Genomic DNA, 57,671 nt, shown 5'->3' on the forward strand with positions numbered 1-57,671 from the left:
TTACTGCAACCCTTGGAAGACATAAAACAGCGGTCGTTAAACGAGCTGTTCAACCTAGAAAAGACCAAATACAGGCAGAATACGGAAGACTGGCTCCAGGATACTTGTAGCAGTATCAGAGAAGCTTGCAAGCCCGTTGCGGCGGACGCGAATCACATCGTTATTAAAGAGAATCGGATTCGTTTCAGGATCAACGGGGCGATCCCAATCCACCTGGATGTCGCGCTGGGTTATCGTCCCGTTTGGGTTAATGCGGATAAGCTGAACGGTGCGGCGTGACCGTCTGTTAAACCCTCCGGCAGCCAGAAGTGCCTGGTTCAGAGTCGTGTTTGCCGGAACCTCCACTGATCCAGCACTCGATGCTTCCCCGACAATATTGACGCGAATGCTGGTAGGCGAAACGTTGGAACTCGTCAGCCGTGTCATTTCCTCTGGAGTCATCGCTTCTGCTTTGGCAACCGTAATTCGATCACCGGGCTGCAAGATCAAATCCTGACTCAGATCGCCCGCCGTTACGAGTTGCCAGAGGTCGAGCGTCGTGGTTTGCACAGTGCCGTTGCGTGCCGATCGCTGTACCTCGATCTTGCGTAAGTCTGCTTCCGGCGTGACACCGCCTGCTGCCTGGATTGCCTGCGTTAATGTGGCACGGTTTCCTGCTGCACTCTCTAATTTATATGCACCTGGACGACCGATTTCCCCAATCAGGGCAATATTGATTGACTGGGCTTCATTGGATGCCAGGTTAGATGCGGCAAGTTGCTCTGTTTCTGCGGCGTTCATGCCGTCAGTTGGCGCGATTACGATCGTATCGCCATCGCGCAGCGTCACGTTTTGGCTCAGGTCGCCCTGTTCTAGCAACGCCCATAGATTGACTGAAATCGTTTCGAGACCGCCATTTCGCCCAGCTCGCCGCACCTGCACCTGCCGCAAATTAGCAAGCTGAGTCGCGCCTCCCGCCGTTTGAATTGCCTGCGCTACGCTGGGCAGCTGAGCATCAGTGGATGCAATTACATAGTAGCCAGGCTGTCTCACTTCCCCAGCAACCCCAACTCGCAGAGGACGAGACTGCGCTAAACTCACTGTGACCCGGATATTTCGCAGTTCGCGACCGTATACTGCGGCGATTGTTTGCTCTGCCTCACTCAGCGTCAATCCTGCCACTGATACATTGCCCACCGCAGGCAAATTTACCGTTCCATCAACCAGGACACGCTGTGGACCGCTATATTCCGGCACATTAAACAAATCCACCTGGATCTGATCGCCCGGACCCAGACGATAAGTTTGGTCGACTGCGTCAGCAGGCAGTGGATTAGTTATGGTTTGAGGCGTACGAACCGGCAGCGGTGTTGAAGCTGTGAATTCTGTTGAGCTTGATTGAGTTGAAGAAACTGGTTTTGTTGCAGGAACAACAGAGATAGCAGGCGGAGCAACTGCGGCTGAGGCAAGTTCTGAAGGTTGAGACTCTGAAGGTTGAGACTCTGAGGGTTGAGACTTTATTGTCTGTGCAGTTTCGATCGCAACAGGAGCAGCAGAAACCGGATTTGTTGGCTGAGTGCCGGCTTGAACCGGAGCAGACTCCGTAGGCTGGGCAACAGCTTGAGCTGTAGCGACAGTAGCGTCCGTAATCTGAAGATCCGTAGTCTGAAGATCAGATTGAGCCGGAGCAGAAATAGAATCTGCGGTTTGAGTGAGATTAGGAATTGAAGGGGTATCCGTCGGCTGAATATCAGCTTGAGCTGTATCTTGAGCTGTCGCTTGACTCACAGGATCAGATTTAGCAAATTGGGAATCGAGGGCAGCCGCCTCAGGCAAAAGCTCTTGAGCAGGGGCAGTGGATGGAGTAGCGGCAGAAGAGGTCGCAGTAGTCGCAGTACGACCGACCGCAGCAAACGTGCTTTCATCAAGACCAACTGAGCGGGCTACTACGCGATCCCAGGCAATATTTAAACGTTCTGGTATGGCCGCGACTCTAGGGGAGGGACTGGTTCGCACCGATTGCCGAGAGACTGCCTGAGGATTAGACAAGCTCACTTGAGCGGATGGTGGCAGCGGATACACCTTTGGGTCTGGCAGGTTTACGGAAGTTTGCGTTTTCTGAGTATTTGCAGTTGTAGTTAATGTCTTAGCCGATGACAGAGGACGATCGCTTCCCTGTGCCTCTGCTGCATATGCTTCTGGTGGCAATATCGTGGTTGATAGGTCAGCCACCGCATTGTTTTTTTGGGAAGCTGTCTCCGGTGAAGTTGGAGTAGACGCTGGCTGCGAAGGAACGCGGCTGTCTCCCGTGTCGTTTAGGGTCAACAGAGCAAGGGGGCAGGCAGCAAGAGCCGAGAGCTGGATCAAAGCAGAAACACGCATCGATCGACCTGTAATTACGACAGAACATAGCGGATACTGCTACTTACTACAGTCCACTGAGGAAAGTTCAGGATGCCTTTTGCAGGGAAATTCGGAAAACAGAAACTACCACGAAATTTTCACAGTCGATCGCCTTCCCAGCTTTACAAACTCTAGATAGGATATAAAGCATCTATAAATTCTCTCCAGAGGACTTTGCCCCTTCCCCGAGAAATTATGTAGTATCACAGCTATACAAGGTTTAAATCAGCGCATCTTCCGCCTCTGGGTTTCTACCAACTGAGCAGCGAGTAACCCACTCAGCAATTCCCTTCAGGTCATTCAATCAGCTCTATAGCAGACTTGCAAGGCAGAGTTACAAGAGTTTTAAGAACGGTTCTGTACGAACGATTTTGTAAAGCTGCATCACCTGCGAATCAAACGTTCAGGGGAAGTTAACCGGATAGGGATCGTATTGTGCATCTGTCCTGCTTCTACGTTTGATATTTACGCTTAATTTCTCAGCGATACGCTAAAACTTTATCAGGAACTCGATTCGTACACTCTGCTCTCCGAGATATTACTCACGATAGTTCAATCAGTTTTTCCTGATTTGTGATTGATTCACAGTAAGCTACTGTAGCGTATCAGTAAAGCCTCTCTGGTTTCTTTGGTGGGTCTGCCAGCCGGTTTCATAAATCCGGTTTGAATTTGGTCGAAGTAACTCAATTGTTTTGTAGGCTTATTTCTTCAGATTATTTTCATAAGTGTTCCCTGGCTTAAGAATTAAGCCTGATGCATTTTGCTGAAAAAGTATTTGAATACGGTGTTACAGTGCATCACCACAAGCAGTATCTGCTGCATCTCCTTTATTGTTCACTGAGCACCCAAGGTCGCCATGCTCTTGACCTGCCATTCCCTAATAGTGCTATCAACTGCTATCGCATTCGTCGTTAGTTCCATCCCGCTCGTCAACCAGATTGCTCTTAAGCATCACAAGTTTGATTTACCTTCAACCCGAAAGGTCCATCAGCGTCCGATCGCTCGCTTGGGGGGAGTTTCAATTTGTCTTGGTACAATGCTGGCACTGGCTGTGGTCGGACTGTTGGCAAGTGAAAGCATTTTCTCTACTGCCGTTTCCAGCAAGGTTGCTTGGGTGCTGCTTGGCAGTTTTGCTTTTTTCCTGATTGGTTTGGCAGATGACCTTGTTAACTTATCTCCCGTATTGCGCCTGATGATGCAGGTTTTTGTAGCAAGCGGCGTTTGGCTGGCAGGTGTCCGAATTGATTTTTTGACGCTGCCGAGTATCGGTCTGACCCATTTAGGATGGCTGAGCTTGCCAATCACTATCCTCTGGTTGGCAGGAGTCGTCAACGCAATTAACTGGATTGATGGGTTAGATGGTCTTGCCTCTGGTGTTTCCTGCATCGCATCAATCACCGTTGCGATCGTGAGCCTGTTTACTGGGCAACCGACCGTCGCCCTGGTGATGCTTGCTTTGGCAGGAAGCTTGATCGGGTTCCTGTATTACAACTTCAATCCGGCTCACATCTTTATGGGTGACGGTGGCTCGTATTTCATCGGTTTTACGATCGCAGGAATCAGCGTTGTCGGTTTGGTCAAGAGTGCCACAATTACAGCGATCGTCCTGCCGTTCCTGATTCTGGCCGTTCCAATTCTCGACATGGTTGCGGTTATTCTGGCGCGGCTCAAAAATGGGCAATCTCCGATGGCTGCCGATAAGCGACATCTGCATCACCGTCTACTCAAAATTGGGTTATCGCATCGGTTCACAGTGCTATTCATCTACACCCTGGCGTTATGGACTGGAAGTTTAGCGATCGCGCTAGCTGGCATTCCGAACAGTGTTTTTGTCGTGATTGCCACAACGGTTCTGCTGGGATGTAGCTCCTGGCGTGCCTGGAATCTGGCTCAACAGAGTTAGCCTCAGTTCTTTTTTGCGGGGTACATCTCACCATCTCTTACCGCTGCCTTTTTGCACAGCAACTGTTCACACAGCAGTTGTTTGCAGAGTAGTTCTCAGCAGGGCAAGCATCCTCAACCCTGATCCCCACGCAAAAAGCAAATCGTTTTTATGAATATTAGCGACTGGCTAAAGAAGAATCCCCAGGTCGGCTCTAGTTTTGTGAGTTCCTCCTCCGAACTGGCTGAAGCCAAAACCCGCGTCAAGATTTCCTTAGTCAATCAATTCTTTCCACCCGACTATGCCCCGACTGGGCAATTGATTGAAGAACTGGCAAAGCAGCTTGACCGGCAAGGAGCAGAGGTAGAAGTCTTCACGGGTCAGCCAGGGTATGCATTTCGGGCAGCAAAAGCTCCTGCGAACGAAACAATCGGTCGGGTTCAGGTTAAGCGATCGCGCACATCCCAACTGTTTCCTTATCGGATTCGCGGTAAAGCGATTAACGGCGTTCTATTTAGCATTCGCGCTTTTCTCTATTTGCTAAATCCGCGACGTCAAAACAACGTTATCTTATTAACCAGCGCACCGCCTTTTTTGCCAATTCTGGGCTATCTTGCTAGTTTGTTGTTTGGCATCTCCTATGTTTGTTTAATCTATGATCTTTATCCTGATATTGCGGTTGAATTAGGTGTAATTTCGGCAGATCACTGGCTGGCGCGCTGCTGGCAGGAAATCAATCGGAAAGTATGGCGGCGATCGAAAGGCGTGATCGTGCTAAGCCCCGCGATGAAAGATCGGATAACCAAAATTTGCCCAGAGGCGGAACATAAGATATCAGTAATTCATAGCTGGGCAAACCCAAATTGGATTATGCCGCTGCCTAAGGAGGACAACTGGTTTGCCCAAGAGCATCAGCTCGTTGAGCCATTTACAGTGCTATATTCTGGCAACATGGGACGTTGCCACGACGTTGATACTATCTTGGATGCAGCGATTCACCTGCGTGATGAGCCAGTTCGGTTTGTTTGCATCGGTGCGGGTGCGAAACGAGAGGGGCTAATGCAAGAAGTGCAGCAACTAGGACTAAAGAACTTCACATTTCTGCCCTATCAAGATCGCCATGTGCTGCCCTATTCACTAACTGCTTGCGATGTCTCCCTAGTAAGTGTTGCAGAAGGGATGGAGAGTTTGGTTGCTCCCAGCAAACTTTATTCGGCACTGTCTTCTGGTCGTCCACTGGCAGTGATCTGCCCCCAACATTCCTATCTCAATCAGATTGTTGCTGAGGCAGGATGTGGAGCCAGCTTCAGAAATGGTGATGGACATGAACTGGCACAATTTATCCGATTTTTGATGCACGATCGCCCTAAGGCAGAAGACATGGGCACTGCGGGTCGGGCATACTTACAGAAAGCCTTTACCCCAGAGACGATCGCCAAACAGTATTTCAAGGTGCTGCGTCGAGCGTCTGCTTAGCACCTGCATATCCCTGAAAGCCGTTTCGATCAGGCAAGTACCCATCCTCCTCTGTCTAAATAAACTTGCGGTAAACTATTCGTCAGAGGATTGTCATTGGCTCAGGGATATTACTAAGATTCAGGTCAGGAAATGATCAAACGATGTCATTTTCCTCCGGGCTTTTCAGGGATTATCGCTTCTACCTTTGGTGCATTTTAGGCTACCGCAAAGTTACATTACCGTGCTGACAAGCCTGGGTACGAAAACCCTTTCGTCAGCCTGAATAGAAGCAAGAAAAGCTTCTCCTAGCACGGGAATCGGGGTGAGTTTTGATCGTTCCGATGATTTGTCCTTGATCAAAATCGTAAATCTACCCCTGTGCATCACCAGGCTGCTTACGTTAAGCAATAACTGACCTCAGTAACTTGCACCTTTAACGAAGTAGCAGATTGGTAGCCCACGTACTTTGTTGAACGAATTTCCTTTCTACAAGCACACACTTGAGGTAGATTCAACTATGAACTTTTCTTTCAAAGCACTTGCAATTGGTGTTGGTGCAGCAACAGCAGTCAGCGTCGCGCTCGATGCAGCCCCCGCGCAAGCACTCTCTATTGGCAGCAGACTAGACTTTATCGGATTTGCCGATTTTGGTCTCAACAACGGCCAGGTAACCACTTTTACACCTGATTCGGTGGTTCCTCTTATTCCTCTCCCTTCTATCTTAGTGGAGGGGACGGGAGATTTTGCCGGAGTATTCTCGCTTGCCAGTATTGAGTCTGTACCTTCTGTTCCCTTTGCCGGCGTTCTGCCAGACTTCATCGAGGGAGAATTCTTCTTTGGTAGTGCCTTCAGTATCGATCTCACATCCTTTGTGCAGTTCGATAATGACACCATCAATCTTAGTGGATTATTTGATGATGGAACACCACTCGTTGGTTCTATCACATTCCAGCCGGGTGGTTCTCGCTCCTTCTCTGGTACGTTCACAGCAGTTCCGACTCCGGCTCTTATACCTGCTGCCCTCGGCTTTGGTGCAGCAATGCTGCGGAAGCGTAAGGGAGAGAAGGCTGAGAAGGAAGCGGTTGGCGTAAAGGCTTAAGCTGCGATCGTTCTCCATTAAATCGGGGTAGAGGGTTAAGCTAGCGAAACCTGTACATATTGCGGGGATAATTTCTTAATCCTCGCCCCGGCTTTTTGGATTTATACCTTCTATTGCTAAAGAAATTATTCAGTGTTGCTTGATGATGGTTGAGTTTTATCAGCGATGTTCTGCCAGTTATTCGATCGTTACTCGTTTTCAATCTTTAGATATAATCAGCGGATACATCGAGGTGGTTAATCTGTGAAAGATCAATGAATCCGAGAACAGATGCAGGATAAACGCTAAAAAAGCAATTAGAATTCAGGCAAGGAAACCATCAACACTGGGTGGTTTTTCCAGGAGTCGGGTATTGCTTCTACCCTTAGGCGTCATCCCGCAATCAAGGTGAGTAAATCGCTCCGAATCACTGAGTACTTCACCTGGAAGAAGGTAAAGAGCGTTCTCAAAAAAAGCCTTCATTGCTTTGAATAGAAGTGGTTTGTCTACTTCTTTTATCCTCAATCCTAGTCTTTGAGTCGTTCACAAATTATTTCCCTGTTAACCGTAAGGTAGGTGAACATCATGACCCTCAAGTTTATTAGTTTCGGCTCGGCGATCGCAGCAGCTACAGTTACAGTTGCAGTTAGTTCTCCTGCACAGGCACTGAACATTGTTGGTACAAATCTATCGCTTGATGGAGCTGCCACAATTTTTCGTGAAACTTCTGACGTCTACGATTTTAGTTTTAGTGGCGTTAACATTACTCCTGAGTCTAGCACGCCGCCCTTTGAGGTCGGTGATGAGGTTTCTATTACTCCTCTAAACAACCTTTCTGAAGCAGGCAACCTCTTTGGTCCGATTCCTAACTTTATCACGGGGATCGAATTGACAGATGGTGAAGTCATTTCCTTTAATCTGAGCAACCTGCTCTTTAGAGTTGATGAGGACATGATTAATGGGGCAACAGTAGCAACTGATTTCGCTTTGGTCTTTAACGGCAACTTTGTGCGTACCGATGGAACGGTGTTCGGGTTTGGAGCGATCACGACCCAAATTGCTGGACCATTGGCCATTGGTCAGAGCGTGATTAGACCTCTTTCAGGAGACATTAGGGTTGTTCCGACCCCCGCTTTAGTACCTGCTGCGCTTGGGTTTGGTGCGGCAATGCTGCGTAAGCGCAAGGGTGAGAAGGCTGAGAAGGAAGCAGCTAACGCAAAAGCTTAAGGGTACGATCGTCTTCTCTCTTTGTTCAGGACGTGCATTGAACCAATTAAGATTGTATTCTCCAGTCATTTAGTTATTCGCTGAAACGTTTGTCTCGATTCCTTTCCATGCTTTAAGGGACTTACAGAATCTTCGAATTGAGCTTATCGATTGAAAGACGGCTGTAAGTCCCCGTCAAGAAGAACTATTGAGGAAAGTAAACCTCTTGTCCTGAACAACTTCTTGGTTTTCTTTTCTATTCTGTTTTCAACCCGCTGGAACGAAAAGCGATTTATCTGAATCATTGAACCCGATCGCTTGATTTTGATCGGTTTGTGTTCCTCGTTCATTCTTATCTCCGGTAATATCCTATGGCTTCTGCTTCTACTCCTGCTCCGATGTCTGGTGCTACTCGTCCTGATCGGATGATGGGCATCTGTCAAATTGTTGGCTTTGTTTGTTTATTTGGCTTTGTGCTGAATATGCTGGTGCTGTTTCTGCCACCTCAACTTGGAGATGCTGCATGGCGGGTTGGCTTTTTGCAGCAGTTTGGTGATCGGAGCCTGGTGCTATTAATTGGAGCTGCACTGACGATCGCAGGCAGTTTTGATAGCCGTCGCTGGTTAAAGCAGTTCTCACTGTTCTGTCTGTTCCTCGGCGGAATTTATCTGATTACCTGTTTGCTGGTTGTGAAAGATACACTCAGTCTGCGCCAGCTCGCCGTAAATAATATCAGTGCCCAGGAAACCCAGGTGCAAAACCAGATTCGGAATGCCCAGTCGAACCCGACTGCTTTGGGACAAAACATCACCCCAGAAGACTTGCAGCGGGCTTCGCAAACCCTCACAGGACAGGCAACGGTCGCTAAGCAAAACGCTCAAACCACCGTGCTTAAAACAGGAATGACCAGTGTGATTAACCTGGTTGCGATCGGGTTGGGATTGATTGGGCTGGGTCGCTATGGAATGTCCGCGCGTCAGCGGTAATTTGCTATGAAAGGGAAAACTGCACAAAGTGCGGGCATATGGCTACATCGAGGCATGAGGACTTCTCATAGCCGGATGATCACGCTGGGCTTGTTTATCGTTGCCTGCTATGTCCCCTTTTGGTTAGCGAAGCTTGCAAACGGCTTACTGCATGGGTCTGGCTCAATTTTAATGGCAGCAGCAATGTGTCTGGGGCTTTATCGCCTCTGGCAGCAGCGGCAGGAGCTAGCCAACCTGGAAGCGTCTGAGGGCGATCGCTGGCTGGGTTATTTCTTAATTGTGGTCAGTCTGCTGCTGTTGCCATTCGGATTCACAACCCTCTGGCTTCAGAGAATGGTCTGGCTTCAAACATTTGCAGGCATTGCCCTAAGTACCTGGGGAGCCTCTGTGTTTGGACGCTATCCGATCCCCACCTTCCTAGTCGTGCTGGGGCTGTTCCCAGAACCTACTGCTGTCGGGATGACGCTCTGGAAAACCTTCACGCCGCCTCAAATGCTGGAAAGCCTGATGGCGTGGACCGGCACGCTTGGCTTACAAGCGATCGGTCAACCCGCAACTCAGATTGATGCAGTGTCGATCGCCCTTCCCGGTGGAGCGGTTCGGGTGGATTGGGGTTGCAGTGGTTTTGATATGGCAACAGTTCTGGGAATTGCCAGCCTGGTCGTTGGGCTTGCAATGCGGGAGTCGATCGCCAAGGTCACATTGATGGTTGTCGTTGGAATCGCACTGGCTCTGATTGCCAATATTCCGCGAATCATGCTGTTAGCCATGTCAGAGGCTTATTGGGGCAAAGGTGCTTTTGAGTTCTGGCATGGTCCCTGGGGCGGGCAAATCTTTGCAGGAACGATGTTCACAATTTACTACTACATCGTCATGGCAATTCGCAATCACGGTACTTCAAGCCGTTCAGCTTAGTCGGAAGTTACTCCTCACAATCCTGGCAAGATTGCTTCAAAGCAAATGAGGAGGGAAAACGATCGTCCCCACTCCTGCCCCTTTTCCACAACCGGATGAGGGGAACTTTAGTTTGATAGGCATTGATGAGCAGCTGAGTGCCATTAAAATGGCTGGAGAAGCTAATACCAATACAAGCTCGAAAAACTTCTAACAGGTTTCATCATTCATTACGAAACGTCAAAAAACGCCTTAAATCATCTTGAATCAACTCAAGCAAAGTATAAAAAATCACCCTTTGTCACTCTTCAATTGTAATGAAAGATATTGTTAAAACATTCTTCCAGTGGGGCTTAAGACATTTCTGTACGGCAGATTTGTAAAGGTTCTGAGAAGTTAAAAAAACTCCCTGATTACTTTTAAGCATATTGTAATAGTTATTTGGAGGGGTCGAAAGCCTACATTCTCGATGAGTTCGATTTCACGAGTTTGACGAGATTGAAGTAGGTTTCAGGCTGGCTCACTCAGATTAAGCAGCAATGCTTAACTGCCCACAGCTCAATAATCTAGAACTTGTATTCAGGAGCCGGGCTTTGATGGTCGTTTGATCTCAGTCCCTCCACCGTAACCTTCTGGTGTGTTTGTTGCTTAGAGGAGGTCGAATTGCAGAAAAGGTGTGACCGAAATCGGAAGCGTTCCAAGCGGCGAGCAATTCACTGCCCAATTCATGGCTGCTACCTGGATAGCGTTAGTCAAAAGCAATCTCTCTTTGCCGATCGCCCCGGACAACTCCAGCAGCGAGGGGTGAATCGAAAAACGGCATTGATGCTGGTCGCAAACCAAACGGCAGTTCCCTTGGAAGGTGAGTGGTTGGAGGCTTTCTGGTGTCCTGAGTGTCAGCAGACGAAATGGTATCACGTTAGAAAGATGGACGCTCGCACCTATGAGATTTCAGTTGCACCTCAGGAACTCTGGCAGCAGGTTCAGGGAGTCATTGACCCAAAGGGCAATCCTTCGGTGGGTGAGTTCACCCGTAGGCAGGCTCGAATGCTGGGCTTTAATGGGGTGAAAGATTTCAGATTCGTTCATTAATCTCGCTCCTGAACTTCGTTTCACCCAATATGAAGATTGGTCAGTCAGTTTTGCTTCAGGATCTATAAGCATTGCAGAATCATTGGATTTGGGAAATGGGTTAACGATCGAGAAATTCTCTACAATAATTGAAGAAACTCGCTAGAAGCTTGCTGCCTATAATACGGCTTTTTCTAAGGTTGATCAGGCATACGTTGCTGTAAAAGAGTCAAAACAGGCTCTGGCGGAATTAACTGAACGGATGTTGATTGGAGCCGCATCCAAATATGGTAAGAACAGCAGTGAATAGGAAATGGCGAGTGGGTCTCGCCGGCAGAGCAAGCGGCGATGAGTGATAGTTCTCCTGCTTCATCTCCGGGAGCCTAGTTTCAGATTTTAATCCTTGACCCTAATTCAAGATTTGTTTGGTCCTTTTGACCCTTATTCTCAAATATTTCGTACAGGGGTACAGGTTAATGTCTGTATCCTTTTTCATGGCAATTGAATTTTAATTCGATCGCTATAGTTTGATTGACAGCAGTTTTCGGAGGCAAGACTAAATCGTTGTGAAACAGCTCAAATCTGCTTTGAATTCTCCAGCTTATCGACTGATCACAGCCACAGCACGCCGTAATTGGTCCTTCTTGGCAATCAGCTTATCAACCAATTTACTGGGAGCTGTGCTAGAGGGCAGTACGCTGGGCGTAATTTATCTAGCAGTTTCCCTGCTTTCGGAGGGATCGCAAAATCAACCCCAATTCCTACAGCAATTTCTATCGGTTGTGCCTCTGTCGCAGGGACAGCAATTTTTGGGACTCTTGGCATTTGCTGTCTTGCTACAAGGTCTGTTAGCTCTAAGCAGCTATGCCAATAAGGTAAGTACGGCTTACCTGTCTGCCAGGGCGCAGCCACAGGTCACGGGTCGGGTATTCGAGCGGATCATGTCCTTTAGCTTTGCCTGCGCCAGCCATTACAAAATTGGCGACTTGCTGATGTATACAGGCAGCGCAGCCGATACGGTAGATGGGCAAATTCAGTGTCTCAACGGGTTAGTCGTCAGCCTCTCTTTTACCATTGTCTATGCGGTTGTTTTAATCAATCTGTCTCCGGTTTTGGCATTGGTCGCGGTTCTACTGGCACTGGTTGTTATTTTGGTGCAGCAAAGACTATTGCCCCGGTTACGGGCAGTTGCTCATCAACTGAACTCGGCTCAAGTTGAGTTGTCTAAGCGGATGACTGAGAACATTCAGGCGCTTAGATTACTACATACCTTCGGCACCCAACAGCGATCGACCGATGAGGTTTTGCATTTACTGCGCGATGTGCAGGCTCAACTCCAGCAGCGGGCACGGGTCTTCTTCTTGCCAGACCCAATTCTGGATGTATTGCCCATTTTTTCCCTGGCAGTTCTAGCTGCGCTAGCTTTTGCCATGAGCGATAAGCCGGAGACAATCTTGCCGCTGCTGCTGACTTTCCTGCTGGCTTTGCAGAGGTTATCGATTCGCCTGCGGGTAGTTGCTGGAGTATTCACCCAACTGGCTGATAGCAGTGCCAACATTCAGAGATTAAACACAATCTTAGATACCAGCGATAAGCAGTTTGTTTTAGTTGGAGGTCATCCCCTTGGGTCAGTGCAAACTGATATCTGTTTTGAGGGAGTTAGCCTCTCCTATGGAGACGATCAAACCTATGCATTGCGGAATGTAAGCTTCAGGGTTCCTAAAAATCAGGTGACGGCTCTGGTCGGACAATCGGGAGCAGGTAAGTCATCGATCGTCGATTTGCTTATCGGGTTATATCAGCCAACCAAAGGACAGATTACAGTCAACGGTAAAGCGTTGCATCACTATAATCAGTCAAGCTGGCGACAGCATATTGGGGTAGTTAGCCAGGATACATTTATCTTTAACAACAGCATTCTGGACAATATTCGCTATGGTGCGTTAGATGCTACCTTCGAGGAGGTCGTGGCAGCGGCGCAAGCTGCCCAAGCGCATCAGTTCATTCTGGATTTGCCGGATGGATACGACACGACGGTAGGAGAGCGGGGCTATCGACTTTCGGGAGGGCAGCGGCAGCGATTAGCCTTAGCTAGGGCGATTCTAAAGCAGCCAGAAATTCTGATCTTGGATGAAGCAACCAGTGCCCTAGACAGTGAATCGGAGCGACTAATTCAACAAGCATTAGCTGAGTTTCAGCAAGACCGAACCGTCATTGTCATTGCTCACCGCTTATCGACGATTGTAGGAGCGGATCAAATTGTGGTTTTAGAAAAGGGGCAGTTCATCGAAGCCGGAAATCACAAGACGCTGATCAAGCAGAAAGGGCGTTACGCTCATTACTGGAACTTACAAACTCACCAAGCAACAGTTTAACCGTTTACCACTTGGAACCAGGAAGCAATTTGTTAGCTTCTAGGGCAATAAAAAATTATGTTGACCATCAATGCTGGCTATTACGTTCACAAATTGCATTCACAAATCGATTATGAGAAAGGAGAGGTGGAAAATTCACCTTTATACAAGATCATAGCCTCTACATCCATCAGCAAGAAGGAATTTCTATATAATTTCAATTATTATTCCTACGTTGAACAGAGACAACTTATTGAAATCAACAATTAAATCTCTCTGTTTGCAATGTTTCTCGCCTGATCGATTTGAAATTCTCGTAGTCGACAATGGTTCAACTGACAATACTAAAGATATTACACGAGCTGCTATAAATGAATTTTCTCCTCATCAAATTCGTTACATTTATGAACCAGAACCAGGGCTGCTATCCGGTCGCCATCGTGGAGCTTTAGAAGCGAAAGGTGAAATTTTAACTTTTGTTGATGATGATATCGAGGCAGATCCTGAGTGGTTAAGAGCAATTAAGGAATCATTTGACGATCCGACTGTTAAACTCGTCGGGGGGCGCAACTTACCAAAATATGAAGTAGAGCCACCAGCATGGCTTGAATGGTTCTGGACGGAGCATCCTTTTGGCAAAGTCTGTGTTAATCTGAGCCTGCTGGATTTTGGTGATCAGGTACGGGAAATTAATGCAAATTATGTTTGGGGCTTAAATTTCTCGATCCGCAAAAGTGCCTTATTTGAACTGGGCGGATTTCATCCAGATTGTATTTCTAAACATTTGCAGCATTTTCAAGGAGATGGTGAGACGGGATTAACCCAAAAAGCTAACGCAAAAGGCTACAAGGCAATTTACCAACCTAAAGCTTTATTATTCCATCAGGTTTTAAAGCAGAGAATGACTTATGAATATTTCGATCGACGCTACTTTTACCAAGGCGTTTGTGATTCTTATTCAGAAATTAGACGAAATAACAGTCAGCTAATCCTTAACGCACCCAAGGAAGGTTTTATAGAGACAATTAAACGACCTCTAAGATTCCTCAAAAAAGCAGCAAATAGAATCGTCAATCGTCAGACTGAGCAGGAAATGTTACAGCAGCGATTCTATAAGGCATACCAGGATGGATATCAATTTCATCAAAGTGCAGTACGCGAGAAACCAGAGCTTTTAAACTGGATTCTCAGAAAAGATTACTGGGATTACAAGTTACCTGAGTTTAGCGCAACCCATGATTGAGCAAATTACTTACCACAATCAGCTACTTGCACTCATTGTTCCAAAAAAATTCGATCAGCCTGGAATTCACTTCTTTACGCCAAATGAGCTATCTCAACAGCTCGCTTACATGCGGCATCCTATTGGAAAAGTAATTGAACCTCACGTTCATAATCCCGTACTGCGTAAAGTGCAATATACTCAGGAAGTTTTATTTATCAAGCGAGGAAAGCTGCGCGTAGACTTCTACAATGACCAGCAGCAATACCTGGAGAGCCGGGTTCTAGAAGCCGGAGACGTTATTCTCTTAGTTACGGGCGGTCACGGATTTGAGGTGCTTGAAGAAATCGAGATGCTTGAAGTTAAGCAAGGACCTTATGTTGGCGAGCAAGACAAAACTCGATTTTCTGGCATTGCTTCAGAACAAGTCAAAATTGTCGAACTGAGTTAATTATGAGTTTTGTTTCAGTTAATGAACCCCTGTTGAATGGCAACGAGAAGAAGTATTTGCTTGAGTGTATTGAAACAGGCTGGATTTCTTCTGAAGGACCATTTATAAAGCAATTTGAGTCGCAGTTTGCTGCTCGTGTGGAACGCAGCGAGGGGATTGCGGTCAGCAATGGATCTGTGGCACTGGATGCGGCAATCGCAGCATTAGAAATTGGCAAAGGAGATGAAGTTATACTCCCGACCTTCACAATTATTTCCTGTGCAGCAGCGATCGTTCGAGCTGGGGCAATCCCTGTAGTTGTAGACTCTGATCCAGTAACCTGGAACATGGATGTTAGCCAGATCGAGGCAAAAATTACCCCACGCACAAAAGCGATCATGGTGGTTCACATTTATGGCTTACCTGTAGAAATAGACCCAGTTCTGGAACTTGCTGATCGCTATGGGCTGTTTGTGATCGAAGACGCTGCTGAAATGCACGGACAAACCTATAAAAATCGTCCCTGTGGCAGCTTTGGTCATCTCAGCACCTTTAGTTTCTACCCCAATAAACACATCACAACTGGGGAAGGCGGCATGATTGTCACCAATGATCCAGCCTTAGCCGATCGCTGTCGCGCTCTTCGGAATTTGTGCTTTCAACCGCAAAAACGCTTTGTGCATGAAGAGCTGGGCTGGAATTTTCGCATGACCAATTTGCAGGCAGCTCTGGGGGTAGCGCAACTGGAGCGGTTAGATGAGTTTGTAGCTCGTAAGCGTTGGATGGGGCAATGCTATACCGAATTGCTGACGGCAGTTTCTGGGCTACAGTTGCCGCTGGCAAGAACAGAGTATGCCGATAACATTTACTGGGTTTATGGTTTGGTCTTGAAAGAAGAAGTGCCCTTCGATGCTGAAAAGATGATGCACCTGCTAAAACAGCATCAGATTGGTACTCGTCCTTTCTTCTGGTGCCTGCACGAGCAACCCGTTTTCAAAAAGATGGGTTTATTTCAGAACGAATCCTATCCGGTTGCTGAGAATCTAGCTCGACGAGGATTTTACATTCCCAGTGGAATGGCTTTAACAAATGAGCAAATACAGCAAGTGGCGACCGCGGTTAAGGAAGTATTGCTATGAGAGCGATGATTAAACAAATTCCGCTTGTCAAACAGGTATATCAGCAGATAAAGGAAGCAGAACATAAGAGAAAGGAGGCGGAGTATAAGAAAAAGTTTGAAACAGATGGTTATAGCTGTTTTTGGGGGGTATTTGAAACATTTGAGCAAGCAAAGCAAGCAGCTCCAAGTACGAAAACGATCGGGTATGACAATGCAGACTTAGCCCAGGAATACCAGCAGATGTTGGAGCAGAATAACTGGGAAGGGAGTGGTCAAACAATTCGTCCTCATGACTATCCAGCTCTGTTCTGGCTCAAATCAGTCCTTAGTGATGACTGTAACCGAGTTTTTGACTTTGGCGGCAACGTTGGAGTCCATTACTATGCCTATTCAAACTATCTAAACTATTCAGATGCTCTAGAATGGACAGTCTGTGATCTACCTGAAATTGTCAAAGCTGGCAAAGAGTTAGCTGAAAGTCGCTTTGAAAAAAAGCTATTTTTCACAACCAACCCCAGCGATATCAGCAATCATGACATTTTGATCGCATCTGGCTCTGTTCAATACATAGAAGATTTGGCTCAACTTCTGTCTACTCATAAAAAATTAAAGCATCTATTAATTAACCGTTTACCGCTTTATGAGGGAAAACGTTTTGTGACACTTCAGAATGGAGGGCGAGTATTTTATCCTCAATATGTTTTCAACAAGACTGAATTTATTGAAGGATTACGATCACTTGACTATGAACTAGTTGATATCTGGCAAGACACAGGCAGCTCTTGCATCATTCCTTTTCATCCAGAGCAGTCAATTCCCTTTTACTATGGCATGTACTTGAAGCTAAAACTGTAGCCAATATGAATGTCTTTGGTAATTATGCCCGCTATTATAATTTGCTTTATCGAGATAAAGATTACGCAGGAGAGGCACAATTTATTCATCAACTTCTACAAACTCATGCCCCGAATGCCACCTCTATTCTTGATCTAGGCTGCGGAACTGGTGCCCATGCAATATTGCTGGCTAAGCAGGGATATCAGGTGCATGGGGTAGATTTAAGTGCCAATATGCTACAGCAAGCCAACGAACAATGTACGCAACTCTCTGCTGATTTGCAAGCTCGGCTGCACTTTTCGCAGGCAGATATTCGCCAGGTGCGCATTGATCAGTGTTTTGATGTAGTGCTGTCGCTGTTTCATGTCATCAGTTATCAGGTCACGAACGAGGATCTTTTAGCAGCATTTAAAACTGTAAAGCAACACTTGAAGCCAGGAGGAATCTTAATCTTTGATGCCTGGTATGGTCCAGCTGTACTAACGCATCGTCCGACCGTCCGAGTAAAACGAATGGAAGATGAAGAAATTCAAGTTACCCGAATTGCTGAACCGACCCTATATCCAAATGAAAATTGGGTTGATGTGAATTATCACATATTCATTCGAGATACAAAGAATGACATCGTTGAAGAACTTCAAGAAACACATCGTATGCGTTATCTATTTAAGCCGGAAATAGAGTTTTTTCTTCAACAAGTGGGCATGATGCCATTAAATTGTCAAGAGTGGATAAGCGATCGGTCAACTGGTTTTGATAGCTGGAATGTCTACTGGATTGTGAGGAAATAAATGAGGATAGGAATCCCCTTTTGTAAATGGCCAGCTGAAGCAGGAGGAGGTTTTACATTTCAGGACGAAATAATTAAAGGAATCCTTCACTTTGCGAAAGAGAGCAATCATACCTTTGTCTTTTTAGGATGGGAAAAGGAAGCACCTTTAGAAATTCAACTATCAGAACACGTTGAATTTGTTTCCTTTCATATGCACCAATCGATGTCCCAACGTTTCTATCAGAAAGTAATGCGGGTTGCAAAAAAAATTGTAGCCTTCGGAAAAAGAAATAAATCCAAGAGGATAAGAACTGCTTACGAAGAACATATTCAAAATACGATTCAGAACTCTCAAATTGATATAACATGGTCTCCAACACTGAGCTGTTTACAGGATATTCCCTGTATAATAACTGTTTGGGATTTACAGCACAGGAATCAACCTTATTTTCCTGAAGTTAGTAACGGAAATGAATGGCAGGAACGAGAACAAAACTTATCTCGTTTACTGCGACAGGCAGCTCATATTTTAGTGGGAACTCAGGTTGGCAAATCTGAAGTTGAAAAATTTTATCAAATTCCTTCAGAGCGGATTAGTGTTTTGCCTTTTCCTCCCCCTGAATTCACGTTAGTTGCTGCGAATTTACTTGATTCATCATCAATTTTGTCGAAGTTTTCTCTTCCTTCTAATTATTTGCTTTATCCAGCTCAGTTCTGGCCCCATAAAAATCATGTCAATCTTTTGAAAGCAATTAGACATCTGAAGGAGAAAGACGAGCTGATTTTGCCAGTTGTTTTTACTGGAGCCGACAAGGGGAATCGTTGTTATGTTGAGAAAGTTGTGGCAGACTTAGGTCTAGAAGACCAAGTTCATTTTCTAGGTTTTGTTTCGCAAGAAGAACTGGTCGCACTATATCAAAAAGCCTTTGCTTTGACCTACGTAACCTTCTTTGGACCAGATAATTTGCCTCCACTAGAGGCATTCTCTGTCGGTTGTCCTGTGATTGCTTCTGAAGTGGCGGGAGCGATCGAGCAATTAGGAGATGCGGTAATACTTGTTGATCCCAAGAACCCTGAACATATTGCTTTAGCAATAAAGCAACTTTGGGATAATCCTGGTTTGCGAGAGCAACTGATACAGCGAGGATATGAACGTTCATGTAAATGGACTGTCAAAGATTATGTTAAAGATTTATTCTCTATTTTTGATGAGTTTGAAAAAATTCGTCAGTGTTGGGAGAAGGGAATGTCCTATAAATTACGTTAGCTAGCTGGAAACTATACGCAAGCCGCTTTGAGACATGAAGGCAAAAAATAATGCTTGAGTCTAATCGCTATCCCCGAATTAGCATTGTTACTCCTAGTTATAATCAGGGAGATTTTATCGAAGAGACGATTCAGTCTGTTCTTTCTCAGAACTATCCCAATCTGGAGTACATCATTATTGATGGCGGTAGCACTGACAATAGCGTTGAGATTATTAAGCAGTACGAATCGCAAGTGAGCTACTGGGTCAGTGAATGCGATCGCGGTCAAACCCATGCAATTAACAAAGGCATTGCTAGAGCAACGGGAGACATCTTAGCGTATTTGAACAGTGATGACTATTACCTGCCAGGAACCCTGTTCAAGGTTGCTGAATACTTTCGCCAATTTCCTCAAACAGATTTACTTCACGGTCGTTGCCGCTATGTGAATGAGCAGGGTGAAAAGATTGGAGAGCAATTTGCTAACATTCAATCTTTTTCAGAAATTATTGACCTCTGGGGGATCTGGTGGCAGGAGCGACAGTTTGTACAGCCTGAAGTCTTCTGGTCCAGACGCATTACTGAGCAAATTGGTCACTTTCGTGAAGACCTGCATTATGTCATGGACTACGAATACTGGTGCAGAATTCTGAAAGCAGGTGGGGTTGTGGGTCGTCTAGATGCAGAATTAACCTGTTTCCGCTTTACCTCCACCCAAAAATCGAACCATAGCGAAGCAGTTGCCGATGAGTTATTGCAGGTCGTGCAACCCTGGTTATGGAGTAATCAAACTGCGTTGCCCTTGAATGATCGATTGCGGCTACAGGGTCAATGGCTGTATCAAGCCGTATTGATGAAACAAATTGAGCGATCGGTGCAGAAGGGCGATCGCAAACTTCGTCGCTGGCTAAAGTCAATGTACCTTGTTGCAGTGCATCCCCAGGTTTTGCTAGTTCCTAATTTTCGGACCAGAATAGACCAGTTTCTTCATAGAAACTAGCACTCTACAAAATGTACAATCTTTGAAAAACTAAAATGTCAATCAAAATTGCTTATGTAGCTCATTACGAAGTTGATAATCTTGGTGCAGGAAATGGAACGGATTACTTCAAACTAGAATCTTTACGCCATTCCGAATTTGAAATCATCCCTGTATATCCACTTAAAATAGAAGCAGATTTTTCAACAAAACTTAGAAGAAAGTTCAATGAGAAAATTCTAAAAAAATGGCATCCACTAGACTTAGATGCTTCAGTATTAAAATCCTATGCTAAGCAGTTAGAGAGAAATCCCCTTGTTCAAACTGCGGATGCGATCGTTTGCCCTACTTTTCATACAGTATGTTTTTTGAAAATTGATAAACCTATCATTTACTGGACTGATGCAACATTCAATAATCTGTTGGATTTATACCCAGATTACAAAAAAATCTCCTCGTACTGTGTTAGGAGTGGACACTTAGCTCAGCAAAAAGCATTGAATAATGCTAGATTTGCGGTCTATTCCAGTTTATGGGCTGCTAAAAGCGCAGCCAATGATTATGGAGCGCAGCTTGAGAATTTGAGAGTCATTCCTTTTGGTATTAACTTTCAAAGCAACCGTACTCATCAAGAAATTAAAGAAATTATAGATGAACGTACAAGGCAAGAATGTAAATTATTCTTCCTCGGTTTTGATAGTGAAAGAAAAGGGGTTGATGTTGCCATAGAAGTTACAAAGCGTCTAAAAGATCTTGGCGTTCCAGCGCATCTTACAATTGCTGGCAGTAGCCCCAAAATTCCTAAGGACGCTACAGAATTTGTGACCGTTTTAGGCAGAGTCAATAAGTTGAAAGGAGGATCTGATTTGCTTGAAAGGCTTTTTAAGCAATCTCATTTTTTTATACTACCAAGTCGTGCAGATTGTACCCCTATGGTGATTGCTGAGGCTTTCTCATTTGGTTGTCCTGCACTTAGTACAAGTGTTGGAGGAATTCCATCAATGATTGAGAACGACATCAACGGATATCATCTTCCAGTGGGTTATTCCCCGGACACATACGCAGAGAAAATTTTAACCTTATGGAAGAACTTTAACCGTTATCATCAAATGTGCTTGAATTCCTTTAAGTCCTTCCAAACCACTTTCAACTGGGAAGTAGCAGGTTCTAATATGAGAAGTCTCATTAAGGAGGTGGTTCATGAATCTCAAGAGCTAAAGCGACCTTGAATCATCCCTAACTGAATCCTTCTGTTCATATATGAATCGTATTCCCACCACCCACGAATAGAATTGATTACTATGTCGATCGGCTCCCTTGTCCTCAAACTTCAACAAAAATACGAGCACGGCTGGCAAATAGCACATTTTCGAGATACTGTTCGCTTTCGTATTCTCGACACAAAACCGATCGCCCAGACTACCGATCGTACTTGTGAAATCCATGTTCTAACCTGTGCGAAAGATGGGCTTAACCTGATCTGGACGCTGAAAACGTTTTACCACTACTCAAACCGTCATTATGCGCTCTGCATTCATGACGATGGCACATTAACTGAGGACGATCGCGCCACCTTTCGGCATCACTTTCCCAACGCGCGTATCATCGATCGCCCCATCGCAGACGATCGTGTCTTTCAAGAACTGCAGGCTCATCCTCGATGTTTAGAGTTTCGTAAAACCAATCATCTGGCTCCAAAAGTGTTTGATTTTGCTAGCTACTTGGAGAGCGATCGGATGCTGCTTCTCGACAGTGATATTTTGTTTTTCAACGAGCCAACCGCATTGCTCCAACGTATTGAGGATCCAAATTATCACCTTAATGCGGTTAATGGAGACATTAGTAATGCCTACACTATCGCTCCTGAAGTTGTGCAGGAGAAATATGGATTTACCATGATTCAGAGGTTTAATTCTGGACTAGGGCTAATTCATCAAGCATCCCTAAATTTGAAGTGGATCGAAGAGTTTCTGAGTTTACCCAACATCATTGGTCACTTCTGGCAAATTGAGCAGACCCTCTATGCTCTATGCAGTTCTCGTTATGGGGGTGAGCTGCTGCCCCCCACTTACAATGTGCATTTAGAGGGCGGTATCAATGGTGCGCCCTGTCGTCATTATGTCGGAAAAATTCGACACCAAATGTACGGTGAAGGCATCCGATGTCTGGTGAATCAGGGATTTCTCAGGGAAGCAGGAGGTTAAGTGAGCGAGGTATCCATGCGAGTCTTAATGATGCCTGACTACCGAGAAGGTAATCCCTACCAGCAACTCCTTGTTAATGCGATCGAAAAGACAGCCGTGCAAGTTGTATTCCCTAAGGGATATCGAAGGATATTTCCTATTTTTCGCGCTGTTCGAGATCAGCAGCCATCAGTCCAGGTTTTGCATCTCCATTGGTTAGAACTGTATCTGAGGGGAAACCACCCTTTCCTCAAGGTGCTTTATGCGCTCAAGTTCTTGATTGACATTCTCCTGGTTCGCCTAACAGGAACTCGCCTTGTTTGGACGATTCACGACCAGCTCGAACATGAAAACGCCTTCCCTCAGTTAGAACGTTGGGTTCGCAGCATATTGATTAATGTCGCCGATCGCCTCATTGTACACAGTCAATCTGCTCTGACTAGCTTAACCCAAGAATATACCTTTGATCCCACAAAAGTTGATGTCATTGCTCATGGTCACTACCGAACGGCTTATAGCCAGCTAATTAATCAAATACAAGCCAGAAAACAACTCAATTTACCGTTAGAGGGAAAGCTGTATCTCCATTTAGGAGCACTTAGACCTTACAAGGGAATTGAGCACTTGCTGGAAGTTTGGCAGGCAAACCACAACCATCTAGCCGATGCTACTCTTCTAATTGCCGGACTGGCACGTGACTCAGCATACCTACAAAAGTTGCAGTCGTCGATATCCCAAACCAAACAGGTTGTCTTCTATCCCCAGTTTATTGAGGATCGAGAAATTTATCTATTCTTCAGTGCAGCTGATTTAATCGTCCTGCCTTACAAGCGTATTCTCACCTCAGGTAGTGTCATTCTGGCGATGTCCTATGGGAAACCTGTAATTGCTCCCCGACTTGGTTCAATCCCAGAAGTGTTGGGTGCAGCAGATTGGCTTTTGTATGAGCCAACGAATCCTCAAGGATTGAGCGATGCCATTAGAAAAAGTAGGGATTGTTGTCTACAAGATCTGCAAATGCTGACAGCTCAGGCGTGCGATCGCCTTGATTGGAATGCGATCGGGACAAAAACAGCACGATGCTACTACCAGTGTTTTCCTGATAGCTACAAACTGCTTGTTTCAGCAAAACAGAAGTTAGGACGTTAAGCCAATGTGTGGAATTGCTGGTCTTCTATCGCAAATGCCCCTAGATACGAACCGACTGGAGCCTGTTCTCCCTTGGCTAAAGTTTCGGGGTCCCGATGATCGAGGCATTTGGAGCGATCGTCACATTCAATTAGGACATACTCGTCTGGCAATTTTAGATCTTAGTCCGCTAGGGCATCAGCCGATGTCATTTCAAGATGGTCGCTATTGGATCACGTTTAATGGTGAGATCTACAATTATTTAGAGTTGAGAGCTGAACTCGTTCAGGCAGGGTATCAATTCACAAGCAAGAGCGATACAGAAGTTCTGCTAGCAGCCTACGCCCATTGGGGAACGGGCTGTTTAGAGAAACTTCGAGGAATGTTTGCTTTTGCAATTTGGGATCGAAAAATTAACCAGCTTTTTTTGGCACGCGATCGCTTTGGCGAGAAGCCGCTCTACTACTGGATTGATCAGGGAACATTCTACTTCGCCTCTGAACTCAAAGCGTTGTTGGCACTGCTGCCCCATACTCCAGAGCTTGATCCGATTGCTGTTGATCTTTACTTCCATTATCAGTATGTCCCTGAACCGCTAACGCCACTGCAAGGAGTTCGTAAATTACCAGCGGCTCATTTCATGACCCTACAGCTCGATTCCTGGAAGGTGGACCTGAGCCAGTATTGGAGCTTAGCTCAAATTCAACCGCTTGAGGGTAATATTTCAGAGTTAATTCGAGCAGAGCTAGAACGAGCAATTGATTTGTCCCTGCGATCGGATGTTCCTGTTGGTATTGCACTCAGCGGCGGCTTAGATTCCGGTACGATAGTGGCTCTAGCTGCTCCTAAGTATAAAAAGGTGCTACACGCTTTTAGTGTTGGTTATCCTGGTTCCCCTCCATGCGATGAACGAGAGCAGGCGCGATCACTTGCCAATCAATTAGGGCTGCCCTTTCACGATGTTGAGCTGCACACTGAAGCCCTAGTAGAGTTTTTTCCTGAACTGATGAAGGCATTGGATGATCCGATCGCCGACATCGCTGCCTATGGTCATTTTGCTGTCATGAGGCTAGCTGCTGAGCAGGGAATTAAGGTCATGCTAAGTGGCGTTGGTGGGGATGAACTGTTCTGGGGTTATGACTGGATGATTGAAGCCCACCACATGACACAGCAGAAGCAACGCCAAAATTCGATAAGCGCGATCGCAACTACTTTAGGAAAATTAGCTCATATTCCCATTTATGAAAAATTTGCAGTTACACCTAAACTTCCTAAACCAGTTCGATCACTTCTAGTTCAAGGTCTAAATGCTCACTTGATTGATAACGAGCATCCAAATCAGTTTGTTTTCTACAACCTTCGTCAGGATTTTAGAAGTCCCTGGTATCATCGACGGTCGCTCTACTCCCAGGAGTTTTTGACACAACTGCCAGAGCGCAACCCATTCCATCCTTCGGTTGGTAATGACGCAGCATGGTCAGACATCACGACCCACTTATGCCAAGTTCTTTTTAATACCTGGTTAGTATCAAATTGTCTAGCTCTAGGCGATCGAACTAGCATGGCTTCCTCGTTAGAAGTGCGGCTTCCACTATTGGATTATAAACTTGCTGAAACGGTTATTGGGTTACAGAAACAGTACCCCAATGAATTTCGAAACAAGAAGGCGTGGCTGAAGCAGGCAGTTCAAGATATTTTACCTGCTGAAATCTTAAATCGACCGAAGCGAGGGTTTGAACCACCCTATGCATCCTGGATACAGGCACTCCTCGATCGCTACAAAGATTCCGTGGTGTCGGGTTCTCTAGTTCAATCTAGTTTTCTAAACCGAAACTATCTCGTCAAGCTATTCCAAAAACCTTACAATAACTATGCTCTAGTTTACCGAGTACTCGTTCTAGATACTTGGCTACAGAACATACGCTGAGTTTATCCTACCTGAATAGTGGCTATCCACCAGGTCGTAGACTTGTTGTTTGCTAGAGATTGCGAAACTTTGCTGTGGTTGCTAGAACATCTTCTAGAGTGCGAGCGTTTAATTAGTAGAGGTTATGAACGAGCTAAGCTCTTTAGCTGAAGACGACTGATAAAACGATACAAGTTTATAATTCTGTTACTACCTGAGCTTGTTTAGGTCAAGGCTTAACCCGAGTTATATCAATGCAATGAAAGGAATTGATATCAGTTCACGAGTTATGAAAAGGATTATATTTGCAATCGGAGTAACAAGCGTGTGAAAGTTAACATCTTTGTTCCCTCATTAAATCACTTTACGGGGAGCTTAATCTACTGGTTGGTTTAGGGAAAAGAAACAGAGGTAATGGTAATTACATCCTTTGAAACCAACTCCGAAGATTTATCAGGATGGGTTCTGGCTAGAGGGAATAGCTGCTTTATTGGAAAAGAAGCCTGATTTTCTAAATTAAATGCTTAACTGGAAACAATTGTCGATTAAAGCTTTAGTTTTCTTTCGCATTGATTTTTTAAGTAGCTTAAGAAAGAAATTTTTGAGGAGGGGCATAATGAAAGATGAAAATCCTATACGATGGTCAGATTTTTAGTGCTTCTAGAAATCGTGGAATCAATCGATACTTCAACAACCTAATTCAACACCTTTCTTCCGAGCTTAGCCCTGCTATCATCACTAATAGTATCAGTAATAATTATCCAACTCACCCTAACCTGAAGTTGCATTGTTGTCGCGGTAGGCAAATTTTGCCACAGAAAGTTTACGACTGGTACGAAAAAGCTTATTTCAGAGCTGTTGCTCTTTTAGGTCAATTTGATGTTGTTCATCCAACTCACTATGTATCTATTGCACGCTGTGCCCTGTCAAGTTATCAATCTCGCCTAAATTATCCCGTTGTTCTAACAATTCATGATCTACTCCCTGAACTCTTTCCTGATCAGTTAGATAGATTAGGTGACGAGAGATTTTTTAAGCGGGAGGCAATAGAAGTTGCGCAAGTAATTATTTGTGTATCCGAGAACACCAAGAAAGACTTGATTGAATATTTCTCAATTCCAGAGGAGAAAGTCACCGTCACGCATCTAGCTTCCAACATTAATACTTCTCACTCTTATGGTTCTGAACCAGTTCCCTCTAGTCCCTACTATCTTTATGTAGGTGGTCGCGAATATCATAAAAACTTCGATCGTTGTCTCCAGGCTTTTGCTCACGCTGCCTCTGTTCAGCCTGATCTCTACCTCTGTTTTGCTGGCGCACCTTTTAATCAAAATGAGCGGAGGCTAATTGCTGAGCTTGGTTTAGAACAGCGGATTTTGCATTACGAATACCCTCATGATAACCACTTAGCAAAGTTATATAGATGTAGTATTGGTTTAGTCTATCCATCACTTTATGAGGGATTTGGAATTCCCCCTCTAGAAGCAATGTCTTGTGGAACAGTCGCAATTAGCTCTAACACTTCCAGCATTCCCGAAGTTGTTGGAGATGCAGGAATAATAGTTGATCCAGAATCAGTACATGATTTAGCTGAGGCTTTACTTTGGCTGCTTGATCATCCGATAGAACGCGACAAATTAATTTATAAAGGATGTGAGAGAGCCAAACTGTTTAGTTGGCAAAAGACCGCAAATAAGACGATGGAAGTCTATTATTCTATTGCAAATTGAACTTCTATGTCTGTAGCTACAATGAAGAGGGTGAGATTTGGCAACTGCTGCTTCATAACAGTTGCTCTACCAACGATGACACTATCCAGAGTTGCTCTGGTGAAATAGATATTAGTCACAATAGAAGGCAACCAAGCAAATGAATAAATTTGCAGCATTAACTTTTGTCGGTCCGGGTGAATTTGAAGCAAAGCGACTAAGGCGGCTCCTTGAAAGTTTGCTGCTGCACGAACCTGATGTGCATAGTGTTGTCATCATTGACGATAGTTCAGGACATAATTTTGGTGATATTGTCCCAACAGAACTTCCCAGCCGAACGATAATTTTACCCAACCCTCGAAATGGACGCGGTAATTGGTGGCAGGGCGGATTGTGCGTTGGGCTCGCAGAGGGATTAAGATGGATAGGGAAGAACTTAAATGTGGAATTTGTTGTCCGACTTGATACAGATGCACTAGTTATTAGCTCATTTGCCAATCGAATCAGCGATGCATTTAATTCGGATCCACGAATTGGGCTGCTCGGAAGCTGGGATAAGTATCCATTGAGTGGCACACAACGTTTACCACATGGAGATGAGAGTAAAATTCTCTCTTACATCCTAAACAAAGCCTCAAAGCATTTTGCAATCTGGCGGCACTCTGACTATCCAACGCGTATTCAATGTTCTTTACTTAGCAATGATCAGCTTGTACGCAACTTAATTTATTCAGCTATCCAGAACGGTTATCGACTTGGGGATTATGTACAAGGTGGTGGTTATGCCATTCGCGGTCAATTAGTCCATGATTTGTATATTCATCGTCGCACAACCAATCCGCTTGCGTTTCTTCATCAATTCTATGGTGAAGATGTACTAGCAACGGTTTTTTGCTATTCATTAGCTTATTTGCCTAAAGGATTCAATCAGTCAGGAGAAGTTTTTGGTGTTGACAATCAGGAACTTCCGGCTACTATCTCAGAATTAATTGATAATAAATTCGCAATTATTCACAGTATCAAGAGTTTAGAGCCATGAGAAGCAGGTTGTAAGACACTCACGTTATTAAGAAATGCATCTTCATGAAGCTGTCATATAGAAATACCACTTAAATCTGGCTAGGTTTAAGGTTCAGTGGTTGAAGTATTGAAGCTATATCAATGAGCCAAAACCCTACTGTTAGCATTCTCATACCCTGCTACAACGCCGATCGCTGGATCGCCCAAGCAATTCAAAGTGCTCTCGGTCAAACTTATCCGCACAAGGAAGTGATCGTTGTAGATGATGGGTCAAGTGATCGTAGCCTCGACATCATTAGAAGCTTTAGCGATCGAATTCGCTGGGAAACTGGACCGAATCGTGGCGGCAACGCAGCGCGAAATCGCCTCCTAGAGCTGAGTCAGGGCGAGTGGATTCAGTATCTTGACGCTGATGATTACCTGCTGCCTGACAAGATCGAGCAGCAAATTCAGTTTCTTGCCCAAAATCCTGATGCAGATGTTATCTATAGCCCTCACATTACAGAGGAGCTAGGCGAAAGTGGAGTATTTCATGCCCCTCCTACGATTGCACACCTGCCCCTGCCTCACGACCTCTGGCTGCTAACGATTCAATGGAAAATGCCGCAAACGGGTGGGCTGCTGTTCGGCAAGCAGGCACTGATCGAGATCAAAGGCTGGCGCGAGGATCTCAGGCATTGCCAAGACTATGACCTGTATGTGCGGCTGCTGATGGCAAACCAGCAATTCTCCTACTGCGATAAGGTAGGAGCAGTTTATCGCTGGTGGTGTAGTGGCACTGTAACGCGCAGAAAGATTGCAGAGATTTATCGAGATCGATTAGCAGTTCAAGGCACGATCGAGGCTCATCTAACAGCCACCAGACAACTCACTCTAGACCGAAAAAATGCCATTAACCAGGCGAGATTTGAATATGCGCGTAGAATCTATTCTTGGGATCAAGAGTGGGCTGTGCAAGTCGCTTCAGGTGTTAAAAACAACGATCCTAAGTTTGTTCCCTCTGATCAGATTGCTCCGGGTTTCTACCGCCACATCTATAAAACGATCGGCTTTACAGGAGCTGAGTACGTTGCAGCAGTGAAACGCAAAGTTTGGAAGTAGTTTTCGGAGTATGCCGTATGGGATTATGTGAAGTTAGAATTCCTACCTATAAACGTCCGCAGCTGCTTAAACGGGCACTGACCAGCTTAATCAATCAGACTCATTCAAACTGGATTGCGCTGGTTATGGATGATTCTCCTGCGCAGGAAGCCAAAGCAGTGGTTACAGAATTGGAGGATGAGAGAATTCAGTATACTCCCAACCCAACCAACCTAGGATGTGCAGGAAATTTAAACCGTGCGTTTACTTCCAAAGCATTAATGGACGGCGTTTACGCTTGTATTCTTGAAGATGATAACTGGCTCATGCCGAACTTCATAGCCGAGAATATTGCATCACTTGAAACTCATGGAGTTGACATGATGCTACGAAATCAGGAAATCTGGCTTCAGGAGCGGGACACTGCCACACCAACCGATAGAACAACGAGGGGAGACTGCTTTACAGATCGCGTATATGCCCCGATCGAGCTACAGGCGCACCTGTTTTATTTCGAGGGCATCTCCAATGGAGGGTTATTCTGGCGAACTTCGCTTCAGTCTAATCTTCAAGTTAGTGATGATGTATCTGATGCCGGATTACAGGAATACTGCCGTACTTTACAAATTCAGGACAAGTTATACTTCGCACCTCAATCGCTGTGCTACTGGTCAGAAATGCCATCTAGCTTGTCGTTGAGGAATGCTCTTGGCAACCGTATCTTTGGTCGAGGTGTTCAATCTATCAAGCAGAGCTTGATTGCAAAGTATGGAAAAATGATTGTGTTAGAAGCTGCCGAAATTGCAGTTCAGTTAAACAAACAAGTTGAGTTTGAAACTTCTTTGTTGGATAGTTTATTCACCCACTATCCATTTCAGCAGTTAAACATCCTACAGTGTGCTCGCCAGTATCTAAAATCTTATATGAAATTCAAGCTAGTTTCAGATCCGCTTTGCGGTTATTTTGCGTCCGCTCCAGTTCATCCTGCCTGACCTATCCTTCTTTTAACTAATGCAATCTGAGATAACAATTCTACTGCCGATCTCAGCTCTAGTTCCCACCCGTCATCGTCCAGAGCCTTTTTCTCGAACTTTACAGAGTCTTGCAAAGCAGTCTGCTCAGCCTGTAGAGATGATTGTAGTGGATGGTTCAGACGATTGGCAGACGGAGGAGCTGTGTCAGAAATCGATTCCTGGTCTGAAAACCAGAATTCAGTATTATCGAGCCACCGAGCTTGGGGCTGCTACCCAGCGAAATCAGGCAATTATCCGTGCAACACAGGATTTTATTTGGCTGATGGATGACGATATCCTGCTGGAGCCAGACTGTCTGCTGCGGCTTTGGTCCGCTCTAAAAAGTGATACGCAGATGGGTGGGGTAAATGCCATGATTACCAATCAGCGTTATTTACCTCCCGGTCGCGTTAGTCGAACCCTGTTTCAACTGCTGCATGGCAAAACTGAGAGCACTTATGCAGGAAAATGTATTGGTCCTGCGCTTAACTTACTGCCAGAAGATCGGGAAGACTTACCCGAAGTAGTTCCAGTAGAATGGCTGAACACAACCTGTACACTTTATCGACGGCCTGTATTACCTGAGCCACTCTTTCCATCTAACTTTGTTGGATACTCCTTGATGGAGGATGTGACACTTTCCCTCATGGTTGGTAAGCAGTGGAAACTCGCCAACGCACGAACTGCGCGTATCTTTCACGATAGCCAACCCGGCGATCACAAAAGTAATCCAGGCAGTTTGGCAAAGATGGAGTTGGTGAATCGTCATTATGTGATGACACAAATTCTCAATCGCCGACAGATTCAGGATTATCTGAAGTTAACGCTTCTGCAACTGTTCGAAATCGCTGCACTGCTCCAGACCCTTCAGGGATGGCGATCGTTCCCTGCTGTGATTGTTGGAAAAGTTGAAGCTGTTGCTTACATTGTAAAATCTTTGCAATTTACGATTAAGTAGGGATAGCAATGATTATATTTATAATTCCATTTATCTCAAAGCAGGTTTGTAAGGACTGGAAGTTAGCAATTGCTTTACTACAAGGAACACTAAACTCTATTGCCAATCAAAGCGATGATCGGTTTAAAGTAATTGTAAGCTGTCATGAAATTCCAGAAGTGAGCTTCAAAGGTGATGTAGAAAAACTTACCTTTTTACCAATGAATTATTCGCCCCTAGACGATGAGTGGAAGGGCAAATCTCAAACTGATCGAATGATGAAGTGTTGCACCGCACTGCTTAGTCTAAAAAATACAGAATTTAAATACTGTATGGCAGTAGATGCAGATGATAGAATACACCGTGACTTGGTAGCTTTTCTATGCCAAGAACCTCAAGCAGACGGATGGATCGTGGACAGGGGCTATCAGGTTGATTATCACTCCAATAGAGTAATGAAATACAGTCAGCTCAGTAAAATCTGTGGATCGACCATAATTCTGTCTAAGAAGTTAGCTGGAATTCCCCAGGAATACACTGCCGAAGAATATAAGAAGTGTATTTATTGTCAAGGGCATCAAACGATGGAAGACTTTTTTGCAAAGCAAGGATATAGTTTGTATTCTATACCTTTTTATGCAGTTCAATACATTCTTAATCACAATATAAACCACTCTATAATCTGGCGGAATAGTATAAAAAGCCAAGTAAAGAAAATATTAAAGTTTTGGGTGGTTGGCAATCAAATGACATTTGAAAATCAAAAAGAATTTGGATATTTTCAATCGAAAAAAAACAGAAAACCAAGATTCTAAAACCTGTCTCAAGTACTATTTTATCGCAGCGAATTAATCAAGAAGACCAATTGCATTCTGACTAGAGTCTAGAGTTTTTGAACAATGCGTTTCAATACCATCCTTGTTGCCCCAAATAAATATCTTCAGGCTTGTTTCAGCCATGGACGAAACATTTACTATTGGCTTTTAGGCGTTAAGATCAAGGGATATGTTTGGATGCGGTCGATTGAGATTCCCCGAAATTTTCATGACATTGAAATTGAAGCTGCTGCTGCTCTCGATCGAGGTGTAATCTTACTCTGTAGCGGCGAACCAAGTCTTCAGCCTAAAATTCGTATCGGCGCAAACACTTATATTAATCGGAATGCTTTTATTGATGCTTCTTTAGAGATCACGATTGGTCATGAATGCGCCATCGGTCCCGGATGCTACATTACCGATCATGATCACGGAACAGAGTTAGGCTTACCTCCACTGGCACAGCCTCTTATTTCTAAACCAACTCAAATTGGTGATCGGGTCTGGTTAGGGGCGAATGTCACTGTGCTGAAAGGAGTTACGATCGGCGCGGATGCAGTGGTTGGTGCAGGGAGTGTGGTAACCAAAGATATTCCAGAACGAGCGATCGCCGTTGGAGCACCTGCAAAAGTCATTCGGTATAGACAAGGTGCAGGTATGGAGTCTACAGATCAACTGATTAAGTCCCTACAGCAATGAATACTTGTCCTATTACGGTTGCAATTCCAACTTACCGCCGACCAAATCAGTTACTTAAAACTCTCAGGCAAATTCAACAGTGTAACCCTCAACCTGACGAAATTATCATTCATATTGACAATAATGACTCTGAAACTGAGTTTGCATTAAAAGGTAATGGTCTTCTTTTAAATTTCCTCATTATTAAAAGCTCGGTTCAGATTGGACCGGGAGGAGGTCGAAATTTAGCGATCGCCCGTGCTAAAAATGCGATCGTTGCTAGCTTTGATGATGACTCTTATCCAATTGATTCAGATTATTTCGCCCGTCTTATTCAGTTATTCGAGCTGTTTCCAAAAGCAGCCGTAATTGGTTCTGCGATCTTTCATCAGAATGAGACGGTTACGCCTGATGAGTACACAGCAACCTGGGCAGCAGATTTTGTGGGCTGCGGCTGTGCTTATCGCAGAGATGTTTTTCTGCAAACTAAAGGCTATGTGCCACTTCCCATGGCTTATGGGATGGAGGAAACCGATCTGTCGTTACGCCTGCATCATCTGGGGTGGGGAATACTACAAAGTCAGTGGCTAAGAGTATTTCACGATACGAAACTAGAACACCACAGCAACCCTCAAATTACCGCCGCCAGTATTGCAAATCAGGCTCTGTTAGCTTACCTCAGATATCCGATCAGTTTATGGTGGCTGGGTGGGATGCAGTGCCTCAGTCGAGTTTCCTGGCTGATGCGGCATCAACGCTGGAACGGAATTTTGGCAGGACTGTTCTCAATTCCAGAATTGATTCGGCAACAGCACTATCATCGCCAAACCATTTCTGCCAAATCGCTCTGGTCATACTTGCGGCTGCGTCGCGGCGAATCTTCTAATGTTCCCATGCTGGAAGTGCTATGAACCCATCCTCCTGGATTTGCTGCCAGCTTGGCGCAAGAGAACATTACGCGGTTCCCCGCTCGCTTCATCAAACTGGTCAACTTGCCGCCTTAATTACGGATGCTTGGGTTCCACCAAAGTCTATATTCAACGCCTTACCGAATTTCCTGCTTCGTAGTCTGCGCGATCGCTTTCATCCTGATTTGGAAGCGTCAATAGTCCAGGGATTCACAGCTTCCCTGCTTCAGTTTGAACTGCGCCAGAAACTCCAGAGGACAGGGGAATGGGATCGCATGATTGCTCGAAATCACTGGTTTCAGCAAAAGGCGATCGCGCACCTCAAACGGATGGCTCCCCAACTCTCAGCAACCGGCTCTCGCCCTGTTCTATTTGCATACAGCTACGCGGCACTGGACATTCTCAAATATGCCAGATCTCAGGGCTGGTACACTCTATTGGGACAGATTGATCCGGGTCTAATCGAGGAAGAAATCGTGATTCGGGAGCATCAAAAATATCCGGCACTAGCTCCATCCTGGCAACCCGTACCGCCCTATTACTGGGAGACCTGGAAGCAGGAATGCGAAATCGCCGATCGCATCGTCGTGAATTCTGCCTGGTCACATCAGGCATTGCAGCAGGCAGGGATTGCCTCAGACAAGATTAGCATTATTCCCCTGGTGTACAGTCCGCCAGAGCAGGCGCGATCATTTCAGCGCACCTATCCCGATCGCTTTTCGGCTGAACGACCGCTGCGGGTTCTATTTCTGGGGCAGGTAGTTTTGCGGAAAGGCATTGCTGCTCTACTGGAGGCAGCCGACAAACTGAAGGGGGAACCGATCGAGTTTTGGATTGTGGGGCGATCAGAAGTCACGCCACCAGAACCATCAAGCAACATTCGCTGGATTGGTGCAATTCCCCGCAGCACTACAGCAGACTACTATCGGCAAGCAGATGTCTTCTTATTTCCAACCCTCTCCGATGGGTTTGGTTTAACCCAACTTGAAGCACAAGCCTGGAAGCTTCCCCTGATTGTCTCCAAGTTTTGTGGAGAAGTTGTGATAGACAATATCAACGGTAAAGTGCTACCAGAAGTTACTGGAGGAGCGATCACAGCCGTACTGATGGAAATTTTGGAGCATCCACAGGAGCTATTAGAACTCGCTCAAAATTCAGCTCAATCTATCATGTCAGACTTATCGCTGCAATTCAGCCAACTCAGCCAATTTTAGTCCAGCCTGATTAACTGTTTTTGGAGATTCGTTTAATGCTTGAAACCCTGCCACTTCCGCTAAGGCTTAAGATTGGTCTTCAGATAATGAGGATTCAGCGTAACTTTCCTTATCGCATTAAGCAGTACATCCATCATTTACCTCCAATTTATACACCCACAGACGGAACCACACTTGTCATCCTCACGCTGCGTAAAACATTTGTAGAATCACTCTGGACAGCCTATTCCTGGCTGCATTTTCTAACCGACAAGCCAGCACTGCAAATCGTGATGGATGGAGAGGTATCCGATGAAGAAAGAAAGAAGTTTTCCAGACTATTTCCGACAGGAAGAATTGCCAGTTTAGAGAGCTGTATTCAAAATTCGGAGACTTTATCGCAGCCGTTTATTCATAATTTTTATCAATTTCATAAATTTGGCAAGCCCCTCATTCTCAAGCTTGCCCTACAGGAAAAAACCGATATTTTATTCTCAGATCCGGATGTGCTGGTGTTTCAAACACCTGATGAAATTATTCATCATATTCGTGAAGGCGTCGGCTGCTTTTTTGTTGAAAAGAATGCTCAATCCATTTCTGAGTGGATTGCAAATCGAGCTGTCCAGCTGTCCCTCAAGTTGACTAGAGATTTTAATTCGGGCGTTTTATTGATTCCAAAGCAATCCTTATCGATCGAACTCTGCAATGCTTTATTAGAGGGCTGGTCGCCAGAAATTCCTGATTATTTCCCTGAGCAAACCATTTTTGATGTCCTAATGACTGCTGCTCAGGCTCATCCTCTCCCATCTGGCTCCTATCTGGTTAGCAATGCGGGGATGTGGTTTTGGGAAAATGATACGACCTATGAATCTATTAAAATTCGCCACTTTGTTGGCAATGTTCGCCACAGAATGTACACCAGCGGATACCCCATGATGAAGCAACTTTTTGAATCTAACCGTTGAATTCTACCAATCTTGCTTCATTAGCAGTTTACGGCAAGGAAGAGATGAATTTACATCCGCTCAAAGTTGTTTTCTACTCAATCATTCCCTCACCCTATCAGAGGGATTTATTTCACGCACTGTCCCAGCGTCCTGAGATCAATCTTCAAGTCTACTACCTGGAAGCAGAAGTTGCCGATTCCCCCTGGTCGCGAAAGGCACTACAAGCCTATGAAAAAGTTTTGCCTGGATTCTTCCTATCCTGGGGCGCGTCTCGATTTCATTTCAACTGGCATTTGCCAAACTCACGCGATGCAGATGTCGTGGTGCTGAACGGCTATCAAAATTTCACGGCTCAGTTTTTACTGTGGTTTTACGCGAATCGTGTTCCTTGCCTCTTCTGGGGTGAAAAAATTGTTGCTAATTCTGGTGGCATCAAAGGCAGGCTGCAAACTTTCCTAGTGGAAGGATTAAAGCGGTGTCGGGCGATCGTCGCGATTGGTTCTCGTGCTCAACAAGACTATCAACAAAGATTTTCTAAACACCCTATTTTTAACATTCCCTACTACTGCAATCTTTCAGACTTCAAATCAACAGTTCAACGCCCGCGCTATCCTGTTACCGTCTTTTTTTGCGGACAAATGATCAAGCGTAAGGGTGTTGATTTGCTGCTGCAAGCGTTCGATCGCCTCATTCAAGCTGGAGCCGAAGCGCGACTTTTGCTGGTTGGTCGTGAAGCAGAACTACCAGAGATGCTGCAATCGATTTCTGCCGAGGCACAGCAGCACATCACTTATGCCGGGTTTCACGATCCAGAATACCTGCCCCAGTTTTTCGAGCAAGCCGATATTTTTGTACTGCCGAGCCGCTACGATGGCTGGGGTGTTGTTGTCAATCAGGCGTTAGGGGCGGGATTGCCAATTATTTGCTCTGATGCCGTGGGCGCAGCTTCAGATCTCGTTGAAGCAGGAGTGAATGGAGCGATCGTGCCTGCTGGTAATGCAGATGCTTTATATGCTGCTCTCATGCACTACGTTTTTCATCCAGACAAGATAGCAGCCGCAAGTCAGACATCGATTGCGAAAGCCACAGCCTGGACACCAGAAGTTGGAGCGAAACGCTGGGTTGAAGTTTTGGAAAAACTTACGGATTTAGACGAGATACATAGAAAAGAAATGTAGAGCCGTTTATCCGGTGATTTCTCTTCCATGACCCCTCGCCGCCTTCGGATTCTCTTTCTTGCCTCCTATTTTCCTAAGCCCGACAACCCACTCATGGGAACCTGGGCACTGACTCAGGCACAAGCAATTGCCCGTCAGGATGTTGAGTTACAAGTCGTTTCTTTTACATCCTGGGTGCCATCATTTCTAGCAAAAACTCCGGGGGCAAAAGCCTATGCCAACTGTCCCGATCGCCACACTTGGGAAGACGGAGTCCAAGCTTACTATCCTCGCTGGCTATACTATCCCATTTCTCCGCTTAAGCAATGGGCATACAAAAATCCAATTCCTTATCAGCGTATCGCTGCACAATCGGCTTTATCCAAGCTCTGCCGGACGATCGGCTCATTTCAGCCTGATGTTATTTTCTGCCATCACTCCCTGCCAAACGGTTGGCTGGTAACCCAACTACCGCCTCAGTTTCGCAAACCGCTCATCGTGCAGGAACATGATTTTGATGAAATTGCGGACTGTCATCGCTATCCTCAGCGCAAAGCAGCGATGAAGCAGGTGGTCGATCGAGCGTGGGCAATACTGACCGTTTCTCGCCGCATGGAAAAAGATTTAGTCACGCTTTTTCCTCAGGGAAATGTGCAAACCTGTCATAACGGCGTTCATTTGCCTGCTTCTCAGCTCTGGAGAACACCGCGTCCAGATTTCCTGAAAGAGAAAACCATTATTCTTGCCTGCGCCCTGTTTGCAGAGCGAAAAGGCATTCCCGTTTTAATCGAAGCCTTCGATCGCGTGGCGGCTCAACATCCCAATGCAATTCTGCGAATTATTGGTTTTGGTCCTGCGGAAGAGCTTGTAAAAGCCACGATCGCTCAATCCACTCATCGAGACGCCATTCAGTTGGTTGGCAAGCAGCCCCATTCGGAAGTACTGCAAGAAATGGTATGGGCAGACTGTTTTGCGCTCGTTGGATGGGATGAACCTTTTGCAACCGTTTATCTCGAAGCAATGGCAGCCGGAACGTCGATCATTTACTGTAATGATGGCGGCATCAGCGATGTCGTTCAGGAAGGTGTTCATGGCTTCACTGTTCCGCCAAAGTCGGTTACTGCAACCGCCGAGGCAATCGATCGAATGCTAAGTAACCCAGCGCAGCGCGTTCAGATGGGAAAGAATGCTCAACGCTTAATTCAGCAGCATTTGACCTGGGATGTAAAAGCAAAAGAGTTAATTCAGCTTATAGAAACTGCCGTTAGCAGTTCAAAACAGCTAGCCCATCAATCTTAAAACGATAAAGAAAATAATCACGAAAAGATAGCCAAAGACAACAAGGAAAGTAATGAGGGGGTGCGATCGATGGTTTGGTCGGATGATTACAACAATTACACCAAAGTTGAATTAATTGACGATTACCGACTTTATACTCCTCCGTCTCCCACAGTAGCCGGAACAGTGTGTCTGCTCTTTGGCATCCTAATGTCTTACAGTCTGTGTTCAGCTGAAGACACTTCCTCTGCAATGGCGCGGGTTGCGGCAATCGGGGTTGGGGTTGCTTTTCTAGTCAGTATCTGGTTTGACAGTCGCAAAGGACTCCGTAATCTGTTTCGGACGGATCTACTGTGTATCCTCGGTTTGTATAGCTTAACGCTGGCTGAATTTCTTTTTCCTCAAGAAGAATTCAATAGCATGATTGGTCCAACCGGCACTGCCAGTGCCCTCAATTTAGTCTTGGTGGGAATGGCAGGATTAGCGATCGGGCGACATCTAATTGCCCCTACTCCTGTACACTCCCGATGGTTGACACCAGACGAAATTTCTAACCAGACTCTTTTTTGGGGCTTTGTCTTGGCAGCGTTTCTGGCATTTCTGTACATGTTGATATCGGTTCAGTTCAACCCGATTGCCCTAATTGAGGGGATGATAGGTCCACGTTTTTCTGAACCCTGGGCGCGCGGTTATTTAGGTGGATGGAACAGTTTACTCACTGAATTAAACTTGCTGTCTTACATCATTCCGCCCATGATGGCAGTGGTTTGGAACCGTCGCCACACATTTCCATTTTGGCAGATTGCTGTAATGGGCAGTATTTTTGCCCTAGTCCTCTTTCATGCTTTTTCCGGAGGGACACGCAATATTTTTATTAGCCACATTGCAACCTGCATCATGAGCTATTTGCTAACCCTCCCCTACAACAATTTTAGAAATACAGTTATTCCAATCCTGATTGCTGGTTTTATCGCGCTCTACGCCTCTTATCACATGCTGGAATTCAGGACGATGGGGCTTCGTAATTACATTACAAACCAAGTTTATGCTAGCGAAGAAACACGAGATACTCTGGCAGTAGATTACAACTTAGCGTCGATCGCGCCGCTTATCGAAGTTTTTCCGGCACAGCAGGAGTTTCTGGGATTTGAAGTGATTTACTGGTCTTTAGTTCGTCCTATTCCTCGCGCCCTGTTTCCCGATAAGCCAGAAGGGTTGAGCGTCAGTATCGAAGAGGTTGTTGGGGCTGAAGGATACACAGTTGCTGCCACATATTTGGGCGAGAGCTATATGATGGCAGGTTGGTTAGGGGTGATTGGAGTGTCTGTATTCTTTGGAGCACTTGCCGCTTGGTGGAATCGGATGGCAATGCAGAGCCAGTCTGACTATGCGCTAGTCGTTTATGCGCTGGGTTTCTTTGCCGCAGGAATCACAATGCGGAGTATGTTTTGGCTGACGACTGCTTTGCTGCCTGTGATTGCACTGCTCGCCTTCCGCAAATTCACATCTAACCGCTAATTGCGTCGCCACGAAGACCTACTATGAGAGTTTTGCACGTCATTCCCGGTCTCAGTCCTGCCTTAGGGGGACCGCCGCAGGTTGCACTGAATTTGGTCAAGGCACTCCGCGATTTAGGCGTGGATGTAGAAATTGCGACCACGAATTACGATCGTCCCCAACCGTTAGATGTACCGCTTAATCAAAGAGTTGATTATTCCTTTGGCACTGATTCAACGGATAATGTACCCGTCTGGTTTTTACCGTTCGATCCGCCTGCGCTAAAAGAGTTTATTTTCTCCAGGGCATTCACGGGCTGGTGCTGGGAGCATCTTCCTGCCTATGACATACTCGACAATCACTATCTGTTTTCCTATGCACCGACTTGCGCTGCGGCGATCGCCCGCTGGTATCAAATTCCCTACACCGTTCGAGTCATGGGACAACTGACACCCTGGGCACTAGCTCAGAGCCGTTTGAAAAAGCAGATTTATGCCACGTTGATCGAGCGACATAACCTGAATGCTGCTGCCGCGATTCACTGCACAACGCACCAGGAAGCCGAAGAAGTGCGTCAGTTCGGCATTAAAACGCCAACGATCACTCTGCCGCTGGGAGTTCATGCTCCTGTCCCGCATCCTGAAGCCCGATTGCAAGTGCGGGCACATTATGGGATTCCGGCAGATGTTCCCATTATCTTATTTTTATCAAGGCTGCATTATAAAAAACGCCCGGATTTGCTGCTGAAAACGCTGTATGAATTGAAGGGTCAAGGTTATCCATTTCATCTGTTGATTGCAGGTGCAGGTGATTCAGATTACCTTGACCAGCTACAGCAGTTAACGGCTGCGCTTGGTTTAACGACGTGTGTTTCTTTTACAGGATTGGTGATCGGCGAAGAGAAAGATCGGCTACTGCAAGGTTCTGATCTTTTTGTGTTACCTTCCTATTCAGAAAACTTTGGCATTGCAGTTGCAGAAGCATTGATTTGCGGATTACCCGTGATTATCACGCCCGGTATTCAAATTGCTTCAGACATTGCGGCGGCTCAGGCAGGGCTGGTGGTTGAAGGCGCAGTGGAACCGCTGGGGGCAGCGATCGCCCAACTCTTGTCAGATCTAAATCTACGTCAAGCCCTGAGCGAACGAGGACGACAATTTGCACAGTCCCAGTATTCCTGGCGCACGATCGCCCAAAATCTGATTCCTGCTTATGAGACGATCGCAAAACAAAAGAAACTGCCTTGCCGCGTCGTCTAGATGATGAACCCTAATGCTTGATCAATTGGCACCGTTGGCGATAACCTACATTGCGCCAGATTCTCTCAAGACTGCGACATGGAAAAATAATATTCTCACCTTTCCGATTCAAAATCCTTCCCATAGCCTGCTTGCCAACAGCCGCTACTTTGGACATCCGGAGTGGGCAAGAAACTATCTGGCAGTCGTCCATCGAGATCAGGAGTTTCAGGATCGCTGGTTCGCCGTCACTGGCAGTTGGCAAGATAAGATTGTGGTTGATATCGGCTGTGCTCCCGGCAATGTCTATGCTTCACTGCGCGATCGAGTCGGTCAGCCAAAACTGCTGTTGGGGGTCGATGTCTCAGAAGGGGGGCTGGCGATCGCTCAGGAGCTCGGCTACGTACCGATTTTAGCAGATGCTCAGAATTTGCCTCTGAAGTCAGGATTTGCCGATCTAGTGGTTTTGAATGCTGCCTTGCACCACTGCGACGACATGGAAAAAATGCTGGCTGAGGCAGCGCGTCTGGTACGTCCGGGCGGAATGCTCGTAACCGATCAGGATTTGCAGCAAACCATGTGGCGGAATAACTGGATTGCCCATGCGATCTGGAAGCTACGCCTGCCCATCTATCGTTTGCTAAAGCGCGGCGGACACGCGACGGCAGAGGAGCAATATTGGTGTCAGTCAACTGAAGTGCATCATTTACCGGGAGATGGGGTGACTGAAGCATTTTTTCGAGACATCCTGGAACCATTGGGCTTTTCGGTGAACCTGTATCCTCATAACCTGAAGGTTGGTGCTGAAATTTTGCAGGGTGAACGAGGTAAGCAGGCTTGGAATATTGGCATGGCACAACGGCTGAGCGGTCGTAATCCCAATTTGACCGAGGGCGCATTAGTCATGATGTGTGTGGCACAACGATTACCCGAGCAATTGCCCCACTGAGGCAACTATTGAAGAAACGGCTTCGCATTGCAGACAGTTCGCTAAAACGTTTCCATCACAGTAAAATATGCAAGAAGATGGAGGATGACTTGTAGCGAATCGCTAGACCGTTGATTTTGAAAAAGGGTTGGTTCAAACTTGTGCGGTGGGCATCTATCAGCTTAGCGGCGCTGCTGGCGATCGTGCTGCTCATGATTCCAGTCCGGCTGGCGGTTGCTGCCCACCAGGCTCCACGTCCTCAGGTGATTCTGACGCTGGGCGGAGATCCGAGTCGAGAAGCGGCAGCGGCTCAGCTTGCCCGCCATTACCCATCGCTAGATGTCTGGGTTTCGACAGGGGAAACTCGCCAGAAATCACAAGCCATTTTTCGAGCGGCAGGCATTCCAGACGATCGCCTTCACCTCGATTATCGAGCGATAGATACCGTAACCAATTTCACGACGCTGGTGTCAGATTTCGAGCAGCGTCAAATTCAGCATGTCTATGTCGTCACCTCGGATTTTCACATGCCCAGGGCAAAAGCGATCGCGACAATTGTGCTGGGCAGCCGAGGGATTACGTTTACTCCAGTGGTTGTACCGTCCGCTCGAGCTAGAGAATCATCTGCGCGCATCTGGCGAGATGTGGGGCGATCGGTTTTGTGGATAATGACGGGAAGGACAGGTGCAACGCTGCACGAGATTCAGGACAGAGTTCAGTCGAGCATCATTGAAAGATAAAGGATAAAGGAAATTGCAGGCGATTGAGAGGAGGTTTAAAGAGATCACTAAGACCTAAACTACCTCCTAACTCTCCAATTTTGGACGAAATTTTAGCTCGTCCTAGTCCAATATTCCTGCAATATTCTTCATTCCCTAACTTATTACTTAATTAGCATAACGTGATCGCCCTCCTCTCTCTGGAATGCGATCGTTTTTTATTGCTGATTTCTCTAATTGTTGCTGATTAATATTAATAGCTCTTTTGTTTATTCCTTCTTCTGTAATGATGCAACTCGATCGCTACACAGTCGGTTCCTATACCCCCGGCGCACCGTATTGGAAACAGCTATTGTGGTATTTCATCGGTTCGCCCCTAGTGCAAAGCTACTGGTTACCGATGTCAGCGATCAAGGTTTGGATCTTGCGTGGCTTTGGAGCACAGATGGGTCAAGGCGTGCGGATCAAGCCGGGGGTGCGAGTGAAGTTTCCGTGGCGGTTGTCGATCGGCGATTATGTATGGCTGGGAGAAGATGCCTGGATTGATAATCTTGCACCCATTACGATCGACAGTCATGTGTGTATTTCGCAAAGCGTTTATTTGTGTACGGGAAATCACGACTGGAGCCATCCCCAGTTTGAACTGAAAATTGCCCCCATTCATATCGCGGAATCAAGCTGGATTGCGGCGCGGGCGATCATTGGTCCAGGCGTAACGGTGGGGAAAGGAGCAGTGCTGGGGTTGGGCGGCGTAACTGGACGATCGCTAGAGCCAATGACCATCTATTCTGGTAATCCAGCTCAGCCAATCAAAGTGCGGAAAATGAAATCTGTTGCGGGACTAAAGAAGGTGCCTTCTGGGGAAAAAACTGCGATCGAAGTGCATGAGGCTTGAGGTAAGCAGAAGCAACCAGCCATCACTGCGGTAAGCCAGGCTAGGTTAAACGTAAATGCTTAGTGTTGGCACTGATCCGTAACCTACTTTATCCCTAATTGAAACATCAATTGAACCATAGCCATGATTCAATTCGACTGATCTTGGGAAAGGTGAAGACAGGGCAGTTTGAAAGAGCAGCCCTACTCCGACTGCAACAATTTCAACTTCAGCTTGGAATTTGCAGAGACGGGATGTGTCTACCTCCTTTCCAAGTAAGAGGTACGTTATGGCAAAGTCTTCACCCACAGCAGCAATTCTCGTTACGACGACAGCCGATTCTGGAGCAGGTTCACTTCGATCGGCGATCGCCTCAGCCCAATCCGGAGCTACGATTCGCTTTGCGCCCAGCCTCAAGGGACAGACGATCGCTCTTACCAGTGGACAGCTCGAAATCAAAAAAGATTTGACAATTGATGGCTCTGCTGCGCCCGGTGTAACGATTAGCGGCAACAATGCCAGTCGCGTTCTCAAAACAGGCGAACGAACCAGTGTTACGCTCAAGCACTTGATTCTGGCAAATGGACGGCTGACGGGTCGCGATGATGAAACAGGGGCAGGGGCAGGCATTAAAACCGGGATGGATAGCACCCTGAACATTATCCGATGCCAGATCAACCGCAACGTAGCTTCCTATGCAGGCGGCATCTGGACGGGCTATCGATCGACGACCCGAATTATCAATAGCCGCTTCAATGAAAATGATGGATCAGGAGCAATTGAAGAGCGGGGTGGCGGGGCAATTGCCACATCGAGCGGTGGGACGCTAACGGTTCGGGGCAGCAGCTTTACCAATAATCGAGGCAGCAACGGTGGAGCAATCAACAATCTACTCACACAGCTACTCGTTGAAAACTGCACCTTTCGCAACAATGATTCGACTCCGGGGGGCGTGAAGGCGGGCACGATCGGCTATGGAGGAGCCATTTATGTAGACGGAGCTGATCCTGCTACAGCGCAAAATGTTCCGGGTGCACCCGGTCGTACGATTACAATTCGCAATAGCCGGATTGAGGGCAATCGTGGAGCAGCGCAGGGTGGCGGGGTGATGCTGTGGCTCTACGGACAGGACAAGGCGATCGTTGAAAACTGTTCTATTCTTGGTAATTCCGTCAGTCGCGGAGCCGGGGGAGACTCGCTTGGTGGCGGGCTGCGTCACGGTAACGGAGAACTCACCGTTCGGAATACAACGATCGCCAACAATACTGCGCTCGATCAAGGCGGCGGGATGTGGATTGGGGGAAAATCGCCTGTCACCGTAGCTAACAGCACAATTTCTGGAAATCGGGCAGACAATGGCAAAGCGCAGGGATTAGGTGGTGCGGTCAGCCTAGCAAACGATCGCGGCTATCCTGTCAATTTTACGAATGTGACGATCGCTAATAACTATGCAGGTTTTGGGGGCGGTGCTTTCTGGACAAATCAGACGGCAGTCACGCTGAGTAATGCGATCGTGGCGTACAACAGCACAAGCAATCCCTGGAAGATAAACTCACAAACGGGCTGGCAGCTTATCGACGGCGGCAATAATATCCAGTTTCCGGCTCCTGTCTCGCCCAATGACAAATTGATTACGGCAAATGCCCGTGTTGTTGACCCAAAACTGGCTCCCTTACAAGGGGGTAGTGGCGGTTTAAGTCCAGTTCAGATGCTTCTAAAGGGCAGTCCTGCAATCGAGGGGGCGACAGGAACAAACATTCCTGCGATCGATCAGCGAGGCATTGGACGCAGCGGTAAACCGGATATTGGTGCGGTGGAATGGGCAACAGGTCGTGTGCTCAAGCTGGCTGGTACGGATGCAAATGATTTTCTGATTGGCAGTTCCAGTCAAGATAGTTTGACGGGAGGGGCAGGCGATGATTTGCTGATGGGAAGTCGAGGGGGCGATCGGCTCACCGGCAACGCAGGCGCAGATTACTTTGTTTTTGCAGGTAGCAGCGAGGCACTGGTTTTCCGGCAATCAACTCTAAAAGCAACCGATCAGATCACGGACTGGAAAGTGAACGAGGGCGATCGAATCCTGATCGATCGAGATGATGATGGGGTGGGCGATGCGCCTGTTGCTGTCTTTTACGCAGGTCGGGTTGGCGGCAGTTCTCTTGCAAGTGGGGTGAGCACGGCTTATCGAGACAAAATTCCACAGCGGCGAGGTCAGCAAAAGCTGCAAGCCAATGAAGCGGTCTTTTTGCAGTGGCAAGGACGAACTTATCTGGCGGTAAACGATCGATCTTCTGGCTTTGCCCCAAATCGAGACTTGCTGCTGAATGTTACCGGAATACAAATCCCAAAAGCAGATATTCGGGCAGGAGTTTTGGCAACCGACAGCTACTTTGCCTGATCGCGACTAATAAACCTGCGGCACAAAAAACTGCTCGTTCAGGGGCAGACGCACATAGTTTTCTCCTGAGCGGCGGGGCGGCAATTCTAGCGCGGGGGGCGTAATGTCTTCGTAGGAAATTTTGCTCAAAATGTGGTGCATCAAGTTGAGGCGCGATCGTTTTTTGTCGTCGGCTTCCACGGTGAACCAGGGGGCTTCTGGAATGTTGGTATGGGCGAGCATGGCGTCTTTTGCTCTGGAATAGTCTTCCCAGCGATCGCGGGCTTCAATATCCATCGGGCTGAGCTTCCATCGCTTTGCCGGGTCTTTGACTCGTTCCTGAAAGCGACGTTCCTGTTCTTCGTCGCTCACCGAAAACCAGTATTTCAGCAAGATAATGCCAGAGCGGACTAGCATTTGCTCAAACTCTGGACAGGACTGCATAAATTCTTGATATTCTGCTTCGGTGCAAAAGCCCATCACGTGCTCGACTCCAGCACGGTTATACCAGCTTCGATCGAACAAAACAATTTCGCCCGCCGAGGGTAAATGGGCAACATAGCGTTGAAAGTACCATTTGGTTCGCTCTATGTCTGACGGTTTACCCAATGCAACGACCCGACAACCTCTCGGATTTAGACATTCAATGATTCGCTTGATTGCGCCTCCTTTGCCTGCTGCATCCCTACCCTCAAACAAAATCACCACTCTGAGTCCCTGATGCTTGACCCAATATTGAAGCTTCACTAGCTCTGTTTGTAGGCGAGTTAGCTCCTGCTCGTAAAATTGGCGCGAGAGTTTTTGCGATCGATGGTTGGATGAAATTTCTGTTCGATCAATCGACGGTTCGAGCAGGTGTTCTGCATTGCCTGTTCCGTTAGCTTGCGCGATCGTATCTTTTAATTCCTTCTTGTTTTTATTCTTTTTATGATCAGTCTGTTTTGTTTTCTTGCCCTCTTTCTTCGCTTTCACGGTTTATTTTCACCTCTACCCAATCACAAAATGTTTTTCGATCACTTTGTCATCACCAGAATATCTCCTTACTTACAAGCATGAGACCTAGTTGGCTGAAAATCTTTATGTTGCATAGTAGCCTCGATGTAAGCAGTTGCCTATCGATAGTGGTTTACAGGGCTGCGAGGACTTTAAACCACTCCAGAGAAAACAAGGATACTTGACAAGCCCATTTGAGAAACAGATTGGGTTAGTTAAAGGTTAGCAAACGCTAGCTTTCTAATCGCGTCGTTGCCGGAACCCGCACTGCCAATAATCCTGCTCGTATTGCCATAAAAAGAGCCATTGCCAGCCAGAGCAGCGTTGAACTTCGGGCATTCCAGGCAATGATTGCAACCGGGACAAATCCTAACAGGGTTGCGATCAAAGCGGTGTTGCGAAGGGTAGCGCCTGCAGTAAGTCCGGCAAAGTATCCATCGAGCATAAAGGCAATCGAGCCACAGCCAAGTACAGGTAATAGCCAGACGACAAACTCGTGGATACCTGCTAGAACGGCTGCACTATTGGTAAAGAGATGAAAGACAGAATGAGGAAAACAAATGCAAATCAATGCAATCGCTAATGCAAACACGAAGCTAACGCAACCCGCTAGCGTGGCTAAGGGCAGAAGCCGATCGCGTCGCCCTTCTCCATGAAACATTCCGGCTAGGCTTTCGGTGGCATAAGCAAAGCCATCGACAAAGTAGGCGGTCAGCGTCACGATTTGCAGTAGCAGCGCGTTTTCTGCCAGCACGGTGGTTCCCAGTGCAGAACTAAGGCTGGCAAACAGCAAGAAAGCACAGAGCAACGTAAAGGTGCGAATCAGTAAATTACTGTTCAGCGTTAGCGTTTGTCTGAATTCTTTCCAGTTAAAAATCTCTGGAGCCAGCGATCGAATTTCCTGCCATTTCACCGATCGCCCCACCATCACAAGCCCCACGATCGCCATTGCCAGTTGACCGATCGCCGTTGCCCAGCCTGCCCCCGCGCTCTGCCAGCCCCACCGCACAATCAGCCAGTAGTCCAGCAGAATATTCACGCCATTTCCGACGATCGACAGCAGCAGCACCCGATTTCGCCAGAAAGGAAACTGCTTTGCCTCGCCCTTTTCCTGTCCCAGCAGCCAGCCGATGATCACAAAATTCAGCAGCGTCACGGGAGCCGCCCAGATCCGCGCATCGTAATACGCCTGCCCCGCCGCCCCCACTTCTGGAGCCGCATTCAGCAAGCGAAAGCCGATATCTCGCAGCGGATGCTGAAGCAGCAGAATCAGGCCGCCCAGCCCCATCGCCAGCAAGCCATTTCGCATTCCCGTGAGCAGCATGGCGGATCGATCGTTTCGCCCCACAGCCTGCGCCGTCATGCCCGTCGTGCTCATTCGCAAAAAGCTGAGCGTGCGATAAATCGTATTAAACAGAACAGTTGCCAGCATTACGCCCGTCAGGTAGCGAATGTCGTTGAGATGCCCCAAAAACGCGACACTGATCAGCCCCGACAAAGGAACCATCAAATTGGAAAGAACGTTGATTGTCGCCAGTCGCAGAAAGCGCGGCAAAAAATCAATCGATGCCAGAGCTAACCCGAAAGAATTTCCCCGATCGCCGGATTGCTCTGGGGAAAGCGAAACGGCAGGCGGATCGGCAGCAGAATCGACCGTCGGAGAAGAACGAGGCATTGATGAAGCTCTGCGAAGGTGTTGTTCTCGTTCTACTCTTAATTTGGTTTAAAAAACAAGTCGAAATTGGACGAAGTGTGAAGATTTTTTAGCCAAACAGCCAGAGCCACAAAGGAATCAGCAAGAGACAGCTTCCGGTCGTGAGCACAATGCTACTGGCAATCAGCGATCGATCAATTTCATATTCTTCTGCCAAAATCAGTCCGGCAAAGGCACTGGGCATTCCTGCCATTAAAACCAGGGCAAGCTGGGCAGGCTGTGGCAGTGCCAAAAAATGAGTCACGAGTCCGAGCAGTCCTGGCAGGGCGATCGTCTTAAGTAACATTGGCACGATTGCAATTTTCAGACTCTTCCAGCCCTGAAGCTGTCGCAGCCGCGTTCCCATCAGCAGCAACGCCGCCGGAATCACAAAGGCGATCGAGCCATGCAACCCAGATTCCATGATTGCGGGCAGGGGGATGGATTGAGTGCTGTATCCGAGAAGAAATGCCCACAGTGACGGAACAGTGAGCACATCTTTGATCAGTTCCTTGACTTGGGGATGATCTGCCTGCCGTCCGTAGTAGCTAGCTAAAAATACGCCCGTGCCATAGGTTCCAATCACGTTTTGCGTCACGCAGTAGGACACTAACCAGCCCCAATAATCTGCACCGACAAAGGCGGGGGCGATCGCTAAGCCCACAAAGCTCGTGTTACCCAGGACTGAAGCGATCAAAAAACTGCCGCGCTCGGCAGGGCAAAAGGGTTGAACTGCACTGCAATTTTCTGCGGTCAGACCTGCCGCAACCGATTGGAACTGCAAGCGGGACTGCATCGCCTGAAGGACGAGCCAGGCGATCGTAAAGCCGCTTAGCAACGTGGCGATTATCAGGAGCGGAGCTAGTCCGACTTCTGCTGCAAAATTGGTTTGTCTTGCCAGTGCCAGAATTTCGAGGGGAACGCCGACCCAATAAAGGCTACGTCCTAGCAATCGCGGCAGAGAAGCGGGCAACGATCCTGAAAAAATCAGCCCCAGCCCTGTCCAAGCAAAAAGCGGCAGATAGGACTGAAGCAAAGCATCTGTCATTGGGGATCAGGTTGGAGGGCAGAAAGGCTGCTCTATTCTAGAACGTCTATTGCCTCAATTCGCCACTGTCCCTGGCTTCGGACTAAGTTATAGCGGGCGCGAATGCTGTCTTCATAGGAAGAGCTTTGGTCAATCTGACCATTCACAAACAAATCGCCCCGCTCGGTCACGATCGCCTCTACCTGCGCCCGTTCATCGCCCGAATTGAAGGCGGCAGAACTCGCAGCACGGTCTGAACTGCCTGCCGGACTGCCCGATGCTGTCGGACTCGCCCCGGAACTTGTCCCAGAACTTGTCCCAGAACTTGTCCCGGAACTGGCTGAATCAGAAGTGGAATCAGAGGAAGCCGTGCTCGAAGTCGCCCCAGTAGTCGAATTATCCCCTGCCGAACTGTTCACAGTTCCACTTTCCTTTGTAACAGAGACAATTTCCACATTGGGATGCTCATACTGCCAGTACCAGTTTTCTGTCTTTGCTTTTTCCGATCGCGTTTGCCACTGAGACAGCAGGGGATTCGCAAGGATGTCAGCAAGGGCACCAGTTTGATGCTGATTGCCCATTGCAGCTGCTTTTGCCGTTAGCCAGGACTGAAGCACCGTTTCAGCCGTCGTTTCGGTGAGCGGTTCGGTAACCCCTGCGGCTGACGACTGCGGACTTGACTGGGAAGCGGCTGGCGCGGCATTCGATTGAACAGTTGCAGCGGGAGAAGGATCGGTCGTTGCGGGTGCGGGATCATTTTGTCCGGCAAACAAACGGCTGATCAGGAACGCCAGCACCGTCAGACTCAGCAAGCCGATCGCTGCCAGAAACACAAGCCGATCCAGACGTAGCCCTTTTCGGGCTGCAGGTCGGCGCGAGGGTGGGGCAATTGGTGCTGCGATCGGTTCTTCGGATGGGTCTTGGCGAGTCCGAGACGAAGCTGATCCCCCACCGGAGTGATTGCCGACAGCAGGCAGGGGGTTTGGATCGACAAAACGAGTGGGGCGACCTGTGCCGTTTGTTCTTGCCCCGTTTTGTTCTTCGTACGGTTTTGGACGGGATGTAAACCGCTCGGCTGGGGCGACTTCGGAGTCGCTGGCTCCACGATTGGGCATGGTTACTGCCGAGGAACTGCGATCGGATTGGTTTCGCAGCAATGTGCCAGTTTCTCCAGGGGATGGAGATTCGCGATAGGACGTTCCACCAGACCAGGGTGAGCTGAGTTCGGGTTCGTTGGGCAATTCCTCTAAATACGCCTGCACATCCTCATCTGCAAAATACTCTTTCAGCGAGGCTTGTTTGCGGGCAAGATCCCGAAAGTGGGGAAAGACTTCGTTTTGCAGCCAGCGTTCACTGTAAAGGCACAGTCCGGGCAGCAAATCGGGGGAACCCTGCGAGTGGTCGCGAATAAAGGCAAGGGATTCGTATTCCTGGCTTAGCTCTAGTGCCCGACTCGCCTCTTCGGTTTGCCCCAGCAGCAGCGCGCAAACTGCCTGCTCCAAATGGACATCTTGACGGATACCAAGCCGTATCAGCATGGTTTTTGCCCGGCGCACCAGGGCGGGCTGCCCCTCTGCAAAGCCTCTTGCCACCAACGCATAAACTGCCAGATAAGTAGCAACCGGAGAAGGGCGACGTGCCTCAACTTCAAAAAGAGCCTGCTGTTCCGCAGAAGTGAGATAGCTTCGCAACTGCTGCATAAAGCGCAGAAAATCGTCGGTGTTGAGTCCAGATTGGTCTGCTCCTTCGCCGTCGATCCCGCCGCGATCGTGCAGCATCTCTTGCAGCAGCGTAAGCCCCTGCCGTCGTTCAGCCACATGGCTTTCCGGCAAAGCAAGTAGCTCTAGAATTCGATACGGGCGCAGCTTATAGAGCTCTGCCTGCATTTCGCCCCGTATCTGAGCAAACACTCCTTCACGCAGCAGCAGTTCTCGCCCCGTATCTAGCGATTCCGCCGCGTTTTCGTACTGCCCCTGGTTCCACTGCTCTCGTCCCAGTTCCAGGCAGGCAAGCGCGACCGCGAGCAAAATATCTGTGCTAATGATGTCGGGGTCGCCAAATTGCCCCTGTTTGAGGCTGCGATTGCCGCCGATCACATAGGGACGACCCAGCTTTAAAATCAGCTCGTACTCGCCCAACTCCAGCAAAATCAGCAACACGCCCACAAACTGAGCTTCGTCAATCTCAATACAGGGGGTATAGAGATCAATACCGAGATCTGGATCACCAGGACGATAGCTGCCGTTGATCGAACTGCCGAGGTTATGCTCATCGATCGCCCCCCCCGATTGCTCTGCAGCTCCCCCCGGAGATAATCGCCCAACCTCCAGCAGCTCATAGGATTTGGCGAGGAAACCCGCATCGTATTCCTGCCGCTGCACCGGATCAGAAAGGACAGCATACGCTTCGTCAATCAACTGCCGTCGAGCCGCAACCGCCGCCTCTGAAAATTCTCGTCGAGGAGGAAGCTGAAGGGATCGATCGCGATGAGCCTGCTGAAGCTGCTCCGCAGTTGCCTGTATCGGTAATCCTAGAATCCGATAATAATCTAGAGGAATTCGCACCGTCTCCTCCCCTGCAAGTCGTTCATCTAACACACAAATTTGCTATCGCGTCAGTTTGTATCAATGGCATTCACCGAACTTCCGCACGGATAGAAGCCCTTCTAAGGAATTCTCTGCTAACTCGGTCGGGATGACCAAGGCAATTAGCCAAATCAACGTTTACTAAAATTCATCCCTCAGCATAGATAAAAAAGTCCTCTTCGTAACATCAGCTTCTTAGAAGCCTGAACTCAGGCCGAATCGAGAGAGCCAAATAGAGAGCAATTATATCCGAACTCGCTCTGTCGAAAGCGATCGTTTTGCGACACTCCTCAGGTGTAACCTCTAATACACAAAAAATGAGAACCCCTAGGGTTTCACGGTTGGCTCTTTTCTCAGTCTCAAACAAACGTCATTAGGGAAGTAATTTCGAGCCAGCTGGCCTCGATATGGTCTTAAATCATTCTTAAGACAGAGGCTAACTTTCGATCGTTCTGCTAGACAATGACAACGATTATCAGGAAAACGTAAGATTCAAATTTAGCTTGAATGGTCGAAGTTTGCAGATTGTACCTGATCCCAGTCTCAGATTAGTCAGGAATGGTATGGATCTCTATAAGTGATCTAGATTACACCCAGCGATGTCCGTAGTGCACGACCCTAACTGTACGACTTCTCGCGCAGAATTTTATCTATATTTGGTTTGGTGCAGAATTTGGTTTAGTGAAAAATAGCGTTCAGAAGGAAGCGAGCAGAGTTCGATCGCCTTTTGCTGCCTAGTTCCGCCTTTTTGTCCCTAAATTGGGCTAGGATGATCTGCGGCTGATTATCTCTGACCCTGTTTATCTCCGACCCTCTAAAGGAGGCTGCCCCAATTTTGCAAGAGCGACAGCAAGCAGATTATTCTTAATAAATGTGAGCTATATAATGTTGAGCTTGGCCATGTTGCTCTCGGTTAGCTCATGAGATTCCCAAACAATTTGCAGCCTTGGAGCAGGCGATCAGGGTTCAAGCCTAACGCAGGCGAACTGAGGCTCAGCCCTTATAGCTCCGCAGTTATAAAGGATCTACGACAAGCACTTACGATAAGTATTTACGACAAGTGAGTATTTACGATAAGGATCGACGACCCAAGTACCCCCAATCAAATTACCCACAAGCAGTACACTGTCGCTGAAGGAAACGGCACATCTAATGATTCAGGAACGGACAATTCCCACTTTGCCCTCGATCGCGCCCGTAACCCGTGAAGAGGGGCTGGCGATCTATGAAGATATGGTCTTGGGGCGCACCTTTGAAGACAAGTGCGCTGAAATGTACTACCGGGGAAAAATGTTTGGATTTGTCCACCTGTACAACGGGCAGGAAGCCATTTCCACAGGTGTAATTCGTACGATGCACCCCGGTGAGGATTATGTGTGCAGCACCTACCGCGATCACGTTCATGCCTTGAGTGCCGGAGTCCCTGCCCGTGAGGTCATGGCAGAACTGTTTGGCAAAGTGACCGGATGCAGCAAAGGACGGGGTGGCTCCATGCACCTGTTTTCGGCGGAGCATCGGCTACTGGGCGGCTATGCCTTTATTGGAGAGGGAATTCCGGTTGCGTTAGGAGCTGCGTTCCAGAGCAAGTATCGCCGAGAAACAATGGGCGACGAAACGGCAAACCAAGTGACGGCAGCTTTCTTTGGAGACGGAACTAGCAACAACGGGCAGTTTTTCGAGTGTCTCAATATGGCAGCCCTCTGGAAACTGCCGATTCTGTTTGTGGTGGAAAACAATAAATGGGCGATCGGCATGGCGCATGAGCGGGCAACCTCTCAGCCAGAAATTTACAAGAAAGCCAGCGTGTTTGGGATGCCAGGAATCGAAGTAGACGGAATGGATGTTTTAGCCGTGCGAACGGTTGCGCTAGAGGCGATCGAGCGTGCCCGTGCCGGAGAAGGTCCAACGTTGATCGAGTGTCTCACCTACCGCTTCCGGGGTCATTCGCTGGCAGATCCAGACGAATTGCGATCGAAAGCCGAAAAAGAAGCCTGGCTTGCCCGTGACCCAATCAAAAAACTGGCAGGTCACCTGACTGAGAAAAATTTGGCAACCGCAGAAGAGCTAAAGGCGATCGATCGACAGATTCAAGCCGTCATTGAGGATGCGGTTAAGTTTGCTCAGGATAGCCCTGAGCCAGAAGCCAGCGAACTCTACCGCTATGTGTTTGCAGAAGACGAGTAATTTGCCTCTTACCTGCGCCTGACTCCTATGGCTGACCCAATCATGTACAGCAGCGAGGATTACTACGTGCTGCTGGAACCCAACCAGCCAGAGCAAATCCTCACGGCTGCGGAACTGTTCGACCGATTAAAAGCAGTGCTGAACGATCGCCAGGATAACCTACCCCGCGATGTGCAGCAGTTCACCCACCTGGATGAGCAGACAAAATATCTGATGGAAACTGCCTGCGCGCTGGATATGAATCCAGGCGAGTACCTTCAGTGGTACGCCGTTCGACTCGAAAAGTAGCAGAATGCTCTTGCCACCCAGTAATAGATTAAAGCAGGTGCGTTGTCTAATCTCGCCGCCAATCCGCTTGCTTTAAGCCGTTAACCCAACTTCTATCTCCGTCGTCTTTATCCCCGGATCCACCAAGCTTCGGGGTAGGATGCAGACGTAAAACGTTTGCCTGGAAGATTCCAAACTTCCCCCCCTTAACCCCCAGTGCTGAGGGAAACCGAGGGCTCTTGAAGGTTCTCAAAGCTCTCCAACGAAAATATAGGGGGATATATAACCTTTGCGGCTGCTCAAACCCCTTCTAACAAAACAGGGAGCATCCCGCGTTTGTTAATGGATTGCTCCTCGTTGCCCAGCTCCTGCTTCCAGCAACATTGAACAGGGGGACGTTGTTACGAAAGCTACAGTAACTTGATCGTTCCTATTGATCAACATCACGATTTTTAGAATTAGCAACTGCGCCAAATCACAATTTTCTATTTCATAGAGTTTTAATCACTGGAATTGCATTTTGATCGAGCCAAGATTCAGAAGGATTACGATCGCAATTGGGCTTGCTCTCCTGATTTTTTGAGAATCTTTATCTAAAAATTAAATTTGTATCGACAAAACAGTGTTTTACTAAGACTGTTTCAACAAATTCGATCGCTCTCAGAAAGGGATTGAATTATAAAGATTTACTAAAAAAAACCAGAAGAAATGAAATCTTTTCCGGTAGAAGATGAGCAACTGTCTTTGGATAGATGGCTGTACCCTGAGATCCTTATAAAGTGGGGATCAGTTAGCTGGAGAGCGATCCCCGTCTTAAAGAAACGATTTTCTATGGTTGTTCTCTGCTAATTTTGACATAATAAAAGAATTGAACGCTGTCTTTACTTAAGCAACTTTAAGTCAGGTTTCTCACCGTTAAGGTTTAGACTTGAAAATTTTAAGCGATCGAATTTATTGTTTTTTCTGATTTTTGATCGAGTTACTGTCAATTCAATCAATAGGTTTAAAGAGGCTGTGATTAATTGTTCTTTTAGTTCGTTCTCAGCGAAAGAAACTGAAGCCAAAGAAGCGCAGAGTACAGAAACTCAAATGATTCCGCTATCGCAATCAATTCGATGCCCAAACTGCGGTAGCCCTGGCGAAAGGCTTTATCTAGTCAACCAGCAGCTGATCCAAACTCAATGTCCGACCTGTGACTATCTTTTGATTACCTGTTCACGTACAGGAAATGTTATAGAAGCTTATGCTCCTGGAATTTCAATTTGTTCCTAATCTATTGATAGTGGATAACTCTAACTGAACTCGAAAGCTGAATTTAGAAGCTGAACTTAATAGTCGAACTCAAAGTGCGAGTCGGGCAATCGTCTAAAAGCTGGAACAAGCTTAAGAACAATTAGAAAAAATCGCTAGAAAATTGATTAATCCTAAGCAAGTTTAATCTCACAGTGGAGTTCAAAGGGGGTCACAGCTACCCTCTTTTTTTGCTTCTTGTTAAGGCTGAACGCGCTGCTGCGCCTGCTCCTGGTGTTTCTGAGTAATTTGCTTCGAATTGTTAAGAAGCCGAAAGCTTAGTTCTGTAATATGGGCATCCTCCTAAAGGAATATTGCCTTAACAGGATTGCTAGCTGTGCTGCGTCGATTTGCTCTTCTGTTTCTCTCTACGCTTATTGCAGTCTCCTTCGTTCGTGTTCCCTCTTTTTCCGATTGGTTGTCTGGTTCATGGTTTACCCTGTTCCGCACTAGTTCTGCCCTGGCAACCATTTCACCTCCTCCAGCCGTTCTCCCATCGTCACTCACAGATTCCCTTCTGCCGAGTTTATCGCCTTCTCCAGCTCCATCCTCTGAAAGCCACCTTCCGGTCGATATCCGCTATCACTTTTATCCGATCGCAGGAACAACGGCTGCCGAGCTGCGATCGCAAATGCTTCGGCGAAGCCCTGTGAGTGATGCTGAGGGACGCTCGTTCGATGCCCTGACCAATTGGAACGTTCAGTGGAACATTCGCTTTGCCCGGAATGGCAAAAACTGCGTGGCTCGATCGATTAGTACTCAAGTCGATGTCGTCTTCACGCTGCCGCGATGGAAGGGTTCCCACTATGTATCATCTGGGCTGCGAACGGAATGGAATCACTACATGACTGCCCTGCAACTGCACGAAGAGGGGCACAAAAAGAACGGCGTTGCTGCGGCTCAGTCCGTGCTGCAAGTGTTGCGCCAGCTTCCTGAATATCCGAACTGCCGCGAGCTTGAAAAGGCTGCCAAAGAAGCGGCTGATCAGGTTATTGCGGTTTATAACCGCCAGGATATCGCATACGATCGCGCCACGGGGCACGGCAGAACTCAGGGAGCCGTTTTCCCGCTCATTCATGCAGATGCTCAGACTGCCCCGAATGCCTCCCTTTAAGGGTCACCGCTTCTAGATATAAATTCTAGATATAAATCTGGCTCAAGATAATGCGAAGCCGATCGTAGTCATCCTTCAGCAGAATGCTCAGCATTCGTCCTGCCTGAACGAGCCATTGGCGATCGGCTTGCCGCAGTCGGTAAATTTCTCGGATTGCGGCTGCCGTTAAACCATCGACGGGTGCGCCTGTCACCTGAAGCAGCGTTCGCAGAAAATCAAGCTGTTCGCTGAAGCGCAAAATTTCTTCAGAGTCGCAGTAGTAAACTGCCTGATGAATTTGCGGTGGACGAGGCGGCAAATGCTGATAAATCGTTTCGCTCAGGCTGCTGCCGTTTTTCCTGCCGTTCCCGTTTTTGACGTTCCCATTCCTGGTTCCGTTTCCGGTTCCATCCCTGGCGGCATGGCTTCCTCTACCGGACTGAAAGCCGACGATCGCTGCCCGAAACTCGGTTTTGAGCATGGCGAAAATCTGCGGCTGCTGTTCTCGCAGGTCTTGCAGCGAGAGTCCTAACGCTCTGGCACGATGCACCGAGTCGATCGGGCTGGTCGTGGCATGATAAACCACGGCATAAACCACATTTCCAGACTCTTCATCTTTTGCCTTGACCCAGCTTCCGAAGGGCGGCATCACTGCAAAGCTGAGGTCTTCCGGTTCAAGGCACTGCGCTAGAAATTCAGTCGTTGCCGTCTCGATCACTTCGGCGAAATAGCCAGGGTGACGGCTTTGAGAGCTGAATTGAGGCAGAGGCAGCCGCATAGGAGGAATGTGCGATCAGGTTAGGGGAAAGAAGGTGAGCGGATAGAAGAGTGAGGCGATCAGGCGATGCGGAGATTATTTCTTGGCGCGTCCGGCTTTAGCATCGATCGCTTCGATATCAGCCAGTTTAAAGGTGACAAGTTTATCCCAGTTGCCGCCTTCAAACAGCACAGCCACCTTGCCATCGCCTACACGCTGAACCAAGCCTTGATAGCCGTAATAGATATCGTCGACGTTTTTAACGCGAACTGCAGCTCC

Annotated in this window: 48 protein-coding genes (1 of these 48 only partly in view); 41 read left to right on the top strand and 7 right to left on the bottom strand. The window is 47.2% G+C overall.

Features of this window, described 5'->3' with window-relative positions; all coding sequences use genetic code 11:
- Window positions 1-54 precede the first annotated feature (54 nt).
- Window positions 55-2,361, bottom strand: coding sequence for a polysaccharide biosynthesis/export family protein (locus tag NDA02_RS17440; RefSeq protein WP_348255493.1), 2,307 nt, complete (start codon window positions 2,359-2,361; stop codon window positions 55-57).
- A 904-nt stretch (window positions 2,362-3,265) separates the two neighbouring features.
- On the opposite strand from NDA02_RS17440, the gene NDA02_RS17445 reads away from it, so the two are divergent.
- The 37 genes from NDA02_RS17445 (at window position 3,266) to NDA02_RS17625 (ending at window position 45,524) form a co-directional block, all read left to right on the top strand.
- A complete protein-coding gene (locus NDA02_RS17445) occupies window positions 3,266-4,285 on the top strand; it encodes an MraY family glycosyltransferase (protein ID WP_348255495.1) in 1,020 nt (339 codons plus the stop codon).
- A 150-nt stretch (window positions 4,286-4,435) separates the two neighbouring features.
- Window positions 4,436-5,740 (top strand): glycosyltransferase family 4 protein, encoded by a 1,305-nt coding sequence (locus tag NDA02_RS17450; protein WP_348255497.1) that lies wholly within the window; start codon window positions 4,436-4,438, stop codon window positions 5,738-5,740.
- Between the two features lie 499 nt (window positions 5,741-6,239).
- Entirely contained in the window at window positions 6,240-6,821 is a 582-nt protein-coding gene (locus NDA02_RS17455) for a PTPA-CTERM sorting domain-containing protein (protein WP_348255498.1), read from the top strand.
- Window positions 6,822-7,385: 564 nt separating this feature from the next.
- Complete coding sequence (locus NDA02_RS17460) at window positions 7,386-8,027, top strand: PTPA-CTERM sorting domain-containing protein (protein ID WP_348255500.1); 642 nt, start codon at window positions 7,386-7,388, stop codon at window positions 8,025-8,027.
- Between the two features lie 350 nt (window positions 8,028-8,377).
- Window positions 8,378-8,992 carry an HpsJ family protein gene (locus NDA02_RS17465; RefSeq protein ID WP_348255502.1) on the top strand — a complete coding sequence of 205 codons (615 nt, stop codon included), beginning with the start codon at window positions 8,378-8,380 and terminating at the stop codon, window positions 8,990-8,992.
- A 6-nt stretch (window positions 8,993-8,998) separates the two neighbouring features.
- Window positions 8,999-9,907 carry a cyanoexosortase C gene (gene crtC, locus NDA02_RS17470; RefSeq protein WP_348255503.1) on the top strand — a complete coding sequence of 303 codons (909 nt, stop codon included), beginning with the start codon at window positions 8,999-9,001 and terminating at the stop codon, window positions 9,905-9,907.
- Between the two features lie 642 nt (window positions 9,908-10,549).
- Window positions 10,550-10,978: a hypothetical protein gene (locus tag NDA02_RS17475; RefSeq protein WP_348255505.1), complete on the top strand. Its 429-nt coding sequence runs from the start codon at window positions 10,550-10,552 to the stop codon at window positions 10,976-10,978.
- A 623-nt stretch (window positions 10,979-11,601) separates the two neighbouring features.
- Window positions 11,602-13,332, top strand: a complete 1,731-nt coding sequence (locus NDA02_RS17480) for an ABC transporter ATP-binding protein (protein WP_348255507.1) — start codon at window positions 11,602-11,604, stop codon at window positions 13,330-13,332.
- A gap of 205 nt (window positions 13,333-13,537) precedes the next feature.
- Window positions 13,538-14,554 (top strand): glycosyltransferase family 2 protein, encoded by a 1,017-nt coding sequence (locus tag NDA02_RS17485; RefSeq protein WP_348255580.1) that lies wholly within the window; start codon window positions 13,538-13,540, stop codon window positions 14,552-14,554.
- Window positions 14,547-14,984, top strand: a complete 438-nt coding sequence (locus tag NDA02_RS17490) for a hypothetical protein (protein ID WP_348255509.1) — start codon at window positions 14,547-14,549, stop codon at window positions 14,982-14,984. Before NDA02_RS17485 ends, NDA02_RS17490 begins: the two co-directional genes overlap by 8 nt.
- 2 nt (window positions 14,985-14,986) lie before the next feature.
- Window positions 14,987-16,102: a DegT/DnrJ/EryC1/StrS family aminotransferase gene (locus NDA02_RS17495; protein ID WP_348255511.1), complete on the top strand. Its 1,116-nt coding sequence runs from the start codon at window positions 14,987-14,989 to the stop codon at window positions 16,100-16,102.
- Window positions 16,099-16,938 carry a methyltransferase, TIGR04325 family gene (locus tag NDA02_RS17500; RefSeq protein ID WP_348255513.1) on the top strand — a complete coding sequence of 280 codons (840 nt, stop codon included), beginning with the start codon at window positions 16,099-16,101 and terminating at the stop codon, window positions 16,936-16,938. Before NDA02_RS17495 ends, NDA02_RS17500 begins: the two co-directional genes overlap by 4 nt.
- A 5-nt stretch (window positions 16,939-16,943) precedes the next feature.
- The gene (locus tag NDA02_RS17505) at window positions 16,944-17,711 is read left to right on the top strand and encodes a class I SAM-dependent methyltransferase (RefSeq protein ID WP_348255515.1); all 768 of its coding nucleotides are present in this window, start codon (window positions 16,944-16,946) and stop codon (window positions 17,709-17,711) included.
- Window positions 17,712-18,959 (top strand): glycosyltransferase family 1 protein, encoded by a 1,248-nt coding sequence (locus NDA02_RS17510; RefSeq protein WP_348255516.1) that lies wholly within the window; start codon window positions 17,712-17,714, stop codon window positions 18,957-18,959. It begins immediately after the preceding gene.
- A gap of 50 nt (window positions 18,960-19,009) precedes the next feature.
- Window positions 19,010-19,939: a glycosyltransferase family 2 protein gene (locus NDA02_RS17515; RefSeq protein WP_348255518.1), complete on the top strand. Its 930-nt coding sequence runs from the start codon at window positions 19,010-19,012 to the stop codon at window positions 19,937-19,939.
- Between the two features lie 35 nt (window positions 19,940-19,974).
- Window positions 19,975-21,147, top strand: coding sequence for a glycosyltransferase family 4 protein (locus tag NDA02_RS17520; RefSeq protein WP_348255520.1), 1,173 nt, complete (start codon window positions 19,975-19,977; stop codon window positions 21,145-21,147).
- Window positions 21,148-21,219: 72 nt separating this feature from the next.
- On the top strand, window positions 21,220-22,122 hold the full coding sequence (locus NDA02_RS17525) for a hypothetical protein (protein ID WP_348255522.1): 903 nt from the start codon (window positions 21,220-21,222) through the stop codon (window positions 22,120-22,122).
- Window positions 22,123-23,250, top strand: a complete 1,128-nt coding sequence (locus tag NDA02_RS17530) for a glycosyltransferase (protein ID WP_348255524.1) — start codon at window positions 22,123-22,125, stop codon at window positions 23,248-23,250.
- 4 nt (window positions 23,251-23,254) lie between these two features.
- Entirely contained in the window at window positions 23,255-25,156 is a 1,902-nt protein-coding gene (gene asnB, locus NDA02_RS17535) for an asparagine synthase (glutamine-hydrolyzing) (protein ID WP_348255526.1), read from the top strand.
- A gap of 602 nt (window positions 25,157-25,758) precedes the next feature.
- Complete coding sequence (locus NDA02_RS17540) at window positions 25,759-26,865, top strand: glycosyltransferase family 1 protein (RefSeq protein WP_348255528.1); 1,107 nt, start codon at window positions 25,759-25,761, stop codon at window positions 26,863-26,865.
- Between the two features lie 139 nt (window positions 26,866-27,004).
- Complete coding sequence (locus tag NDA02_RS17545) at window positions 27,005-27,883, top strand: hypothetical protein (protein ID WP_348255530.1); 879 nt, start codon at window positions 27,005-27,007, stop codon at window positions 27,881-27,883.
- 122 nt (window positions 27,884-28,005) lie between these two features.
- On the top strand, window positions 28,006-28,965 hold the full coding sequence (locus NDA02_RS17550) for a glycosyltransferase (protein ID WP_348255532.1): 960 nt from the start codon (window positions 28,006-28,008) through the stop codon (window positions 28,963-28,965).
- A gap of 17 nt (window positions 28,966-28,982) precedes the next feature.
- Window positions 28,983-29,936: a glycosyltransferase gene (locus tag NDA02_RS17555; RefSeq protein WP_348255533.1), complete on the top strand. Its 954-nt coding sequence runs from the start codon at window positions 28,983-28,985 to the stop codon at window positions 29,934-29,936.
- Window positions 29,937-29,955: 19 nt separating this feature from the next.
- Window positions 29,956-30,915: a glycosyltransferase family A protein gene (locus NDA02_RS17560; RefSeq protein ID WP_348255535.1), complete on the top strand. Its 960-nt coding sequence runs from the start codon at window positions 29,956-29,958 to the stop codon at window positions 30,913-30,915.
- A gap of 8 nt (window positions 30,916-30,923) precedes the next feature.
- A complete protein-coding gene (locus NDA02_RS17565) occupies window positions 30,924-31,709 on the top strand; it encodes a hypothetical protein (protein WP_348255536.1) in 786 nt (261 codons plus the stop codon).
- A gap of 198 nt (window positions 31,710-31,907) precedes the next feature.
- Window positions 31,908-32,408, top strand: coding sequence for an acyltransferase (locus tag NDA02_RS17570; protein WP_348255538.1), 501 nt, complete (start codon window positions 31,908-31,910; stop codon window positions 32,406-32,408).
- Window positions 32,405-33,298 (top strand): glycosyltransferase, encoded by an 894-nt coding sequence (locus NDA02_RS17575; protein ID WP_348255540.1) that lies wholly within the window; start codon window positions 32,405-32,407, stop codon window positions 33,296-33,298. Before NDA02_RS17570 ends, NDA02_RS17575 begins: the two co-directional genes overlap by 4 nt.
- Window positions 33,295-34,509 (top strand): glycosyltransferase family 4 protein, encoded by a 1,215-nt coding sequence (locus NDA02_RS17580; protein WP_348255541.1) that lies wholly within the window; start codon window positions 33,295-33,297, stop codon window positions 34,507-34,509. The genes NDA02_RS17575 and NDA02_RS17580 overlap by 4 nt, the downstream gene beginning before the upstream one ends.
- Before the next feature lie 35 nt (window positions 34,510-34,544).
- A complete protein-coding gene (locus NDA02_RS17585) occupies window positions 34,545-35,453 on the top strand; it encodes a hypothetical protein (protein WP_348255543.1) in 909 nt (302 codons plus the stop codon).
- The gene (locus NDA02_RS17590) at window positions 35,450-36,613 is read left to right on the top strand and encodes a glycosyltransferase family 4 protein (RefSeq protein ID WP_348255545.1); all 1,164 of its coding nucleotides are present in this window, start codon (window positions 35,450-35,452) and stop codon (window positions 36,611-36,613) included. The genes NDA02_RS17585 and NDA02_RS17590 overlap by 4 nt, the downstream gene beginning before the upstream one ends.
- Window positions 36,614-36,640: 27 nt before the next feature.
- Entirely contained in the window at window positions 36,641-37,891 is a 1,251-nt protein-coding gene (locus tag NDA02_RS17595; RefSeq protein WP_348255547.1) for a glycosyltransferase family 4 protein, read from the top strand.
- A gap of 69 nt (window positions 37,892-37,960) precedes the next feature.
- Entirely contained in the window at window positions 37,961-39,388 is a 1,428-nt protein-coding gene (locus NDA02_RS17600; protein WP_348255548.1) for a hypothetical protein, read from the top strand.
- Window positions 39,389-39,411: 23 nt separating this feature from the next.
- Window positions 39,412-40,626, top strand: a complete 1,215-nt coding sequence (locus tag NDA02_RS17605) for a glycosyltransferase (protein WP_348255550.1) — start codon at window positions 39,412-39,414, stop codon at window positions 40,624-40,626.
- Window positions 40,627-40,639: 13 nt separating this feature from the next.
- Window positions 40,640-41,554: a class I SAM-dependent methyltransferase gene (locus NDA02_RS17610; protein ID WP_348255552.1), complete on the top strand. Its 915-nt coding sequence runs from the start codon at window positions 40,640-40,642 to the stop codon at window positions 41,552-41,554.
- A gap of 140 nt (window positions 41,555-41,694) precedes the next feature.
- Window positions 41,695-42,273 carry a YdcF family protein gene (locus tag NDA02_RS17615; RefSeq protein ID WP_348255554.1) on the top strand — a complete coding sequence of 193 codons (579 nt, stop codon included), beginning with the start codon at window positions 41,695-41,697 and terminating at the stop codon, window positions 42,271-42,273.
- 268 nt (window positions 42,274-42,541) lie between these two features.
- Entirely contained in the window at window positions 42,542-43,147 is a 606-nt protein-coding gene (locus NDA02_RS17620; RefSeq protein ID WP_348255581.1) for a WcaF family extracellular polysaccharide biosynthesis acetyltransferase, read from the top strand.
- Between the two features lie 268 nt (window positions 43,148-43,415).
- On the top strand, window positions 43,416-45,524 hold the full coding sequence (locus NDA02_RS17625) for a bluetail domain-containing putative surface protein (protein WP_348255556.1): 2,109 nt from the start codon (window positions 43,416-43,418) through the stop codon (window positions 45,522-45,524).
- Window positions 45,525-45,530: 6 nt separating this feature from the next.
- Here the strand turns inward: NDA02_RS17625 and ppk2 are convergent, their stop codons facing one another.
- From ppk2 to NDA02_RS17645, 4 genes are all read right to left on the bottom strand, one after another.
- Complete coding sequence (gene ppk2 / locus NDA02_RS17630; RefSeq protein ID WP_199296308.1) at window positions 45,531-46,358, bottom strand: polyphosphate kinase 2; 828 nt, start codon at window positions 46,356-46,358, stop codon at window positions 45,531-45,533.
- A 370-nt stretch (window positions 46,359-46,728) separates the two neighbouring features.
- Window positions 46,729-48,171 (bottom strand): guanitoxin biosynthesis MATE family efflux transporter GntT, encoded by a 1,443-nt coding sequence (gntT, locus tag NDA02_RS17635; protein ID WP_348255557.1) that lies wholly within the window; start codon window positions 48,169-48,171, stop codon window positions 46,729-46,731.
- Window positions 48,172-48,259: 88 nt separating this feature from the next.
- The gene (locus tag NDA02_RS17640; RefSeq protein WP_348255558.1) at window positions 48,260-49,237 is read right to left on the bottom strand and encodes an AEC family transporter; all 978 of its coding nucleotides are present in this window, start codon (window positions 49,235-49,237) and stop codon (window positions 48,260-48,262) included.
- Between the two features lie 32 nt (window positions 49,238-49,269).
- Complete coding sequence (locus tag NDA02_RS17645) at window positions 49,270-51,780, bottom strand: IMS domain-containing protein (protein WP_348255560.1); 2,511 nt, start codon at window positions 51,778-51,780, stop codon at window positions 49,270-49,272.
- 1,173 nt (window positions 51,781-52,953) lie between these two features.
- On the opposite strand from NDA02_RS17645, the gene pdhA reads away from it, so the two are divergent.
- From pdhA to NDA02_RS17665, 4 genes are all read left to right on the top strand, one after another.
- Window positions 52,954-53,985: a pyruvate dehydrogenase (acetyl-transferring) E1 component subunit alpha gene (gene pdhA / locus NDA02_RS17650; protein ID WP_190789898.1), complete on the top strand. Its 1,032-nt coding sequence runs from the start codon at window positions 52,954-52,956 to the stop codon at window positions 53,983-53,985.
- A gap of 27 nt (window positions 53,986-54,012) precedes the next feature.
- The gene (locus tag NDA02_RS17655; protein WP_190789897.1) at window positions 54,013-54,273 is read left to right on the top strand and encodes a chlororespiratory reduction protein 7; all 261 of its coding nucleotides are present in this window, start codon (window positions 54,013-54,015) and stop codon (window positions 54,271-54,273) included.
- Window positions 54,274-55,344: 1,071 nt separating this feature from the next.
- Window positions 55,345-55,524 (top strand): replication restart DNA helicase PriA, encoded by a 180-nt coding sequence (locus NDA02_RS17660; protein WP_347277812.1) that lies wholly within the window; start codon window positions 55,345-55,347, stop codon window positions 55,522-55,524.
- Between the two features lie 436 nt (window positions 55,525-55,960).
- The gene (locus NDA02_RS17665; protein WP_190789896.1) at window positions 55,961-56,656 is read left to right on the top strand and encodes a DUF922 domain-containing Zn-dependent protease; all 696 of its coding nucleotides are present in this window, start codon (window positions 55,961-55,963) and stop codon (window positions 56,654-56,656) included.
- A gap of 25 nt (window positions 56,657-56,681) precedes the next feature.
- Here NDA02_RS17665 and NDA02_RS17670 read toward each other — a convergent pair whose 3' ends face one another.
- Window positions 56,682-57,413 (bottom strand): HAS-barrel domain-containing protein, encoded by a 732-nt coding sequence (locus NDA02_RS17670; protein WP_190789895.1) that lies wholly within the window; start codon window positions 57,411-57,413, stop codon window positions 56,682-56,684.
- Window positions 57,414-57,488: 75 nt separating this feature from the next.
- Window positions 57,489-57,671, bottom strand: the 3' portion of a protein-coding gene (locus NDA02_RS17675; RefSeq protein ID WP_190789894.1) for an NAD(P)H dehydrogenase subunit NdhS. It continues 12 nt past the right edge of the window; only the last 183 of its 195 coding nucleotides appear in the window; its start codon lies off the right edge, out of view; its stop codon occupies window positions 57,489-57,491.

Source organism: Leptolyngbya sp. ST-U4, from assembly GCF_039962215.1.
GTDB lineage: Bacteria > Cyanobacteriota > Cyanobacteriia > Elainellales > Elainellaceae > Leptolyngbya_A.

Coding starts and splice junctions, on each gene's coding strand:
- asnB (WP_348255526.1), top strand. CDS start 23,255: ATGTGTGGAATTGCTGGTCTTCTATCGCAAATGCCCCTAGATACGAAC.
- gntT (WP_348255557.1), bottom strand. CDS start 48,171: ATGCCTCGTTCTTCTCCGACGGTCGATTCTGCTGCCGATCCGCCTGCC.
- NDA02_RS17460 (WP_348255500.1), top strand. CDS start 7,386: ATGACCCTCAAGTTTATTAGTTTCGGCTCGGCGATCGCAGCAGCTACA.
- NDA02_RS17500 (WP_348255513.1), top strand. CDS start 16,099: ATGAGAGCGATGATTAAACAAATTCCGCTTGTCAAACAGGTATATCAG.
- NDA02_RS17670 (WP_190789895.1), bottom strand. CDS start 57,413: ATGCGGCTGCCTCTGCCTCAATTCAGCTCTCAAAGCCGTCACCCTGGC.
- NDA02_RS17455 (WP_348255498.1), top strand. CDS start 6,240: ATGAACTTTTCTTTCAAAGCACTTGCAATTGGTGTTGGTGCAGCAACA.
- NDA02_RS17510 (WP_348255516.1), top strand. CDS start 17,712: ATGAGGATAGGAATCCCCTTTTGTAAATGGCCAGCTGAAGCAGGAGGA.
- NDA02_RS17640 (WP_348255558.1), bottom strand. CDS start 49,237: ATGACAGATGCTTTGCTTCAGTCCTATCTGCCGCTTTTTGCTTGGACA.
- NDA02_RS17560 (WP_348255535.1), top strand. CDS start 29,956: ATGCAATCTGAGATAACAATTCTACTGCCGATCTCAGCTCTAGTTCCC.
- NDA02_RS17465 (WP_348255502.1), top strand. CDS start 8,378: ATGGCTTCTGCTTCTACTCCTGCTCCGATGTCTGGTGCTACTCGTCCT.
- NDA02_RS17520 (WP_348255520.1), top strand. CDS start 19,975: ATGTCAATCAAAATTGCTTATGTAGCTCATTACGAAGTTGATAATCTT.
- NDA02_RS17580 (WP_348255541.1), top strand. CDS start 33,295: ATGAACCCATCCTCCTGGATTTGCTGCCAGCTTGGCGCAAGAGAACAT.
- NDA02_RS17525 (WP_348255522.1), top strand. CDS start 21,220: ATGTCGATCGGCTCCCTTGTCCTCAAACTTCAACAAAAATACGAGCAC.
- NDA02_RS17565 (WP_348255536.1), top strand. CDS start 30,924: ATGATTATATTTATAATTCCATTTATCTCAAAGCAGGTTTGTAAGGAC.
- NDA02_RS17505 (WP_348255515.1), top strand. CDS start 16,944: ATGAATGTCTTTGGTAATTATGCCCGCTATTATAATTTGCTTTATCGA.
- NDA02_RS17655 (WP_190789897.1), top strand. CDS start 54,013: ATGGCTGACCCAATCATGTACAGCAGCGAGGATTACTACGTGCTGCTG.
- NDA02_RS17545 (WP_348255530.1), top strand. CDS start 27,005: ATGAATAAATTTGCAGCATTAACTTTTGTCGGTCCGGGTGAATTTGAA.
- NDA02_RS17575 (WP_348255540.1), top strand. CDS start 32,405: ATGAATACTTGTCCTATTACGGTTGCAATTCCAACTTACCGCCGACCA.
- NDA02_RS17540 (WP_348255528.1), top strand. CDS start 25,759: ATGAAAATCCTATACGATGGTCAGATTTTTAGTGCTTCTAGAAATCGT.
- NDA02_RS17515 (WP_348255518.1), top strand. CDS start 19,010: ATGCTTGAGTCTAATCGCTATCCCCGAATTAGCATTGTTACTCCTAGT.
- NDA02_RS17625 (WP_348255556.1), top strand. CDS start 43,416: ATGGCAAAGTCTTCACCCACAGCAGCAATTCTCGTTACGACGACAGCC.
- NDA02_RS17440 (WP_348255493.1), bottom strand. CDS start 2,361: ATGCGTGTTTCTGCTTTGATCCAGCTCTCGGCTCTTGCTGCCTGCCCC.
- NDA02_RS17610 (WP_348255552.1), top strand. CDS start 40,640: ATGCTTGATCAATTGGCACCGTTGGCGATAACCTACATTGCGCCAGAT.
- NDA02_RS17570 (WP_348255538.1), top strand. CDS start 31,908: ATGCGGTCGATTGAGATTCCCCGAAATTTTCATGACATTGAAATTGAA.
- NDA02_RS17550 (WP_348255532.1), top strand. CDS start 28,006: ATGAGCCAAAACCCTACTGTTAGCATTCTCATACCCTGCTACAACGCC.
- NDA02_RS17585 (WP_348255543.1), top strand. CDS start 34,545: ATGCTTGAAACCCTGCCACTTCCGCTAAGGCTTAAGATTGGTCTTCAG.
- pdhA (WP_190789898.1), top strand. CDS start 52,954: ATGATTCAGGAACGGACAATTCCCACTTTGCCCTCGATCGCGCCCGTA.
- NDA02_RS17605 (WP_348255550.1), top strand. CDS start 39,412: ATGAGAGTTTTGCACGTCATTCCCGGTCTCAGTCCTGCCTTAGGGGGA.
- NDA02_RS17600 (WP_348255548.1), top strand. CDS start 37,961: ATGGTTTGGTCGGATGATTACAACAATTACACCAAAGTTGAATTAATT.
- crtC (WP_348255503.1), top strand. CDS start 8,999: ATGAAAGGGAAAACTGCACAAAGTGCGGGCATATGGCTACATCGAGGC.
- NDA02_RS17450 (WP_348255497.1), top strand. CDS start 4,436: ATGAATATTAGCGACTGGCTAAAGAAGAATCCCCAGGTCGGCTCTAGT.
- NDA02_RS17595 (WP_348255547.1), top strand. CDS start 36,641: ATGACCCCTCGCCGCCTTCGGATTCTCTTTCTTGCCTCCTATTTTCCT.
- NDA02_RS17495 (WP_348255511.1), top strand. CDS start 14,987: ATGAGTTTTGTTTCAGTTAATGAACCCCTGTTGAATGGCAACGAGAAG.
- NDA02_RS17620 (WP_348255581.1), top strand. CDS start 42,542: ATGCAACTCGATCGCTACACAGTCGGTTCCTATACCCCCGGCGCACCG.
- NDA02_RS17555 (WP_348255533.1), top strand. CDS start 28,983: ATGGGATTATGTGAAGTTAGAATTCCTACCTATAAACGTCCGCAGCTG.
- NDA02_RS17490 (WP_348255509.1), top strand. CDS start 14,547: ATGATTGAGCAAATTACTTACCACAATCAGCTACTTGCACTCATTGTT.